Source organism: Microvirga sp. GCM10011540 (assembly GCF_042650665.1).
GTDB classification, from domain to species: domain Bacteria; phylum Pseudomonadota; class Alphaproteobacteria; order Rhizobiales; family Beijerinckiaceae; genus Microvirga; species Microvirga lenta.
In genome coordinates this window covers 1-42,692 of the sequence record NZ_JBHSBQ010000037.1, presented here as the reverse complement: position 1 = coordinate 42,692, position 42,692 = coordinate 1, and the positions used below count along the sequence as shown (strand labels likewise).

At 63.3% G+C, this 42,692-nt stretch carries 33 protein-coding genes and 2 pseudogenes; 20 read left to right on the top strand and 15 right to left on the bottom strand.

Going from position 1 to position 42,692, the window contains the following annotated elements:
* Nucleotides 1-1,259 precede the first annotated feature (1,259 nt).
* The 3 genes from ACFOYU_RS12955 (at nt 1,260) to ACFOYU_RS12945 (ending at nt 3,504) form a co-directional block, all read left to right on the top strand.
* Complete coding sequence (locus ACFOYU_RS12955; protein ID WP_377033912.1) at nt 1,260-2,045, top strand: ABC transporter permease; 786 nt, start codon at nt 1,260-1,262, stop codon at nt 2,043-2,045.
* A 21-nt stretch (nt 2,046-2,066) separates the two neighbouring features.
* Nucleotides 2,067-2,885 (top strand): ABC transporter ATP-binding protein, encoded by an 819-nt coding sequence (locus ACFOYU_RS12950; RefSeq protein WP_377033911.1) that lies wholly within the window; start codon nt 2,067-2,069, stop codon nt 2,883-2,885.
* Nucleotides 2,886-3,192: 307 nt separating this feature from the next.
* A complete protein-coding gene (locus tag ACFOYU_RS12945; protein ID WP_377033910.1) occupies nt 3,193-3,504 on the top strand; it encodes a hypothetical protein in 312 nt (103 codons plus the stop codon).
* Between the two features lie 225 nt (nt 3,505-3,729).
* On the opposite strand, the gene rfbA is transcribed toward ACFOYU_RS12945, so the two are convergent.
* The 4 genes from rfbA to rfbB all read right to left on the bottom strand — a co-directional run bounded on the left by rfbA (nt 3,730) and on the right by rfbB (nt 7,234).
* Nucleotides 3,730-4,617, bottom strand: a complete 888-nt coding sequence (rfbA, locus tag ACFOYU_RS12940; RefSeq protein ID WP_377033909.1) for a glucose-1-phosphate thymidylyltransferase RfbA — start codon at nt 4,615-4,617, stop codon at nt 3,730-3,732.
* Between the two features lie 10 nt (nt 4,618-4,627).
* On the bottom strand, nt 4,628-5,521 hold the full coding sequence (gene rfbD, locus ACFOYU_RS12935; RefSeq protein ID WP_377033908.1) for a dTDP-4-dehydrorhamnose reductase: 894 nt from the start codon (nt 5,519-5,521) through the stop codon (nt 4,628-4,630).
* A 20-nt stretch (nt 5,522-5,541) separates the two neighbouring features.
* Nucleotides 5,542-6,099: a dTDP-4-dehydrorhamnose 3,5-epimerase gene (rfbC, locus tag ACFOYU_RS12930; RefSeq protein ID WP_377033907.1), complete on the bottom strand. Its 558-nt coding sequence runs from the start codon at nt 6,097-6,099 to the stop codon at nt 5,542-5,544.
* Between the two features lie 73 nt (nt 6,100-6,172).
* Nucleotides 6,173-7,234 (bottom strand): dTDP-glucose 4,6-dehydratase, encoded by a 1,062-nt coding sequence (gene rfbB, locus ACFOYU_RS12925; protein ID WP_377033906.1) that lies wholly within the window; start codon nt 7,232-7,234, stop codon nt 6,173-6,175.
* A 185-nt stretch (nt 7,235-7,419) separates the two neighbouring features.
* Between rfbB and ACFOYU_RS12920 the strand changes: the two genes are divergently transcribed.
* The 7 genes from ACFOYU_RS12920 (at nt 7,420) to cysC (ending at nt 19,126) form a co-directional block, all read left to right on the top strand.
* Nucleotides 7,420-9,615, top strand: coding sequence for a glycosyltransferase family 2 protein (locus ACFOYU_RS12920; RefSeq protein ID WP_377033905.1), 2,196 nt, complete (start codon nt 7,420-7,422; stop codon nt 9,613-9,615).
* A 97-nt stretch (nt 9,616-9,712) separates the two neighbouring features.
* Nucleotides 9,713-10,672, top strand: coding sequence for a hypothetical protein (locus ACFOYU_RS12915; protein WP_377033904.1), 960 nt, complete (start codon nt 9,713-9,715; stop codon nt 10,670-10,672).
* A gap of 273 nt (nt 10,673-10,945) precedes the next feature.
* The gene (locus ACFOYU_RS12910; protein ID WP_377033903.1) at nt 10,946-11,692 is read left to right on the top strand and encodes a sulfite exporter TauE/SafE family protein; all 747 of its coding nucleotides are present in this window, start codon (nt 10,946-10,948) and stop codon (nt 11,690-11,692) included.
* A 237-nt stretch (nt 11,693-11,929) separates the two neighbouring features.
* Entirely contained in the window at nt 11,930-15,313 is a 3,384-nt protein-coding gene (locus tag ACFOYU_RS12905; RefSeq protein WP_377033902.1) for a rhamnan synthesis F family protein, read from the top strand.
* Between the two features lie 4 nt (nt 15,314-15,317).
* Complete coding sequence (locus ACFOYU_RS12900; RefSeq protein ID WP_377033901.1) at nt 15,318-16,181, top strand: glycosyltransferase family A protein; 864 nt, start codon at nt 15,318-15,320, stop codon at nt 16,179-16,181.
* A gap of 126 nt (nt 16,182-16,307) precedes the next feature.
* Nucleotides 16,308-17,207, top strand: a complete 900-nt coding sequence (gene cysD / locus ACFOYU_RS12895; RefSeq protein ID WP_377033900.1) for a sulfate adenylyltransferase subunit CysD — start codon at nt 16,308-16,310, stop codon at nt 17,205-17,207.
* Between the two features lie 20 nt (nt 17,208-17,227).
* Nucleotides 17,228-19,126, top strand: coding sequence for an adenylyl-sulfate kinase (cysC, locus tag ACFOYU_RS12890; protein ID WP_377033915.1), 1,899 nt, complete (start codon nt 17,228-17,230; stop codon nt 19,124-19,126).
* 93 nt (nt 19,127-19,219) lie between these two features.
* Here the strand turns inward: cysC and ACFOYU_RS12885 are convergent, their stop codons facing one another.
* From ACFOYU_RS12885 to ACFOYU_RS12865, 5 genes are all read right to left on the bottom strand, one after another.
* Nucleotides 19,220-20,800 carry an IS66 family transposase gene (locus ACFOYU_RS12885; RefSeq protein WP_377033914.1) on the bottom strand — a complete coding sequence of 527 codons (1,581 nt, stop codon included), beginning with the start codon at nt 20,798-20,800 and terminating at the stop codon, nt 19,220-19,222.
* Nucleotides 20,801-20,875: 75 nt separating this feature from the next.
* Nucleotides 20,876-21,220 (bottom strand): IS66 family insertion sequence element accessory protein TnpB, encoded by a 345-nt coding sequence (tnpB, locus tag ACFOYU_RS12880; protein WP_377030032.1) that lies wholly within the window; start codon nt 21,218-21,220, stop codon nt 20,876-20,878.
* Complete coding sequence (locus ACFOYU_RS12875) at nt 21,217-21,573, bottom strand: transposase (protein WP_377033899.1); 357 nt, start codon at nt 21,571-21,573, stop codon at nt 21,217-21,219. Before ACFOYU_RS12875 ends, tnpB begins: the two co-directional genes overlap by 4 nt.
* A 261-nt stretch (nt 21,574-21,834) precedes the next feature.
* Nucleotides 21,835-23,151: an HlyD family type I secretion periplasmic adaptor subunit gene (locus tag ACFOYU_RS12870; protein WP_377033898.1), complete on the bottom strand. Its 1,317-nt coding sequence runs from the start codon at nt 23,149-23,151 to the stop codon at nt 21,835-21,837.
* A 19-nt stretch (nt 23,152-23,170) separates the two neighbouring features.
* Entirely contained in the window at nt 23,171-24,892 is a 1,722-nt protein-coding gene (locus tag ACFOYU_RS12865; protein ID WP_377033897.1) for a type I secretion system permease/ATPase, read from the bottom strand.
* Between the two features lie 147 nt (nt 24,893-25,039).
* On the opposite strand from ACFOYU_RS12865, the gene ACFOYU_RS12860 reads away from it, so the two are divergent.
* Nucleotides 25,040-25,192, top strand: coding sequence for a hypothetical protein (locus tag ACFOYU_RS12860; protein ID WP_377033896.1), 153 nt, complete (start codon nt 25,040-25,042; stop codon nt 25,190-25,192).
* Between the two features lie 337 nt (nt 25,193-25,529).
* Nucleotides 25,530-26,471, top strand: a complete 942-nt coding sequence (locus tag ACFOYU_RS12855; protein WP_377033895.1) for an IS5 family transposase — start codon at nt 25,530-25,532, stop codon at nt 26,469-26,471.
* Between the two features lie 244 nt (nt 26,472-26,715).
* Here the strand turns inward: ACFOYU_RS12855 and ACFOYU_RS12850 are convergent, their stop codons facing one another.
* Complete coding sequence (locus ACFOYU_RS12850; protein ID WP_377033894.1) at nt 26,716-28,368, bottom strand: calcium-binding protein; 1,653 nt, start codon at nt 28,366-28,368, stop codon at nt 26,716-26,718.
* A gap of 727 nt (nt 28,369-29,095) precedes the next feature.
* Between ACFOYU_RS12850 and ACFOYU_RS12845 the strand changes: the two genes are divergently transcribed.
* On the top strand, nt 29,096-29,923 hold the full coding sequence (locus tag ACFOYU_RS12845; RefSeq protein ID WP_377033893.1) for a hypothetical protein: 828 nt from the start codon (nt 29,096-29,098) through the stop codon (nt 29,921-29,923).
* Between the two features lie 70 nt (nt 29,924-29,993).
* Here ACFOYU_RS12845 and ACFOYU_RS12840 read toward each other — a convergent pair whose 3' ends face one another.
* Nucleotides 29,994-30,635: a hypothetical protein gene (locus ACFOYU_RS12840; protein WP_377033892.1), complete on the bottom strand. Its 642-nt coding sequence runs from the start codon at nt 30,633-30,635 to the stop codon at nt 29,994-29,996.
* 35 nt (nt 30,636-30,670) lie between these two features.
* Nucleotides 30,671-31,282 (bottom strand): hypothetical protein, encoded by a 612-nt coding sequence (locus tag ACFOYU_RS12835; RefSeq protein WP_377033891.1) that lies wholly within the window; start codon nt 31,280-31,282, stop codon nt 30,671-30,673.
* A 371-nt stretch (nt 31,283-31,653) separates the two neighbouring features.
* Here ACFOYU_RS12835 and ACFOYU_RS12830 point away from each other — a divergent pair, with 371 nt between their 5' ends.
* Nucleotides 31,654-31,890 carry a hypothetical protein gene (locus tag ACFOYU_RS12830; RefSeq protein ID WP_377033890.1) on the top strand — a complete coding sequence of 79 codons (237 nt, stop codon included), beginning with the start codon at nt 31,654-31,656 and terminating at the stop codon, nt 31,888-31,890.
* A 583-nt stretch (nt 31,891-32,473) separates the two neighbouring features.
* On the opposite strand, the gene ACFOYU_RS12825 is transcribed toward ACFOYU_RS12830, so the two are convergent.
* Nucleotides 32,474-32,644, bottom strand: a complete 171-nt coding sequence (locus ACFOYU_RS12825; protein ID WP_377033889.1) for a hypothetical protein — start codon at nt 32,642-32,644, stop codon at nt 32,474-32,476.
* A gap of 33 nt (nt 32,645-32,677) precedes the next feature.
* Between ACFOYU_RS12825 and ACFOYU_RS12820 the strand changes: the two genes are divergently transcribed.
* The 6 genes and pseudogenes from ACFOYU_RS12820 to ACFOYU_RS12795 form a co-directional block, all read left to right on the top strand.
* Nucleotides 32,678-33,037: an HNH endonuclease gene (locus tag ACFOYU_RS12820; RefSeq protein ID WP_377033888.1), complete on the top strand. Its 360-nt coding sequence runs from the start codon at nt 32,678-32,680 to the stop codon at nt 33,035-33,037.
* A 570-nt stretch (nt 33,038-33,607) separates the two neighbouring features.
* Nucleotides 33,608-35,089, top strand: a complete 1,482-nt coding sequence (locus tag ACFOYU_RS12815; RefSeq protein WP_377033887.1) for a lipopolysaccharide biosynthesis protein — start codon at nt 33,608-33,610, stop codon at nt 35,087-35,089.
* 298 nt (nt 35,090-35,387) lie between these two features.
* Nucleotides 35,388-36,635: a GNAT family N-acetyltransferase gene (locus ACFOYU_RS12810; RefSeq protein WP_377033886.1), complete on the top strand. Its 1,248-nt coding sequence runs from the start codon at nt 35,388-35,390 to the stop codon at nt 36,633-36,635.
* A gap of 607 nt (nt 36,636-37,242) precedes the next feature.
* Nucleotides 37,243-38,475, top strand: coding sequence for a hypothetical protein (locus tag ACFOYU_RS12805; protein WP_377033885.1), 1,233 nt, complete (start codon nt 37,243-37,245; stop codon nt 38,473-38,475).
* A gap of 328 nt (nt 38,476-38,803) precedes the next feature.
* Complete coding sequence (locus tag ACFOYU_RS12800) at nt 38,804-39,970, top strand: GNAT family N-acetyltransferase (RefSeq protein ID WP_377033884.1); 1,167 nt, start codon at nt 38,804-38,806, stop codon at nt 39,968-39,970.
* A 407-nt stretch (nt 39,971-40,377) separates the two neighbouring features.
* Nucleotides 40,378-40,548: pseudogene (locus ACFOYU_RS12795) on the top strand (transposase); the annotation flags it as partial.
* Nucleotides 40,549-40,775: 227 nt separating this feature from the next.
* Here ACFOYU_RS12795 and ACFOYU_RS12790 read toward each other — a convergent pair.
* Complete coding sequence (locus ACFOYU_RS12790; protein ID WP_377033913.1) at nt 40,776-41,069, bottom strand: helix-turn-helix domain-containing protein; 294 nt, start codon at nt 41,067-41,069, stop codon at nt 40,776-40,778.
* Nucleotides 41,070-41,098: 29 nt separating this feature from the next.
* Nucleotides 41,099-41,419, bottom strand: a pseudogene (locus ACFOYU_RS12785) (type II toxin-antitoxin system RelE/ParE family toxin); the annotation flags it as partial.
* Between the last annotated feature and the right edge of the window lie 1,273 nt (nt 41,420-42,692).

The window sequence follows — 42,692 nt, the reverse complement described above, 5'->3', positions numbered from 1 at the left end:
GGGGGAGACCAAGCTGGTGCCCGGCATGCCGGTGGAGGGCTTCATCCAGACCGGCTACCGCACCGTGTTCTCCTACCTCACCAAACCCCTCGCCGATCACCTCACACGAGCCTTCCGCGAAGAGTAACGAATATGCCAGGATTGCGCGGCATCCTGAAAGTGGAGCACGGACGAAAAACCGGATATCTCCTGGTGGTTCGGATCCTGCCGTCGGGGGAGTGAAGATGAGCCGAGACCAAGAGTGCGACGGATGCCCCTCCCCCGACCTGGACGGACAGGAATTTGCCTGGGGCGGGGAATCGTCTCGCCTGGCGGAGGAACCACCGGCCGCCCCTGCCGAGCCTGTCGCGGTTCTTGCCGTCCACCGGATGAGGAAGGCGGCTTTGGGCCGCCGCCCGCCAGGACAGCACCCGCCGTGCGGGAGTGATACCGCGACACCTGCCGCGGGGGCATCGGCCACCATCATCGCCCTGGATCAGGTCCGTCTGGAAAGGCAGGCGCAACAGCTCCCGGGGCGTGAGGTGCCCGGGCTTGGCGATGACGCCTTTCATTTTCCGCGTGAGCCGCATGGCTCCGGGTGATCCCCGCCACCTGGCCCGGCGTGACGGGCCGTGGGTTCCGGAATGCCTGCGCCCATCATCGCGCCTCCTCCGGCGTGCCCGGCGAGAGAACCTGCCCGCATGAGGGGAAGGCAACGGGGCTCCTGGCTGCGACGGCCGCGGCGCACGAGCGCTGAGCTTGGCACGCGGACGGCCCCTCCGGATGGTGCCGTTTCCCGTCGGCGGGTCGGCCCGCGCCCTTCCTCCCGCCAGAGGGGTTGCCCGGGGGCACCCGACCGTCCCCCCGGTGAGACGGGCGGCAGGCCCGCCGGCCGGAGATCTATCTTTCGACCTCCCGCACCTGTATAGGGGCCGATTGACGGATCCAGAACAGCCTCTGGCCGCGCAATCGGAGCGGAGCGACGAAAGTGAATTCCTGTCTAGCGAGCGGCCATGCGCTGCCGACCGCGGCGGCTTTGCCCATCAGGGGCGGGAGCGCATCACGCCACGGCCCTTCCGGTGCCTCGGATGCCCGATCCGCATGACCGGAATGTGAGTGCTCCTGAGGAACGAGAATGGGGTCCAGCCGCGTCCCGGCGAGCCGCGTCAGACCGGCGATAGGCCGCGGTCACGCCCTCTTGCATCTTTGTGCACTTCGCCGTCTTAAGCCTGAATGAACTGGTTATCGACCGCCTGGCCCTACCCCGAGCTCATGCAACAATGATCAAGTATGCTCTTCTCGACGTTCTCGTCGGCCTCAAACGCGTGGATCTGTGGGGTTTTCTCGGCTGGCATGACGTGAAGCAGCGTTACCGGCGCTCGTCCTTGGGCCCTCTCTGGATCACGCTTGCGACCCTGATCATGGTCGCGGGCATGACCCTTCTCTATGCCGGCCTGTTCCGACAGGAGCTGCACAGCTTCCTGCCCCTCGTCGCCTCGGGGGTCGTGATCTGGACCTTCATTGCGGGCTGCATCACCGAGGGCAGCAACGTGTTCATCGGTGCAAGCGCGACCATCAAGCAGGTTCCGGCCCCGCTGACGATTCACGTCTTCCGGCTGGTGTGGAACCAGTTCATCTATTTTCTGCACAATGTCATCGTCATTGCCCTCGCGATGCTGGTCGCCGGCATCCCCATCACCGGCACGACGCTGCTGTTCATCCCCGGAATGCTCATCCTGATCGCCAATCTCATCTGGATCATCCTGCTTCTTGGAACCCTGGGAGCAAGGTTCCGGGACGTGCCCCTGATCGTCCAGTCCCTCATCACGGCCCTATTCATGATGACGCCCGTTCTCTGGCGGGTCGACTTCCTGCCGCCAGAACGGCAATGGGTCGCATTCCTGAACCCCTTCACCTATCTGCTTGAGGTCGTTCGTGTCCCGATCCTCGGATCCGCGCCGTCCCTGGCGCAATGGTCCGTCGCCGTGGCCATGGCGCTTGGCGGCTGGCTCGTGACGGCCTACGTCTATGGCCGCTCACGACGCAAGGTCGCATACTGGATCTAGGCCCCGGAAGGCTCGCTCAAAATGGCACATGTCGAAGCTCAAGACCTGGGGGTGCGCTATCCCGTGCTCACCGCATCCGCGAGGTCCCTGAAAAACCAGATCCTGTCCCGCACGACGGGCGGCCGCATCGCGGGCAACAGCGCACGGGCGGTCGAGGTCCAGGCGCTCAGCCAGATCAACTTCCTGTTCCGCCCGGGGGATCGGATAGCGCTCATCGGCCACAATGGCAGCGGCAAGAGCACCCTGCTCCGCGTGCTGGCACAGATCTACCATCCGACGGAAGGGCGCCTGCTCGTCCAGGGCCGCGTGGCGGCCCTGTTCGATGCCAGCTTCGGCATGGACATGGATTCGACCGGATATGAGAACATCGTCCTGCGCGGTCGCTATCTCGGGATCAGCCGCGCCGCCATCGAGCAGCAGATCGAGGAGATCGCCGCATTTTCCGAGCTGGGTGACTTTCTCAAGATGCCGATCCGGACCTACTCCGCCGGCATGGTGGCGCGCCTCGCTTTTGCGATCTCGACGACGGTCGATGCCGACATATTGCTGATCGACGAGGGCGTCGGAGCAGGCGATTCGGCCTTCATGGCCAAGGCGCAGAAACGCATGCAGGAGCTGATCGAGCGTTCGCCGATCGTCGTGCTCGCATCCCACGACCGGAAAACGATCACGGATTTCTGCACGAGGGGATTGGTGCTGCAAAGCGGACGATTGCTGTTCGATGGCAACGTCAGGCAGGCCTACGAGCACTATGACGAGATCGTCGGGGCGGCCGTCGCCGGAGAGGATGCGGCATCCGGCACCGTCCAGGCACGGCGGGCGGCCGGTACCGGCCGATGACCTTTCTGCCGGGCGTCTGCTTCGCGGGAGTTGAGTGTCGCGGCGGAGACGGCCGGGGAGTACGGGCCCGGTATCGACGAACGGGAGAGGGCCGCCTCCGATGGTGACAGCCTCGCCTCACCCCTCCCCTATCAGGTCGCCTGACAGGGACCTGCCCGGTCAGGCGAGGGGCATGTCCATCATCGGAGCTTGCCACCCTCAGGAACCGGGGCGATAAAGCAGGAGCCCGACGATCCTGTTGCCGCACCGTTCGGAAGGCGGCCCCTGTCATCGCGATTTCGCCCCATCTTCATGTGAGAGGTTTCCAATGACACGATCACGGCAAAAACTCATCTGGGCGGTTGCGGCCCTCCTGGTTTCCTCTCCCTGTCTGTCCCAGGCCAATCCGCAGCCATCATCCAAATCCCTCGACACGGCCAATCGAGCGGCTCTCGAGGCGCAGGACAAGGAGCACTCCCGGCTGCAGCGGTCCAACACCCGCGCCTTGCGCAGCATCTGCGCCAATGGCTGCACGACACGGGAGGGCTCCTGGGAGCCGCTGCCGAAGGACCCCTTTGCGGAGCTTCCCGCCCCTGACGACTTCCCCCTCCCCGATTATCGCGAAGCGGACGAGGAGTAGGAATCCGCCCGTCGCGTCCCCGCGTCGGATACCGCTCGCGGCGCAGAAGTCCAAGCGCCGCCCCGCCGGCGCTCGGTTTTCCTGCGCGTCCACGCCGGCCGCCAGGCTTGTCGGAGATGCGAGCCGCCCCTCCGCGACGGGCCGCAGCAAAGAGGTGTTCCGAACCGTTGAGCGCCGCCGGAAGACTGCGCTCCCGCGCTAGGGGCAGGAATGTGCCGGAGCCGCCTATTCAGGGATTCGAAGATCGTCCTCGGTGGCGATGCGCATCAGATAGCGACCATAGGCGCTCTTCCCGAGGCGCTCGCCCAGGCGGATCAGATCATCGCGGCTGATGAAGCCCAGCGTGAAGGCGATTTCCTCCGGGCAGGCGGCGCGCAGCCCCTGACGCACCTCGAGGGCCCGCACGAACTCGCTTGCATCGATCAGGCTCTCGTGGGTCCCGGTATCGAGCCAGGCAAAGCCTCGCCCCATCCGCTCGACATTGAGCTCGCCTTTCTCGAGGTAGGCCCGGTTCACATCCGTGATTTCGAGCTCGCCGCGCGCCGACGGCTTGAGATTGGCGGCAATGTCGACGACCTGCCCGTCGTAGAAGTACAATCCCGTGACGGCCCAGTGGGACCGGGGCGCGGGCGGCTTCTCCTCGATCGAGATCGCCCGTCCCGCCCGGTCGAACTCGACGACGCCATAGCGCTCCGGATCGCTGACATAGTACCCAAAAACGGTCGCGCCCGTGCGACGGTCCGCGGCCGTCTTGAGCAGTTCCGGCAGGCCATGGCCATAGAAGATGTTGTCGCCGAGGATCAGGGCAGATGGCTCGCCACGCACGAAATCCGCGCCGATATGATAGGCCTGGGCCAGGCCCTCCGGCCTGGGCTGCTCCGCGTAGCTGAACTGCATGCCCCACTGCGACCCGTCCCCGAGCAGGCGCTGGAACAGCGGCAGGTCGTGCGGCGTCGAGATGATCAGGATCTCGCGGATCCCCGCCAGCATGAGAACGCTGAGCGGGTAGTAGATCATTGGCTTGTCGTAGACCGGCAGAAGCTGCTTGGACGTGACAAGCGTCAGGGGATGAAGGCGTGTGCCGCTGCCTCCCGCCAGGATGATACCCTTCATTCAATGCTCCTCAGAACCGGTCGTTCTCAACGAGACGGCGTATACAGGCGGCAACCGACGATTGCCATTCCGGCAGTCTTGCTCCATGCACCGCCGCGAGTTTCGTGCAATCGAGCGTGGAGTTCGCGGGGCGTTTTGCCGGGGTCGGGTACTCCGCCGTCGCAATCGGCCGGACCCGGGCGCTTGGCCCGCCAAGGCGCGCCGACTGCTCGAAAACATGGGTCGCGAGCCCGGCCCAGGTCGTGGATCCCGCCCCGGTCATGTGAAAGACGCCGCGCAGGCTGTCGTCGCTGGGGCGCTCGAGGAGATTGCGCGCGACCGTCACGACGCCATCGGCGATATCGAGCGCGCTCGTCGGCGAGCCCTTCTGGTCGGCCACGACGGCGACCTCGTCGCGGTCCTTCGCGAGCCGCAGCATGGTCCTGACGAAGTTCTTGCCGAAGGGGCTGTAGACCCACGCCGTGCGCAGGATCGCGTGGTCGCGCGTCGCCGCGGCAACCGCCTTTTCGCCGGCAAGCTTCGAGTGCCCATAGGCTCCAAGCGGGCTTTCCGGGTCTGATTCGCGATAGGGCCGATCCAGGGTCCCGTCGAAGACGTAATCGGTCGAAAGATGAACGACGGGAAGGCCCAGGGCTGCCGCGGCCGCCGCGACGGCGGCCGCACCCTGGCCGTTGATGGCCAGGGCCGCCTCCGGCTCCGTCTCCGCCTGATCCACCGCGGTGTAGGCGGCCGCGTTGACGACCACATCCGGGGCGGCCTGGCGCAGGGCCGGCAGGATGGTCTCGGGCCGCGAGAGATCGAGGTCCGGCCGGCCGATGGCAGTTATTCGCCCTCCGAGCGCAGGACCCCGCTCGGCAAGGGCCTTTGCGACCTGGCCCTCCGTCCCGGTGACAAGGATGTGCATGGCAGCCCCCGTTCGCCCGGTCAGTCGAAATAGGCCGGAAGGTCGGCCAGGCGCGGATGGCGGAGATCCTTGTCCGACAGGATCGCCGCCCCGGCCTCGACCGGCCACTCGATGGCAAGGGCAGGATCGTCCCAGGCCAGCCCGTGGTCATGCTCGGCCGAATAGGCGCCGGTGACCTTGTAGAGGACCTCCGTGTCGGGCTCGAGCGTGCAAAACCCGTGGGCGAACCCGACAGGCACGAGCAACTGGCACCAGTTCTCGGCCGACAGCTCGACGGCGACATGCCGGCCGAAGGTCGGCGACGAGCGCCGGATGTCGACGGCGACGTCGAGGATCCGGCCCCGGACCACCCGCACGAGCTTGTCCTGCGCGAAGGGAGGGCGCTGGAAATGGAGACCCCGGACGGTGCCGGCCTTGGCCGACCACGAATGGTTGTCCTGGATGAAGTCGAGATCCAGTCCCGCCTTGGCGAACCGGTCCCGGTTGTAGACCTCGGAGAAGAATCCGCGGGAATCCCCGAAGCGGGCCGGCTTGACGACCTTGACCTCGGGGATGGCGGTCGACTCGACGTGAAGCATCTTCTTCCCTTGGTTCCTGCCGGGGCTGGGTGCCGGCGGCGCAGGGCCGCGCACCGGGTGACTTCCGGGCGCGCTAGACGGCGACGCCCAGGCGCTGGCCCTGATAAACGCCCGACCGGACCCGCTCCCACCAGGCACGGTTGTCGAGATACCAGCGCACGGTCTTGCGCAGACCGCTCTCGAAGGTCTCGGCCGGCCGCCACCCGAGCTCCCTCTCGATCTTGCTCGCGTCGATCGCATAGCGAAGATCATGGCCGGGACGGTCGGCCACGTAAGTGATCAGCCGCTCGCGCGCGCCAAGATCGGGATCCGGCGCCATCTCGTCGACGAGCGCGCAGATCTTCCGCACGACATCGATATTGGTATGCTCGTTGCGGCCGCCGATATTGTAGCTCTCGCCGGGGACGCCCTTCTCTGCCACCAGGATCAGGGCCTGCGCATGATCGTCCACAAAGAGCCAGTCCCGGACGTTCTCGCCCTTGCCGTAGACGGGAAGCGGCTTCCCCTCCAGGGCATTCAGGATCATCAGGGGGATGAGCTTCTCGGGGAAGTGATAGGGGCCGTAATTGTTCGAGCAGTTGGTGATCAGGGCCGGCAGGCCGAAGGTGTGGAACCAGGCCCGGACCAGGTGATCGGACGCGGCCTTCGAGGCCGAATAGGGCGAGTTCGGCTGATAGGGATACTCCTCGTGGAAGAGCCCCTCCTCCCCGAGCGAACCGAACACCTCGTCCGTCGAGATGTGGTGGAAGCGAAAGCCGGATTGCCGCTCCGCGGGCAGGCCGCGCCAGTATTCCAGGGCGGCCTGAAGCAGGACATAGGTTCCCACGACATTGGTCTGCACGAACTCACCCGGGCCGTCGATCGAACGGTCCACATGGCTTTCCGCGGCCAGGTGCATGATCACGTCGGGCTGGTAGCGGGCGATCACGGCGCGCATCCGGCCGGCATCGGCGATATCCGCATGCTCGAAAGAGTACCGGGGGCTGTTGGCCACCGGCGCCAGGGATTCCAGGTTGCCGGCATAGGTCAGCTTGTCGACCACCAGCACATCGTGGGATGTGTCGCGCACGAGCTTGCGCACGACGGCCGAACCGATGAAGCCGGCGCCGCCGGTAACAAGGAATTTCTTCGCCATGGGTTTTCTGATGCCATCCGGGGATCCGGTTTCACGGGATCCGGTCAAAAAGGTCGGCCCGGGGGTTATCAAATAAGCCCCGGGCTTGCAAGCGAGGGGGAGTTTTGCCCCGGGCGGGCGGCGCCGTGACAAGGCTCCCCCTGGACGATATGGACCGCGGGACGATGCCGCGACATGGTTTGACAATGCTTGAATTCGTTCCCGTCGACCCCACCCGTCCGGATCTCCGACCGGAATCCGGACCGGTGCGGGTCAGGCACCCGGACCCGTCGGTGACCTTGTCCTATGCGCCGAAGCGGGTGCTGCGGAATCGGTGGCTCATGCTGGAGGCCCGGTTTCCGGAGGCCGGCCTGGTAGATCTCGTCATAGAGCTGCGGCTCAAAGATGCCCCGTCGCTGTTCCTCGAGCCCCGGCTCGTCGGCCGGAACCACTTTTCGGGACGATTCAGGGCAGGCGAAACCGTCGAGGAGATCCTGCTCCACCTGAGCGGGTCGGGGGATCTCGAGAGACCTTTGAGCCTCCGGATCGACCCGGCACCGCGCCTTGCCCGGGTGCTGGCCCTGGCCCGGCGCGCCGTTCAGATCCTGCGCGAGGAGCCCCGCACGCTCGCGGGACGCGGCGTGCAGTATCTCAGCCGCCTGCGCCACGGCGGAGGCGTGCTCGCAGCGATCGACAGCGCGACGCCGTCCCCGCCATCGGCCCCCGATGCCTTCGCGCGCTGGATCGAGCTCTTCGATGAGCATCCCCGCCGCGACCAGGGGCGGCACGCCGCCCGCCTGGAGCGCCTCCCGGCCCGCCCACGAATCTCCGTCCTCCTGCCGGTCCGAGGACCGGCGGAGCGGCTCGTCCCGGTGATCCGGGACCTGGACGAGCAGATCTATCCGGAGTGGGAGCTCCTCATCGGGTCGGGTTTGGAACAGGCGAAGGATCTCGCGGGCCGCCTGCCTCGAGAAACCGGAAACGCCGGCAGGATCAGGTTCGTCGAAACCGGGGGCGATGACCGGGCCGGGATCCTCAACGCGCTCCTCCAGGCGGCTTCGGGAGAATTCGTGATCCCGCTCCCGGACGGCGGGCGCCTGCGTCCCCATGCTCTTCTCGAATGTGCCCTCGCGGCGCAAAGGCATCCGGCAGCGCGCCTGATCTATGCCGACGAGGACCGGCTTGACCCCAGCGGGCAGCGCACCTCTCCTCGCTTCAAGCCCGCCTGGTCCCCCGACCTGCTGGCAAGCCATGACTACATCGGCGGTCCGGCCTGGTTCCGCACCAGCTCGCTCGTGGCCCTGGGGGGATGGCGAGCCGGCCTCGACGGGGCCGAGGACCACGACCTCAAGCTCCGCTACACGCGCGCCGTGCGTCCGGGCGAGATCATCCATCTCGCCAAGGTGCTTTTGCACCAGGAGGAGACGGATGCCATGGCCGCCCCCCCTCCCCCGCACCGGGAGGCGCGGCTACGGGCGGTTAGGGAGCACCTCGCCAGGGAGGGCGGACAGGCCAGGGCCGTCGAGGATCCCCGGTCGCCCTATCCGAGGATCTCCTATGTTCCCAAGGACCCGCCGCTGGTGTCGCTCCTGATCCCGACCCGGGACAATGCCCCGCTGTTGAGCACCTGCGTGACCTCGATCCTGCAGCGGACCCAGTATCAGAATTTCGAGATCATCGTCGTCAATCACGAGTCCAAAGAACCCGACACCTTCAGGCTCTTCGAGTCCTGGGCCGGCGATCCGCGGATCAGGATCATGACCTATGAGGGCCCGTTCAACTACTCCGACATCAACAACAGGGCCGCCGAAATCGCCCGTGGCTCGATCCTGGGTCTGATCAACAACGACATCGAGGTGATCTCGGGCGATTGGCTCGGCGAGATGGTCGGCTATGCCGTGCAGCCGCGCATCGGGTGCGTGGGCGCCAAGCTCTTCTACGGCAACGATACAATCCAGCATGCCGGCATCGTCCTGGGGCTGGGCGGCGGCGCCGGGCACGGCCACAAATTCGCCGCGCGAGCCGAGCGCGGCTATCTCGATCAGCTTGCCACAGCGCGGGACGTGTCGGCGGTGACCGCGGCGTGCCTTCTCGTCCGCACGGAGGTCTTCCGGGAGGTCGGAGGCCTCGATCCGGAAACCTTCGCCGTCGCCTTCAACGACGTCGATTTTTGCCTGAAGGTGATGGCTGCCGGCTACACGAATGTCTGGACCCCCTTCGCGGAGCTCTACCATCATGAATCCGTCAGCCGCGGCCACGACGTGACCCCCGCCAAGGCGAGGCGCTTCGCGCGGGAGGTCAGGGCCCTTCAGGAGCGCTGGGGGCCGTGGCTGTTGTCGGATCCCTATTACTCGCCCCACCTTTCGACGGAATCCGAGGATTATCGCATCCGCACCCGGTAGCCCGGTCTGTTGCCATCCTCCCGGTGCGGCGGATACAGGGCATGGCAGAAGGCCTCCCGCAGGCCAGCTCCCGAAACACCCAGCCAGGACAACGTCGATGCCCGACTCCGCCCGCAACGCCACTGCCGCCGGCGTCGTGGCCTTCGCCCCGGATGCCGGCCTGATCCTTCCCCTGATCACCTCGGTTCTCCGGGACGTCGGGCACGTGACGGTCTTCGTGAATGCCGTCATCGAGGAGGATCTTGCCAGGAGGCTGGAAGCAATCGATCCCCGCTGCGAGGTCGTCTACTCGGACATCAATCTCGGTGTCGCCGAGGCCCTGAACATCCTGGCATTGAACGCGATCATGAGGGGCTGCACGCGCCTGGCGCTGTTCGACCAGGATTCCCGCCCGCCGGAGGGGATGGTGGCGGCCCTTGGTGGCGCAATGGATCAACTGGCGGCTTCAGGGGAGCGCGTCGCGGTCATCGGCCCCAGGATCACGGCCCCGGCCGGTCAGGAGGAGCGCTACAAGAGCCCGCGCTACTTCCCGCAGCCCGCCAGACCGGCGCGCCATGGCGCCGTGCCCGTGAGATACATCATCACATCGGGCTCCCTGGTCGATCTCTCCGCCTTCCGGGCGGTGGGACCATTTCGGAGCGACTTCTTCATCGACGGGATCGACACCGAATGGTGCTTTCGCGCCTGGGCGAAGGGATATTCCTGCTGGTTTCACGGCGAGCTGCCCATGGAGCACACCATCGGCGAGGGAGCGGTCCGCTCCCGGATCTTCCGCATTCGCTTCCCCCGGCAGAACCCGATGAGGATGTACAGCTACTTCCGCAACCAGGCCGCCTGCCTTCGGCTCGGCCACATCCCCGTCGGATGGCGGGCGCGCTTCGCCCTGCATATGATTCGCCTGGCCCTGTCCACCTGGGCGGCATCGCCCTTGAGCCTGCGCCCCCTGGGCGTGATGGCGCAGGCCGTCGCACATGGCCTGACAGGCCGCCTCGGCCCGCCGCCGGGGGCGCTGCACGCCGTCCCTGGCCCGGTGTTCCCGCGGTCCGGCCGGGCCTGAAACGGGGCGGCCCGGATCGATGATGCGGAGCTTCGGCCATGACGGCTTCCCACGGGGATATTCCCTTCGCGGATCATCAAGAGCCGGCCGGACGCTTGCATGTAAAACCAGGGCTGCGTAAGGGCCGTGGAGCCCCTTTCCGAAACTGTCCTTGGAAGCTGGCGCCGGCGGTGACCGCCCCGGCCGCCGCGGGTCACCGTCGGGCATCATGCCCGCCGGCCCCCAACCCGATTCGCACGCCCCTGCCCCTCCCCGGCCCATATGGAGTTCCTCGTGCTGTCTGACGTGCTGCTGTTCGTTGCGGTCGGTTTTGCGGCGCAGCTTGTCGATGGCGCCATCGGCATGGCCTATGGGCTGACCTCCACCACCGTCCTGTTGAGCTTGGGCGTTCCGCCCGCCACTGCGAGCGCGAGCGTTCACGCGGCCGAAGTGTTCACGACGGGCGCCTCGGCGCTCTCCCATTGGCGCCTTGGCAATGTGGACGCCGCCCTGTTCCGGCGGCTGGCCCTGCCGGGAATCCTCGGTGGTGCGGCCGGCGCATATCTCCTGACGGAAATTCCTGGCGACGCGGTCCAGCCCCTGGTCAGCGTCTATCTCGGGATCATGGGAGGCCTTGTTCTCTGGAAGGCCCTGAGGTCGCGTCCAGCCCGCGAGACGCCGCCGCGCTATGTTGGCGCCCTCGGCCTCGCCGGGGGCTTTCTCGATGCGATCGGCGGCGGCGGCTGGGGACCACTGGTCGCTTCGACGCTCGCCGGGGCAGGCACCAAGGCCCGTTTCGTGATCGGATCCACCAATGCGGCCGAATTCCTGGTCACGGCCACCATCTCGGCAACCTTCGTGCTTACCATCGGCCTCGATCTGTGGCCGATCATCCTGGGGCTGGTCATCGGCGGCGTATTGGCGGCCCCCTTTGCGGCGCTGGCCGCGCGCAAGATGCCGGACCGGCCGCTGATGATTCTCGTCGGCGTCGTGATCATCATCCTGAGCCTGCGGGGCATCGTTCAAAGCTTCATCCTTTGAGCCCCGTGCGGGCCCGCCCACGGACCGGATGGTCTTCGCGACGGATGAGCCCGGGGTGGCGCCGATGCATGGGACGGGGCCTGCATGTCGGTCCGGATGCCCTATGCGGGCGCAGGGCGCGAGGCAGGACCCGCGGCTCTTTTGCCTTCGGCCCGCAGAATGATGACAACCCTGGCGTCACCTGCTATCGCAGGGCGCTTCTGGACCAGCTGGGACTTTTGAATTGTGGATATGGCATTGGCTAAAAGTGCAGAAACGATCCTCGTGAGAGAGAGCGTCTCCGAGACTGGAAAGCCCCTGGCGCTCCTCGTGATCGGCATGCATCGGAGCGGCACCTCCGCCCTCAGCGGTGTCCTGAGCCAATTGGGCATCGCCGTTCCGGGCGAGCTGATGGCTGCCACCGAACGCAATCAGAGGGGATATTTCGAGAACCAGAAGCTCATGGCCTTCCACGACCATGTGCTGGCGACCCTGGGCTCGAGCTGGGACGACCCCCTCCCGATTGCTCCCGACTGGATCCATTCCCCGACCGGGCAGGCGTTCATCGCGCAGCTCGTCGAGATCCTCGCCGAGGACTATGCCGGGGAACCGGCCTTCCTCGTCAAGGACCCCCGCATGTGCCGGCTCCTGCCGCTCTGGACCGCGGCCCTGGCCCGCATGGAGCGCCGGGTGGTCGCCGCCCTGCCGGGGCGCCATCCCCTGGAGGTGGCCGGATCCCTGCAGAGCAGGAACGGCTTTTCCCGTGCGCAATCCCTGATGCTGTGGCTCGACCATGTGCTGGCGGGCGAGCGGTTCACGCGCGACATGCCGCGGACCTTCACCCTTTATGATGACCTTCTCCAGGACTGGCGGCCCATCGTCGCCAAGATGGGGGAGGATCTTGGCGTCATCTGGCCCCGCGATCCGATGCGGGCCGGAACCAGGATCGATGAATTCCTCGGGCCCGAATTGCGGCATCACCGCACGGAACAGGACCTCTCCGGCGCCGATGATCCGCTCCACCGCCTCTGCGCCAAGGCATGGGAGGCGCTCAAGCGCTTCACGGCCGATGCCTATGATCCGGCGGCCCAGGCGAGCCTTGACGAGATCCAGGAAAGCCTCAACCAGTCCCTGAAGGCGCTCGGGCCCGTGCTCGCGGCAAGCCAGGAGACGCTGCGGCGCACCAAGGCCGACCTGGAGGAGAAGCTGGCCCAGACCTGGCAGGAGGTCAGGGCACGGGATCAGGAAATCCTCAATTACGACCGCCTGCTCCGGGAGGCCGGCGCCGCCATCGAGGCCCGCGACGCCACCATCGCCGAGCGAAGCCACCGCCTGGAGGTGGCGCAGGCGGAGACGGAGGCCGTGCGGGCGGAGCTTCACACGACGCAGGCGGACGCAAGGGCCTCCCAGGAGGCCCTGCAGGAAACCGTGCAGGGGCTTCAGGCGGCCGTGCAGGAGCTTCAAGAGGCCCTGCAGGATGTGTCCGAGGCCGCGCAGCGCCATGAGGCAAGGGCCGCGACGATCACGGCGGAGCGCGATGCCATCCAGGGCCGGCTGACGGCCATCGAGACAAGCACGATCTGGAAGGCGACGTCCCCGGTGCGGCGCGGGCTGTCCGCGACACCACGCCTTCGCCGTCTCGGCCGCAGGACCGTCAAGGTAGCCTGGTGGACCACGACGGGACAGCTCGTCCGGCGCTTCCGCGAGTGGCGCAGCCTGTCAGGGCGGGAAGCCCTTCCCCCTGTCCAGCGGCAGGATGCACCGGCAGCCGAGGCCCCTCCTCCACCACCGCCGCAGCCGGCGAGGCCTCAGCCCGCCAAGGCCAAGCAGGAGGTGCCACCCGAGGTGGCGCGTCCCATCGACCAGGACTACAGCCTGGCCGTTCCCTTCGGCTACCCCATGGAGAAGCTCGAGCCGGCGCCGAGCCTTGCGGTGATCTGCCATCTCTTCCACGAGGAGGCGACGGTCGAGATCCAGGGCTACCTGCGCAACATTCCCTTCGCGGCCGATATCTTCATTTCGACGGACACGGCGGCCAAGCAGGCCGTGATCGAGCGGCATTTCGCAGGATGGAGCGGAGGTGCCGTCGAGGTCCGCGTGATGGACAACCGCGGGCGCGACATCGCGCCGAAGCTCGTCGGCTTCCGCGATGTCTATGACCGGTACGAATACGTCCTCCACCTCCATTCGAAGCAGTCGACCCATGCCTCCGTGCTCGGCACCTGGCGCGGCTATCTCCTCGAAAACATGCTCGGCTCTCCGGACATCGTCCGGAGCGTCTTCGAGGCCTTCACGCGCTATCCCGATCTCGGAATGGTGGCCTCGCAGCATTTCGAGCCGGTCCGGCACTGGATCAACTGGGGCGGAAACCTCGACCTGGCCAACGGTCTCCTGAAGGCCTCCGGGACCAGGATCACGCTCGACCAGGCGCTCGATTTCCCATCCGGCTCCATGTTCTGGGCGCGCTCGGCGGCGCTCAAGCCGCTGCTCGACCTGAACCTCTCCTTCGAGGATTTTCCGCCCGAGAGCGGACAGATCGACGGCACGCTCGCCCATGCGATCGAACGGCTCTACTTCATCATCTGCGAACGGGCGGGCTTCACCTGGCTGAAGGTCTCGCACCCGCACCTCTTCGAGGAGACGCCGTGCATCGTTCCGGTCGACAGCCCCCTGGCGCTCGACCGGTTCATGGCCGATCACGTCGTGGCCCTGACCGGGCCCATTCCCCCGCGCCCGCGCAAGGAGACGCCGCGGGCGATCCCCGCCCCCGCGAAGGGGCTCGTCGACCTGCTGCAGGCGCGGGCGCTCGGCCTGAACGAGGCCGTGAACTCCTCGACCCGCGTCGCCGTTGGCATCGTCACCTACAACAATGCCGACAGGCAGCTGCGCCGGATGCTCTCGAGCACCCGCATCGCGCTGGAGCAGGCGGGCCTCGAGAGCGCAGGCCGGATCTACGTCGTCGACAACGGCGCCTCGACCGAAACCATCACCCAGGGCAACGAGGCAGTCAGGCGCCTGCCCGCCACGGGCAATGTCGGCTTCGGCGCCGGGCACAACCGGCTCATGCAGGCCGCCTTCGAGGAGGGCGCCGATCTCTATATTGCGGCGAACCCGGACGGCGCCTTCCACCCGGACGCCATTGCGGCCCTCGTGCAGATGATGCAGGCACAGGATGGCCGCGCCCTGATCGAGGCCGCTCAGTTCCCGGCCGAGCACCCGAAAGATTACAACCCCTACACCTTCGAAACCGCATGGGCGTCGGGGGCCTGCCTGGCGATCCCGCGCGGGGTGTTCGAGACCATCGGTGGCTTCGACGAGAACTTCTTCATGTATTGCGAGGACGTCGATCTGTCGTGGCGGGCCCGGGCGGCGGGCCTCCCGGTCCGGATCTGCCCGCGGGCGCAGTTCCTGCATGCGGTCACGAACCGCCCGCGGGTGCCGGCAGTGCTGCGCATGATCTTCACTTCGGGCGTCGTGCTCGCCCGCAAGTGGGGCAATCAGGACTTCGAGACCTGGCTCACGCGGGAGTTGCAGGCGCTCGGGACCGAGCCGCCGGAGACGCGGCCGGACGCGGTCCCCCAGGAATGGCGGCGGGTCGCCGACTTCTCCCGTCACTTCAGCTTTGCGCCAACACGGTGGTGATCCCATGACCCGGAAGAACCAGCTCGATGTCGTCGTACGGTTTCACGACGCCAAGCGCCTCCCCGAACTGGAGCGCTGCATCTTCTCGCTTGTCGGCCAGAACTACCGTCCCCTGCACATCATCCTGGTGGCGCAACGGTTCTCCGAGACCGACCTCGCCGAGGTCCGGGCGCGGCTCGCCCCCCTCCTCGCCTGCGAGGATGCGCCGACCCTGGAGGTCCTGAACTGGGAGCACCCCGAGCCCGTCGACGCACGCTCGGCCCTGATCAATCTCGGGATCCGCGCCGGGCGCGGACGCTACCTGGCCTTCCTGGACTATGACGACGTCCTCTATCCGGAGGCTTACGACCTTCTCGTCTCGCAACTGCAGGCGGGAGAGGCCGGCATCGCCTTCGGGCGCGTGCGCCTGGTCCAGCTCGAGGTGCACAGCACCTTCTTCCGGCCGAAGGCGACGCTGCCCTATTTCGAGGGTTCGACCCTGAGCGACCTGTTTCGCGGCAATTTCTGCCCGATCCACAGCTATGTCATCGACCGCACCCGCATCCCGGAGCAGTTCCTGTTCTTTGAACCGAACCTCCTCCTGGAAGAGGACTACGACTTCATCCTTCGGATCTGCGCCCAGTTCCCGTCCGACTTCGCGCTCGTCGGCACCGAGATCGGGGAATATTACTTCAAGACGGATGGCAGCAACACGCATACCGCGGGAGGCCGCCCCCCCTCGTGGCAGGCCCAGTACGAGCGCGCGGCGGCCTTTGTCGAGCAGCGGCGGCGCAGCACGCCGATTGCGGCGCCGGTGCAGCGCGCCCTCGGCATCGCTCCGCCAAACCCCGACCTCAGCATCCGCGACTTTCTCGACCGCGCGGCATGATCGCTGCACGCATCCTCCAGGCCGGCGGCGACACCCCGGCTTCCTCGCCCGTGGCGGCGCCTGCAGGCCACGGTCCGCTCCGGCCATCGCGCGGCCCGGTCTTCCCAGTTCCCGGAAGTTTGAGTCATGGTTGAATCCGGTCATCTGAAATATCTCGAAGCCGAGAGCATCTATATTTTCCGGGAGATCGTCTCGTCTTTCGAGAACCCGGTGCTGCTCTACTCCATCGGCAAGGATTCCTCGGTCCTGCTCCATCTGGCGCGCAAGGCGTTCTATCCGTCGCCGATCCCGTTCCCGGTCCTCCACATCGACACCAAGTGGAAGTTCAGGGACATGATCAGCTTCCGGGACGAGACCGCCCGGACACTCGGCCTCAACCTGATCGTCCACACCAATTGGGACGCCGTGAATGACGGCGTGACGCCCTTCACCCATGGGGCCGCCTATACCGACCTGATGAAGACCCAGGCGCTGCGCGACGCGCTCAAGGCCGGCAACTATGATGCGGCCATCGGCGGGGCGCGCCGCGACGAGGAGAAGTCGCGGGCGAAGGAGCGCATCTTCTCCCTGCGCAGCGCGCATCAGCGCTGGGATCCGAAACGCCAGCGGCCGGAACTGTGGCGGCTTTACAATCCGCGCCTGTCGCCCGGCGAAAGCATGCGGGTGTTCCCCCTGTCGAACTGGACCGAGCTCGATGTGTGGCGCTACATCGAGCAGGAGGGCATCCCGGTCGTGCCGCTTTATTTCGCCAAACCGCGACCGGTGGTCCAGCGCGAGGGCGCGCTCATCATGCTCGACGACGAGCGCTTCCCGCTCAAGGAAGGCGAGACGCCGGAGCAGCGCAACGTGCGCTTCCGGACGCTCGGCTGCTATCCCCTGTCGGGAGCCATCGAATCCACCGCCTCCACCTTGAGGGACATCATTCGCGAGATGGAGGAGAGCCGCACCTCCGAGCGCCAGGGGCGCCTGATCGACTTCGACCAGTCAGGCTCGATGGAACGCAAGAAACAGGAGGGATATTTCTGATGAACGCGTCCTCCGCACAGATGCGCAACGACTTCACGGCGCCGGCTCAGGAGGCCTCCGCCTTGCCCGCCCATCCCCTTCTGCGCGTCGCGACCTGCGGCAGCGTCGACGACGGCAAGAGCACCCTGATCGGCCGCCTTCTCTTCGATGCCGGTCTTGTGCCGGACGACCACCTGCAGGCACTCACGCGCGATAGCCGCGGCCGGCCCGTCGGGCCGGAGGGTTACGACCTGTCGCTTCTGGTCGACGGGCTTCTGGCGGAGCGCGAGCAGGGCATCACCATCGATGTCGCCTACCGGTATTTCAGCACGCCGCGACGCACCTTCATCGTGGCGGACAGCCCGGGGCACGAGCAGTACACGCGCAACATGGCGACCGCCGCCTCGAACGCAGAGGCCGCGATCCTCCTGCTCGACGGGCGCCAGGGCGTTCTCACCCAGACCCGCCGCCATGCGACCATCCTGGGGCTCATGGGGATCCGCAGCGTCGCCGCCGTGATCAACAAGATGGATCTAGTGGATTACAGCGAGGATGCCTTCCAGCGGATCGCCTCCGACCTGCGGGATCTGGCGGAAAAGGTCGGGATCGGCGCGGTCGAGTGCATCCCGGTCAGCGCGCTCAATGGCGACAACGTCGTCCATGCAAGCCGCCACATGGAATGGTATCGCGGTCCGACCCTCATGCACTGGCTCGAAAATGTCGACGTGCGGGCCGAGCGGTCCACGGCGCCGTTCCGCATGCCGGTCCAGTGGGTGAACCGGCCCCATGCGGATTTCCGGGGCTTTTCGGGCTCGATCACGGGCGGCACCATCCGCCGCAATGATCCGGTCACTGTCGCCGGATCCTCGATGCGCCCGACGCGGGTCGCCCGCATCGTCACCATGGACGGTGACAGGGACGAGGCTCATGCGGACGAGGCCGTGACCCTCGTTCTTGAGGACCAGATCGATATCAGCCGGGGCGATGTCCTGACGGATCCTGCCCAGCCACCGGTCGTGGCCAACCAGTTTGCGGCCGACCTGATCTGGCTCAACGACGATCCGCTCATCCCGGGCCGCTCCTACCTGCTCAGGCTCGGAACGACCGTAGTGCCTGCGACCATCACCGAGCTCAAGCACCGGCTCAACATCACGACGCTCGAACACAGCGCGGCCAAGACGCTGGCGGCGAACGAGGTCGGGGTGTGCAACATCGCCACTGACCGCCCCATCGCGTTTGATGCCTACCGCAACGATCCCAAGCTTGGCGCCTTCATCATCATCGACCGCGTCACCAACGCGACCGTTGGGGCCGGGATGATCTCGTTCGCGCTCAGACGCGCGACGAACCTCACCTGGCAGGCCTTCGACACCGACCGGGCCCACCGCTCGGCGCTGAAGCACCAGAAGCCGATGGTGGTCTGGCTGACCGGCCTTTCGGGCGCGGGCAAGTCGACCATCGCCAATCAGGTGGAGCGGCGCCTGAGCGAGAAGGGTCTCCATACCTACACCCTTGACGGCGACAATCTCCGCCATGGGCTGAACAAAGACCTCGGGTTTACGGACGCTGATCGGGTGGAGAACATCCGGCGCGCGGCGGAGGTGGCGAGGCTCATGGCCGATGCCGGCCTGATCGTGCTTGTGTCCCTGATCTCGCCGTTCCGGCGCGAGCGTGACATGGCGCGTGAGATCGTGGGCGATATTCCGTTCCTGGAGGTCTTTGTCGACGCTCCAGTCTCAGTGTGCGAGGCGCGCGATCCGAAGGGCCTCTATGCCAAGGCACGGGCCGGTCTGGTGCGGAACTTCACCGGCATCGACTCGGCCTATGAGGTTCCCGAGCACCCGGAGGTCCGTCTCCCGACCGCGGAGGCCTCCCCGGATGAACTGAGTGACGACCTCGTCCGGCGCATTCTCGCCATCACGGCAGAGGCCGGGAGCTGACAGCCGCTCAAAATCCTGTCCGGGCTGACCCCAATCGGGTCAGCCCGGCATGATGGATCAGTGCATCGTTCGTAAGCGGGCAGCTGATGCCGTTCAGGAGCGATAGTTCCACGGCATGAGGGCCTCGATCTCGCGGTTGGGCCACCCGTTGGCGATGCGCTCAAGCGTCTGGGTCAACCAGGCGTGCGGATCGACGTTGTTCATTTTGGCCGTTGCCAGAAGGCTGGCAATCGCCGCCCATGTGCGCCCGCCGCCATCAGAGCCGGCGAAGAGCGAGTTCTTGCGTGTGATCGTCTGCGGCCGGATCGCGCGTTCAACGGTATTGGAATCCAACTCCACGCGTCCGTCCAACAAGAACCGCTCCAGAGAGGCACGCCTCGTCAGAGCATAGCGGATCGCCTCGGCCAGCTTCGACTTGCGCGACAGCTTGGGCAGTTCTTTCTCCCACAGCTTGAACAGCGTGCTCACGACAGCCGCGGATTGCTCTTCGCGAACCAGCCTTCTTGTTCCCGCATCCTGGCCACGAACCCTCTCCTCCACAGCCCAGAGCGCCGCCATCTGCTCCAGCGTCTGCCCGGCCACCATGGAGGCATCCGAGACGTGCAGCTCATAGAATTTCCTGCGCACATGGGACCAGCAGGCGGCCAGTTGCACACCTTCATTGGCTCCCTCAGACCGGGCGAGCCGGTGATAGGCCGTGTAGCCGTCAACCTGCAGGATGCCACGATAGCCCTCCAGATGGCGCGCCACGCACTCGCCGGCCCGACTGTCCTCAAAGCGGTAGACCACGATCGGCGGATCACTGCCGCCAAACGGCCGATCATCGCGCACGTAGGCCCACAGGTATGCGGTCTTGGCCTTGCCCGCGCCGGGGGCCAGGGTCGGCAGGGTTGTCTCGTCGGCAAAGATCCGCTCGCCCTGCTTGATCCGCGCCAAGGCATACGCGGCCAGGGGCTCGAGTTCGAACCCGACCTTGCCCATCCACTGCGCCATCTGCGAGCGCTCGATCACCACCTGGTCGCGGGCATAGATCGCTTCTTGGCGGTACAGCGGCAGGCCATCGGCATACTTCGCCACCGCAATCTGGGCCAGCAGTGCCTCGGTGGGAATCCCACTGGTGATGATCCGAGCAGGAGCCGGGGCCTGGATGACGCCGTCACGGCCCTTGTAGACGTATTTGGGCCGGCGCGTGACGATCACCCGGAACTTGGCCGGCATCACATCCAGCCGCTCACAGACGTCCTCACCGATCCGGATCCGCTCCAGCCCGTCGCAGCCCGCAGGATCATCCGGCTCGATCACCACCTCGACCCGTTCGAGATGCGCCGCAAAGCCCTTGCGCGGACGCGGTGGCCGCTTGGTCGAGTGTCCTGTCGCCTTCTCCCTCTCGGCCTCGAGGGCCGCCACACCGGTCTCGATCTCGTCGAGCGCGAGGGCATACTGATCGTCCGTCAGCCAATCCTTGCCGAGCCGCTCGGATCGGGTGCCGTAGCGCGCCCGCTCGAGCACCTTCACAATCGCCATCAGCCGCGCGATGCGCTCCTCGGCGCCCTTGTTCACCTGCTCGAGATGAGCATTGCGCTGTTCCAGAAGCGCGGTCTTCTCGGCCATAGCCCGCACCATCGCCTTGAGCGCATCGACATCATCGGGAAGTGCGGAATCATGGGCCGTCATTGCGTCCATCAGAGCATGGCGAGCCAGCCGGTCGAAGCGCTTCACCAGCTCTGATTCATCTTGCCGCAGGGACAACTATCCGACCGATTGCGGGGCCCTGACGGTCACGGCATGCACCCGCTTCCAGTCCATGCCGTCGACCAGAGCGAGGAGCTGAGCATGATTGAGCTGAACCCGATGCTGACCGATCCGCGGCCAGCAGAATTGCGCCTTCTCCAAGCGCTTGCTGTAAAGAACCACGCCGGTGCCATCCCACCAGACGATTTTGACGCGGTCTGCTCGTTTGGCGCGGAAGACGTAAAGCGCTCCGTTGAAAGGGTCGGATCCGGCTTCGCGCACCAGCGCCAGCAGGCCGTCTGGACCTTTCCTAAAATCAACCGGATGACTGGCCAGGAACACCTTCACGCCGGCCGGGATCATGCCTGGCGCACCGCTCGGAGGACTTTGACCAGATGGTTCTGTTCAATATCAGCGGCGGCACGGATCACCACATCGGCGATCAGGATCTCAATCATCGAGGAGGATGTCGGCGTGACTTCGACAAATCCGAGCCGCTGCTCCTGGGGCTCACCTTGGACGACACCCGTCCGCATCGCCTTGCGGCGCCAGCCGAACAATTGTGCCGGTGCAATTCCGGCCTGCCGTGCGATGGCCGACACATTGGCGCCTGGCTTCAGGGTCTCCTCGATCAAAGCCATCTTGGCTTCAACCGACCAGCGCCGGCGGGGCCGCTCGGGAGCAACCTCCAGGCGGCTGGGAGCAGCCTCGAGCACCTGGAAGCTTCTATCATCAGACATAGGCGCAGACATAGAAACTGACACTGAAAGCTCCCTGCTTCTGTGTCAGTAAAGATCAGCCATCGCAGCACGCTGCGCCAGATGCGGTCAGCTTACCGCTTACCATCGTTCCATTGTGTGAACGAGGCTTGATTATGAGGGTCGCTGTGCTCGCGGCGAGAGCCGTTTCCTGTCGGCCGCCGATCCCATACCAGGTCTCGCGTGTGAGGCCCTGGTATGGACCGAGTGTCGGCAACCTCACTTCTCCCGGAAGGCGCGGTGAATGCTCTTCTGGAAAGGATCAATGAGATAGTCCAGCGCCGTGCGCTCGCCGGTCCGCACCATGACCTGGGCTGGCATGCCCGGAACGAGCTTGACGTCCTTGAGGTGATGAAGCTCGTCCTGGTCGACCTCGACCCGCCCGGCGTAATAGGCAAGACCGGTTTTCTGATCCACCAAGCTGTCCGCGGAGACAAGGACAAGTCTGCCCGCAACCGGCGGCACCGTCCGGGTGCTGTAGGGGGTTAGGGTGATCTCGGCCGGCAGGCCAACCTTGAGGACGTCGATATCCCTCGGCTCGAACCGGGCCTCGACCACCAGGGTATCGTCGTAAGGGACGAGGTCGAGGATGGGCTTGCTTGGCTCGATGACGCCCCCCACCGTGTGATAGGCCATGTTGACGATGTAGCCGTCCCGCGGGGCCCTGATCTCGACCCGGTCCAGGACATCCTTGCCGGCCCGCAGGCGCTGCCCGAGATCGGCGATCTTGCCCTCCACGTCGCGCAGCTGACCCACGACCTCAGTCATCATCCGGTTCTTGAGATCACTCTGCTGCGCCGCAAGCTCGCTGATCGTCTGTTTGGCGCGGGCGATGCGTGCCGCAAGCTGGCCGCGGGTTCCCTCGATCTCCGCCGACGCGCGCTGCAGCGAGAGCAGCCTTGGGCGCTTCTCGAGACCCTTGGCGAAGAGCTCCTCGACGCCGGTCAGCTCCTCCTGGATCAGCGACAGCTTGCGGGTTTCGGCCTTCAGCTGCGCCTCCAGGGCCTCGATCTCCTGACCGCTCTGCAGCTGGCGCTCACGGATGATCACGTCCTGACCGGCCACGTACTCCTTCCGACTCTGGAAGACGTTGGACTGCCCGCGCATGATGTTCTTGATATCGGCCGCGTTCTGCTCCGCGAGCAGCTCGTCGTCCCACTGAATCTGGTCGAGCCCGTCCCGCTCGGCCTCCAGGCGCGATTTTTCGCCGAGAGCGGCAAAGTACTGCCCACGGAGGAGCTCGTAACTGGCGCGGGCCTTGGTGTCGTCGAGGCGGACCAGGAGGTCCCCCGCCTTGACGAGGTCCCCGTCACGCACGGGCAGCTCGGCGATGATGCCCCCCTCAAGGTGCTGGATCGTCTGACGGCGTGAGTGAACCGCCACGACCCCTTGCGCGACCGAAGCGCTGGCAAGCGGAGCCGTAGCGGCCCACCCACCGAAGCCGAAGAAGGTGACGGCGATCACGGCGGTGCCGGTCAAAAGTGCCCCGCGAACGAGGGTCAGCGGATTGCCGGTAGGCTGCTTATTGGCTGTCATGGGACCACTCTCAGTACGATCAACGGGCGGCATCGCCGGCGGCCTTTTCCTGCGCGGCCTGAGCCGCGGGCGGAACGACCGTGGGGCGGGGCTGGAGGTGGGCCATCACGGCCTGGCGCGGACCGAAGGCTTCGACACGCCCCTCCTTGAGAAGAAGCAGCTTGTCGACAAAGCCGAGAACGCTCGGCCGGTGAGCAACGATCAGGATGGTGGCGCCGCGGGCCTTGGCCGCACGGAGGGCTGCGAGCATTGCTGCCTCACCCTCAGAATCAAGGTTAGAGTTTGGCTCGTCGAGAACGATATAGGCCGGATCCCGGAACAGGGCCCGTGCAAGGGCGATCCGCTGCCTTTGCCCGCCGGACAGGAGGACGCCGTTCTCCCCGACATCGGTGTCATAGCCCTGCGGCAGGCGGGCGATGAGATCATGCGCGTTGGCGGCCTGCGCCGCGGCGATCACCTCCGCATCCGTGGCCTCCGAGAAACGGGCGATGTTCTCCCGCACGGTGCCTGTCAGCAGTTCAACGTCCTGGGGAACATAGCCGATATGGGGTCCCAGATCCGTCGGGTCCCACATGGAGACATCGATGCCGTCGAGGCGGACCTTGCCGGCATTGGGCCGCAACACGCCGACCAGGAGGCGGGCCAGGGTCGACTTGCCGGCGGCGGATGGCCCGATGATCCCGAGCGTCTCGCCGGGGGTGAGCGCAAAGGTCACGTTCTGCAGAAGCGCGCGCTGGCCGCCGCGCGGCACGAAGGTGAGGGCCTCAACCGACAGAGCCCCCTTCGGCCTGGGATAGCTGAGCGTCGAGTGCTGGGGCCCCTTCTCCTTGAGGTACTCCTGCAGCTGACGGTACGATTGACGGGCCGTCACCACCGTCGTCCAGGTGCGCTGCATCTGCTCGAACGGCGCGAGGCCGCGTCCCAGGATCATCGAAGCCGCGAAGACCGCTCCTGCCGTCATATGGTCATTCAGCACGAGCCAGATGCCCGTCCCCATAACAGCGATTTGGACAAGGTAGCGGAAAACCTTCGTGATGCCTGAAAGAGTGGTGGATCGGAGGCTCGCCGCCCGCCCCTGCTGACTGGCCTCCTCGGCCGTGGCCTCGATCCGGGCCAGCACGGCCGGCGCCATGCCGAGCGCCGCCACAACCTCGGCACTTCGGGCTGCCGCTTCGGTCTGTTCTGCTGTTCTGGCGAGAAGCTGGTTTGCGTTCTTCTGGGGCTCGCGCATCGTGAACTCGTTGGCAACCGAGAGCCCGATGAGGCCAACAGCGCCAGCGGTCCCAATCAGGCCCAGCACGGGATGGATCAGGAAGCCCACCAGCAGGAAGAGGGGCGACCAAATCGTATCCATCACAGCTAGCACGGCCTGTCCCGAGAAGAATGCGCGCAGGTTGCGCAGGTCGCTAAGACCGCCTTTTTTTGCGTCAGCGCGTCCCTCGGCGGCTCGCATGAACCGGGTACGCATGATCACAGGATAAAGGCTCACCTCAAGCCAGCGGTCGATCCCGATCATGACCCGTGAGCGGACCAAATCCAAGATCCCGTAGGCCCCGATCAGGAATATGGCGACGACGGTCAGCGCCCAGAGCGTATCCTGGCTGCGGGCTCCGAGCACCCGCTCGAATACCTGCATTGTGTAGAGGGGCAGCGTCATCGACAAGAGGTTCACGAAAAAGCTGAACCCGAAGATAACGGCGAGGACGCGGACGAGGGACTTGATAGCGAGTTGAGGCGTCATCACAAACCTGGAAAGCGGCACCGACCGGCCGTCAAGACAAACATAACGCATACACGATCTTGGATCGCATTATAAGAGCTATAATATTACCTTCTCGCATCATGGCATTAGACCCATTGTTGCATCAACAGTCGAGAAGTTTGCATCTTGTTGACCAGCAGACTGAAGCAGCATCTACCCAGCGACGAGGTCTGGCTGGTGGGCAAGCATCGCTCGTCAGGTGGGCGCAGGTACTGTCTCGCCAATCTGCCGCCCGATGGCCCACTGAAGCAGCTGGCGTCCCTGATCAAGGCGCGCTGAATGTGCGAACAGGCGCATCAGCCGTTGAATGAGGAGCCTGGGCTTGATTACTTCGAGGGTCACTCGTTGCAAGGTCTGCATCGGCACGCGCCGCTGGCGCTCATCGCCTTTCTACTCGTGCAACATCTGCGCTTGCGCACAGCAAGGCGGAGAATTGCTCCGCGGGACCGCCGCCGCACCCGAGCCTGCCGGCGATCCGGCGCATGTTGCTTGACCATCTGGCGCACGCCATGCACCTGCGATGCCCGATGTGTAATGAGATCTGTGCGCGGGAGGTCTCGACCCATGACGGTTTGGGTGATTCAATGGCGCCGCTGGACATGACGGGAGCGGTCCCATGGCACGCCGTCAGATTGGACAGGAAGTCTTCACGTTTGTCGCCGATCCCATATCCCATCGCGGCTCGCTGGACCGGCTGTCAGGGCTGATCGACTGGTCTTTGCTGGATCGACACCTGGCCGACATCTACGCCGCTGCCAAGGGCGAATCTGCCTGGCCACCGCTGGCCCTGTTCCGGGCCCTGCTGCTGGCCGTCTGGTACGACTTATCGGATGTGAAGTTGGCCGAAGCGCTGGAAGACCGCGCCTCATTCCGGCGCTTCTGCGGGTTCGCCGCCCATGAGCCTACGCCAGAGCGCACCGCCTTCGTGCGTTTCCGGCGGGAGCTGGTGGGGCGCTCGCTTGACAAGGTGCTGTTCGATGAGGTGACGCGCCAGCTCAAAGCCCAAGCCATCACTATCAAGAAGGGCACGTTGGTCGATGCAACCGTGATCGCTTCGGCCACCCACCGGGATGAGGAGGCTGCCTGGGCGGGGCACAAGCGGCGCAAGGCGATCCATGGCTTCAAAGCGCATGTGGCGGCCGACGCCGACACGGCCCTCGTGGAGGAATTGACCGTCACACCCGGCAACGTCAACGACGGGCGCGCTGGCGGCGTGGTCCTGCCGGATCACCCTGGCGATGTTTATGCCGACAGCGCCTACCGCGGAACAGCCTTTGCCTCTGCCGTGCAGAGCAAAGGCGGATGCCCACGCGTGGTCCAGACAGGCGTGTGGGGCCAGCCCGGGGGCCATGCCTTACGCAAGCTGCGGGTGTGGAACCATCAAGTCCAGCATGTGCGCTGCCGGATCGAAAAGATCTTTGGCACCTGGAAGCGCAGCTATGGGCTCCGACGTATGCGCTGGACAGGATTAGCGAAAGCGGCCCTGCAGGTCAGATTGACCGCTATCGCCTACAACCTAAAGCGCATGGCGGTGATCCTGATACCGGAGGCTGCGTGATCAGGGGCGAAGTGTGCCTTCAGACATCCCCAACGGGAGCATTGGTTGTCAACATTGCCAGTCTCGGAAAGCGACGTGGGGGACTTCCCTCACGGTCATCACGACCGCGATTTGACCACCCACGCACAGGTCTCATAAGACTCGCTTCACCCTGGACCCACCGATGAAGGTGCCAAAGTAGTGCTAGTCGCTCAAAGAAAAAGGGCGGCCGAAGCCGCCCTTTCTTGAAGCAGTCGTTTCCCAGTTACGGGCCAACAACGACGAACGGGGAGACCAGCGGCGCCAGGTCAAACGCGTCCGTGACGGCGGTGTCGAAGTCGGTGAGGAAGGTCGCCTCATCGAACGAGTCGGCTCCAGCCACGAAGTCAGCCGTGGTGATCGTGCCCGTGAAGTTCTCGAGCTTAATCACCTGCAGATCGCCATCCGCGTCCTCGACACCAACCCAGGTGCCGGCATTGTCGCCGGACTCGATCTCCAGGACCGCCGCAATGCTGCCGGTCGCCACCGCGCCGAGGGCATTGATGATGCCGGTCTCGGTGGTGGAAGCAGGCTGACCAACCGAGGCGACGCCAGTGACATCTCCACCGAAGTCCAGCAGATCCTCTCCATCCGAGAAGTCCGTGGCCGTCACGTAGTTGTCAGCCGTAGCCTGAACCTCCGTGCGAACCGCGAAGGTGTCGTCGCCAATACCGCCCGTCAGGACGACATTGCCTTCACCTGCCACCAGAGTGTCATTGCCCTGGCCGCCGAACACCACGCTGTCGGCCGAAGCAAGGATGATATCATCGCCGCCGTTACCGAAGATGGTGTCATCGCCACCGCTGCCGATGATCCAGTCGTTGTTGTCCGAGATGTCAGCGGCTTCGTTACCACCATAGATGGTCACGCCTTCACCGGTGACCGTGAGAGCAGCACCGATCACGTCCTCACCGCGGCCGCCCATGACGAGGGAGCCCTCAGCGAAGTCGACAATCACGTCGTCACCAGCGCCGGAGTGGATCAGATCCACGCCACCCTGATCGGCATCAATGGCGTCGTTGCCGCCGTTGCCGTAGATGGTGTCATCGCCAGCCGTGCCGAAGATGTCATCATCGCCGTCTTCAGCAGCCGCAATGCCGTTGCCGCCATAGATAACAACGCCGTCAGCGCCAACGACCGGAGCGTTGACGTTGCCGTCGATGTAGTCGTCGCCAGCGCCGCCGTAGAGGGTCGCGCCCTCGCCGCCAAGAACAGTGTCGTTGCCGGCGCCGCCGTGGACGATGTCCTCACCGCCGTTGCCCTCGAGGTAGTCATCGCCGGCATTGCCGTAGAGGGAGTCGGCGAAGGTGGAGCCGAGAACTGCATCGCCGGAGTCGAGCAGGTCAGCCTGACCGTTGCCGCCGTAGACGGTCACGCCGCCCTCGCCAGCCGCTGAAACATCGATGGTATCAATGCCGAGGCCACCGGCAACGAGCGAACCAGCACCGATACCGGTGACCGTATCGTTGCCCTGGCCGGCGTAGATGCGAGCATCTTCATTGTCGGCGTCACCGGTGATGACATCGTCAGCCTCGTGGCCGAACACAACGACGTTCTCAGCGCCGGTCACGTCGATCGTGTCGACGCCCTCTGCGCCCACGACCAGAGCATCGCCAGCGAGAACCGTGATAGCGCCGCCAGCTGCGGCCGCGAACTCAACGGCGTAACCGTTGCCGACGACATCGGCGGCCACGAGGTCGTCGATGTCGAGGTCGAACAAGGTGAGCACCGCGCCGGACGTAGTGGTCAGCTGCACACCTGCAGCCGTGTCGGCAACGTTCGCGATGTTAGCGAGATCAACGTTGAGGACGAGCGTATCCACGGCGGGATCAAACTCGATGGACACGTTCTGCGTGCCGTCGAAAACGTAAGTAGCCATCCGTTCTTTCTCCTGAGTCCCGCTCTAAGTCGGGCTGGATGTTACAGTCGAAATTCGCCCCAACACGAAGGTCGCAAATACCTGCGCATCGGGGGTAGAATCCGCAACGCCGAGTTATGCATGCCGTTCCAAGTCCGACAAGCCCACCCAATACAAAACAGTCGAGGCTGTCACCTTTTGGCCACTGTTAACCGTAGGTCTCGGACCGGCTGGTACGGCTTGCAGCAAAGTTTATAGAGGGGCCAATAGAGGGCGACAAGGGCGCTCACCGTGCATTAACGATAAATGAAAGAACCATCCTCATCGCCCCGTACGGGTTTAGATCTCATAGAATGGAATTGTGTTTCTTGTCGCAACCATCGGTAGTTGTCCCTACTGTGTCCTCCGACATGCTGGTTGACCTCGTTGAGAGAAGTTCAGTGGCACAGGAAAATCTACGGCTCTCGACTAGGCCGCATCCGAGAGAGGGCCGCCGGCGAGAACGGATGGATGCGGATTCTATCTTTTCTCACCGGCGGCACAATCATGCCTGAGGAGCATGCCCCGTAGAGCTAAAGGCCCCGCCTTTGCGCAAAACTCGCGCCTCCTAGGACCTCTCACTCTACATTGTTTTCTATACACCATTTATTCCCAAGCGACACCGGAGCAAATGCAGGAGCTTGAGGCAATCAAGCCGCTCTAGTAAGGGGCAGCCGAGAGCCGGCAGTCGGAGCAGACAGAGATCAGAATGACAATAACTTCAAATAGCGTCCTGTTCATCACCTTGGACTCCTGCCGCTTCGATACGTTTGTGGCGGCCCGAGCCCCTGCGATGAAGGCTGTATCAAACCTCTTCTGCGCACAGGCACCATCGCATTTCACCTATGGCTCCCATGCGGCAATGTTCATCGGGTTTACACCGGGAACACCATCGATTGCCGCGCCCTTCATCAATCCGAAATTCGCCCGCCTCTTCCGATTGAGCCGAGCCGGATCCGCCGGACATGCTCCACCCGGTTTCGAGCTATCGGGAGCAGACATCGTCGATGGATTCCGGAACCTCGGCTATCGCACTATTGGAACCGCCGCAATGGGCTGGTTCGATCCAGAAACCCCTGTATCCAAGAAGCTGACGGGAAGTTTTGAGGATTTCACCTTTGTCGGCCATCGAGGCTTGCGCCGGCAGCTCGCCTGGGTTGACGAAAAACTGGCGACTGCCGATCCGCGCGATGTGTTTTTGTTTCTGAACATCGGCGAAACCCATGTCCCTTACCATTTCGAGGGGGCTCCTTGGGACGCATCGGACAATCCTTGCGTTCCGTTCCAGACGATCGACCGGTCAGCGGATTGTCGTGAACGGCAGCGGCTGTGCTGCGAATATGTGGATCGCCTCCTGGCCCCGCTTCTCGACCGCTTCGCCGGGGCGACGATCCTGTTGTGTGCCGACCACGGCGATTGCTGGGGAGAGGATGGCCTGTGGGAGCACGGCATCTCGCACCCGATGACCCTCACGGTGCCTCTCCTGATCCGCTACCGCGGAAAACCAGTCGAGGCCCTTGTGGGAACCAGTCCATGAGCGCCCCCTGCCGCCATTCGTCGGTTTGAAAACCACACGTGGGAGACTGGCCGGCGCACAGCGGCAGCGGTCACAGCGTTTTGGGTTCGTTCTGCCAAACCAAGGCGGAGGGGCGGGCTGGGAGGTGGCACGCGGTGGCGCATGCCTCATCGAAGGCCTGGATGGCCCTGTCGCGGCGGGACAGCGCGCGCCGCTCATAACGGTCAAGCTTGCTGAGTTGATCCCAGAGAGAGGCCTGCTGCTTGGCCTGCTTGCGCTGGTTGGCGCCTGCCGCCTTGGCAGCGAAATAGGCATCGAGCCACTGCTCCTCCGTTCCGTCGCGAATGGCCTGGGCGTGGGCCGCTCTTGAGTACCGTGGCCGCGCCGGGGTTACAGGCAGCGGCAATTCGGCTGGAGTGGACTGAAGCGCCGGATCATGCGTCAGGCGTTCGAGCAGAGCCGTCTTGGCGCGACGGGCGCGAAGCACGTCGATGCTTGCCTCCGCAACGCGGGCTGCGGCCGCGCCGAGCACGGGATCAGAAGCCGCCTCTCCGATGATCGCATGTGCCACCTGCGCCACCTCTGAGGCAAACTCGGAAAGGGCGCCGGCCGGGATGGCAAGACCATGCTTGAAGGCATTCAGGCGCGCGCGCGACTTGCCGGCGCTCGTGCGCGGTCCCGTGCTGCGCTGGGCGTTCCTCTGATTGGCGGCCTGTTTGCGAGAGGACGACATCGTCGGACAAGGGTTGGTGGGGACCAGAGGAGGCGTTACGCGATCTCCGTGATCCCAGCAGACGCCATGCGAAGACGGCGCGCGAGTGCCTCACGGCGACGTTCGAGCTCGACAAGCACTCTGGCGCGGCGGGCATCGGCGCTGGCGATCATCTGATCGATCCGCTCCACCTGACGAAGCCTGCTCGCCAGGGCCTGCGCCATGATCGACTCAAGATCGAGGCCATGCTCCGCTAGAAGACTCTCCAGCCTCTGGCTGGCCGCCCTGTCGCCCGCGAGCCACCCCTCCACCAAGGACACGTGTGCCTCGTTTCTCGTCCGCAGGTGTTGGGGTCCGAGGAGCCACAGGACGGCCTCCTTACGGGCCAGCATGAGCAGGCTTGCCCTTAGACGCCGCAGGCGTTGCGCCTCCCAGATCAGATCGACCACATCCTTGACCCAAACCGCCTCAACAATGTCAGTGGGAGCAACGGCTGCCGTCACCTTGGCCAGGAGAGCATCATACTCCTCCTGCCGCTCGCCTTGAATAAGGGGCCGCTGTGCGAAGAAAGATCCGAGATCGCGGGGGAGGACGTGAAACTCGGGGGCGGTCAGGACAGCATCCTGTCCGGACAAGGAGGGGGTGGGCACCTTGGACTGACTGGACATTGATGAAACACATCCTCTCTTGCTGGGCGCGCGCTCGACATCTCGAGTCGCAGGGCTAACGGTCGAGCCGTGTCGGGTTCAACCCACTCTCATCGTTGAGAACATATCATGAACATGACGATAATCACCGTTCTCTCCAAACGCTATCCTGTGATGACTGGGTGAGACATCCGGGCGCACGTGCGGCAGCGGCAGCAATTCTCATCACCCCGTCTCGCACTGCATCCTATGGAGAGGGTGAGAGGACATCATCGCTTCAGGCGGCTGATACTCCTTGGGTGCGGCAACGCAATGTCCACTTCCAGTGGGCATGTTCAAACCTTGAACGATCCGGCGGGCGACAGCTGGAGACAGGGCCGCACACGGATGCCATGGCCGCCACTGTTGCTCTGGGACAACAAGAGATCAAACCGCTCGAAAGTCTCGATAAAAGCGTGACGGATGACAGTCCCCCGTTAAGGGTTTTCTCGTCCTTCTCCTCAAATGCACAGGTCGTTGACGCCGAGACGGTCGACGCGGTGGCGAGGTCACTTGCTGCAGCCAGCCAAGGCCCGAAGCATAGAGAAAAGCGGCGGCAACACAAACCAGTTTATGGCGTTCAAATGTAATTAAGATCAAGCTCAAAGTAATTTGGTATGTTTTTATGCCTTTTATACCAAAAATTCTTGATTATTGATTATAACTCTGGTACATTTATTATACGTCAACAGGGTTGATGGTGAGATCATGCCCCGTTATTATCTGAATAGCCTGTCAGTTAGGTGGATTGGCCACCTGAGAAGGATCCACCCATCCGTTCATGCTGTCTGGCGTCCATACGGCCCTCTCGCCGAGGCCTCGCACCGCGCCGGAACGTTTCACCCTCGCCCCGTCATGGGCGCAAGCAGGCGAAATCGGCCTCAGTTCAGCATGTTTGTCTGCGCTCGGGTGCTGGGCGCGCGCCGGTTCGCACCCAGCGCAAGCCGGAATGGAAAATCAAGGAAGCCATGGGCGCTCATTCGGCTGAGCAAATCCGCCCCGCGTCAGGCAATCCTGCCTGTGCCGCAACAATCGCGTTCGTCGGCAAGTGTCTGGAGTTATCGACGGCTGTCTTTCCTTGAACGACAGGGAGCACACCCAATGACGCGAGCACCGCATGGCAAAGTGCCGTCTCGGGGTCCCTCCTCTCCGGCAGGTGTCCCGACTGTCGCCTCACTCGGTATGCGAGTGCGCCTCATCCCTGCCGATACTGACCGCGAACGCCAGCTTGCGAGCCTCATCGCGTCCTGGGAAACCTTGCGGATCGAATGGGAGAACCTGTTTCAGCGCCTTGCTGATGCCCTCGATCACGACATTGAACGAGGTCGGAAGAATGATCGCCACTCGTCATCATCCGGGTCGTGAAGGAGAGAGCTCATGTCGTTCGTCCAGATTGATGATGTGGGTACGACAAACCGCCGGAAACTCACACCGCACCGGAGGCTTCAGGTGTGGGAGAGAACGGGCGGCCGCTGCGTCCTCTGCCATCGCAAGATTGATGGCGCACGGGAGCGATGGATCGCGGAGCACGTCCGCGCCCTGGAACTGGGCGGCCTGGATGACCTCGACAATATGGGGCCGGCGCATGAAGCTTGCGCCGAGATCAAAACCAAAGACGATCATCGACGGGGGCACGGGCCAAACGGCAAAAGATCCGACACCTTGGTGCCGGTGCATCCAGGAGGCCCTTGCCGTTTGGGAGGAGTAGTCCCTGGAAGCGGACACTATCAGGAATGATCATTCACCGTTGAGTCGGACCGATCATTGCGAGTGGCCGCGCAAGATGATCCTCGACGGCTCCCCTGCAGTCTGACGTGCAACCGGGCCCGACCACCCACTGAAAGGGACAGCCCTCGGAGGGGGCCGCCACGTACACCTCTGCTCTGAGGTAACCTTTTTGCCCCGCTTCCCTGCCGAAGCACCGTGGAACAAAGATCGGCCCTGTCTGGTGCCACCGGCCCCTAGGGTGACTGGGTGCCTCTTTTCAGCTGCCGTGCAGGCTGGAGATCGAGCAAACGCTGTCCCAGCCTCGAACTGCATAACGCGAACAGACTTCGGCAGCCGTGGCTCGGCTCGCCCTGCGCGCATGGAGTAACCCCTCTTGAAAGCCTACAGCAACCCCATCAGGGAGCTATAATGACCTGCAAGAGGATCCCTTAGCCCTGCTTGCTAGAAGGCCAAAGCTTGGTGCCAAACGGTTCAGCCAGTGACATGCTGACAGACCATCATCACTTTCGATCAGCCGGCACTCGGCTCCTGGGTGACGACCGAGAGTGTGATCGCCCAACGTCCATTCGTGGAGGTTAAATGTCGCGCTGGATGGGAGAGGCACGGAAACGGCTGATGGGCTGGCGCCGTGCTTTTCAGGGCAACATCAAGGTCGGATATGCTGGAGTGCCGGCTACAAACAACGCCTCAGGCGACCGGCTTGCCCATGAGACCACCCCTGGAGGTTCCTTTCTGAAATTGCCAGAGTGGATCAGCAGCCTGCTGTCTCATCCCTTCCTCCGGAGCGTTACCTTGGTGGCTGGCGGCACCGCTGCCGCGCAACTGATCACAATCGCCTTTTCTCCCCTGATAACCCGCCTCTATGGCCCTGAAGCCTTCGGCGCTCTCGGGATATTTATGGCCGTCGTCTCGATCATATCTCCCATCGCGAACCTGACCTATGGCTCGGCAATCGTACTGCCTGCATCCGATAGCGAGGCTCGCGCACTGTTCCGGCTGTCGGCACTCATTGGACTTTCTGTTTCTCTGCTGTCAGCGGCTGGCATCGGCCTATTCCACCAGACCATCGCCGATGCCGTCGGGTTCACAGCGGCATCGACTTTGCTGTTGCTTGTGCCCCTCTCGATTTTGCTTTCGGCCCTCATTGAGCCAACCAACCACTGGCTCTACCGCAGGAAGCAGTTCAAGGCCATTTCGCACATCACCGTAGTGGGCGCCATCGCAAGCAACGGGACACGAACCGTTACCGGCCTCTTTCTCGCAACGGCACCTGCCCTTATAGCACTCGGGATCCTGGCAAACGCGCTGGAGCTTTTCCTCCTTTGGAACAGCGCGCGTCCTACGCTCTCCCGCCGAGACACCGACGAAGGTGTGACCGGCGAGCCAGCGCCCCATGTTTCACTCAAGGAGGTCGCATACCGGTACCGCGACTTCCCTCTCTTTCGCGCCCCCAATGACTGGCTGAACGTTGTCTCCAACAGCATTCCCTCACTCCTGCTGGCAGCACTGTTCGGCCCATCTGCGGCAGGATTTTATCTCCTCGCGCGCCGCATCGTTGCGCTACCGATCACCGTCATCGCCGGAGCGGTGGGAACTGTGTTCTTACCCCGAATTGTGGAGGCCAGTCATGGGGGCGAGCGGCTACGTCCGCTTCTGATGAAGGGGACTGCAGGCCTTGCGGCCGTCGGCCTGATTCCCTTCGGCATCATGATGGCTCTTGGTCCCTGGCTCTTTGGTGTTGTCTTCGGCGCTGAGTGGACGCAGGCGGGAGAGTATGCACGCTGGCTCGCGCTTTGGTTCTACTGTGCGTTTGCGGCGGTTCCGTCGGCCCAGGTCATTCCGATCCTAGGGCTTCAGGGTCATTTTCTCGCCTATGAGATTGCCGTCGTCGCGCTCCGGGCGGCCGCTCTCGCCGCCGGAACGGTCATCTGGAACAGCGACCTTGCTGCGATAATCCTGTTCTCACTTGTTGGCGCACTCGTGAACCTCACGCAGATTACGTGGTGCCTACTGAGCTGCGATAAGCGCTCTCGCGATCAAATCAGGGTTAGCGGCACGTGAAACTTCAACACCGCTCAAGGACACTTCCGTAGTACTCCGTTTCAGAACCATTCGCGCCACGCTCCAGTGCTATGATCTGGCAGGGATTCTCCACGATTGAAGCGTCATGCCCATGCAGGCGAGGTTAGGGAAGAGCAGAGGAAAGGGATGCTTTCGCCGCGTTCGGAACGGGCTCTGGAGGTCAATGAGGCAGCCTGCCCTGGAGGCGGCACTCTACCATCCCTCCAGCACCTCACGCGGGTGAGACCAGAGCGCCATCCGCGTCATAAGCGGCTGCGAGGAAGAGGTTGAAACTGCAATGAAGGCTGTGGCACTTGAGGATCGCCAACATGAGAGCCTCGCTGACGCCCGCAAGTTCCATCGGGCTGGGCTGAGAACAGTTAGCGTTCGCGAGTTCGATGCGCTGCACCCGCACTGTGGTGCCTGGGATCGCCTTGCCTGGCATGCACCCCAGAGAAACGCGTACCTGTTGTCCGGCTGGTTCGAGGCTGCATTCCGCCATGCTCTTGCCGGGGATGAGCAGTGGTTCTGCAGCTTCGCCTACTCCGGCGATGAGCTTGTCGGCGTGTTGCCTGCCATCGTCTCCCCTCATCCCATACTAGGAAGGAAGTACCCAATCCTTCGAACGTTCGACAAACACTCCCAATCTGGTGAGGTCCTGTTGGCGCCGGAACACTCGGCAGTGACGCTTCAGGCTTTACTCATGGAGGCCGCGCGTGAGGAGCCGCGCCATGTCGGGCTGGATATGAAGGCCGTTCGTTCGAATTCGCCTCTCTGGACGGCAATCCGAGGAGGAGTTCCCGGCTACTTTGCTCATCGCGGCTGGCGCTACTCTTATTCGTTCCTCGATGTTCAGGGAGAATATGAGTCTTACCTGAAGACGCTCGGCAACATGAGAAAAAATCTCGGGCGCTACCACAGGAAACTTCAAAGCCGTGGACAGGTCTGTTTCGAGGTGAAACGGGGCAGCGCAGCTCAAGAGGATTTCCTGGAGGAGTTTCTCGCTCTTGAGGCTTCGGGTTGGAAAGGGAGAAACGGAACAGCTATCGCTAGCAAATCGGACTCGACCGAGTTCTACAAGGCTCTCGTGAGGAACCTCGCCACTCGCGGACAACTGGAGTGGCATACGATGCGCGTCAATAATCACCTCGTTGCCGCTGAAATGGGTATCCGGTGTGGAGCCGCGCTCGTTCTACCAAAGACAGCCTACGATGAAAACTATGCCGATTGCAGGCCAGGCAACCTCTTGAATGCGGCCTTCATCGGGGACGCATTTTCCAGGTCTGATCTCATTGAACTCAACGACATGAGCGACATGGAATGGCACAGCCAGTGGCGCATGAGCCGGGACGAGTACGTCAATTTGCACCTCGTCCGCAGAGGCTCCATGCCGATGCTGTTTCAATCGCCGCGTATCCTGCTCCGCTCCGCCTACCAGGATCATATCAGGCCGCGCATACCTGCTAACGCGAGGAAAGCCTGGCATTGGGTACGGCGCCCCTCTCGAAGGCCCAATAGAGCGGCGGAGCATTGCCAGGACAAATGACGATGCTGGCCGCATACCCCTATATTGTCGCCCGGAATAACGATTGGACAGGATCATCCGGTTGACGTGAGGCGACAACCTCATGGGGAACAAAAGCCGAGCGCCTTGTGGGTGAACACCGTTGTAGCGCTTGAACCAGAAGTGAAGGCTTTCAGCACGTGCTTTACATAAAGAAGTCTAACCATCTTGAGCATGCGCACAGGGATTGAGCGACGGGATCCCGGAAGTCACGACTCCAGAAAAGAGCCCCTGCCGCCTGTGCAATTGACGGCAGCGTCTTTCGGAGAGCAGGTGCAAGTTTTTCGGTCAGATCGGACCTTCCTCCGTGTCCGGCATCCAGCCTGCTGCTTTGCGGGCTCCGATGCTTCCATTATTCTATCAAAGCAACGACAATGCGAGTGCTCTCCTCGCGGCCAGAGGCGCTGCCTCACAAATCTAGCCCATCCGCCGGGGAAGTACTCCTCATGCTTAGTAAGTTATCCCTATTACAGGGAGCAATTGGCCTGTGCTCGACCCAATAACGGGCTAAATTCTTTGCGATAAAGCTTTCGCTCAGGCGCCATCCTCCGATGAGTGCCCTGCGAAGCATTGCGTAAGGACTTGCGCCTTGATTGCGAAAACTGACCTCACTCGGACGCACGATGGACCAGAGGCTGTGGTTCTCGGAGGCCAGCAGAACGGCCTGGGCGTCATTCGAAGCTTGGCCCGGGCCGGTCATCGCGTGAGGGTCGTCAGTGCCGACCAGCATGATGTGGCGACAGCCTCGCGCCATGTACGTCCGTTCCGGGTTCCAACCTTCGAAGGTGAGCGCTTTGTTGAGGAATTGTTGCACCTCCGGAGGGATATGCCCCAGGGAGGGGTTCTCATTTGCGCAGATGATCGCCCATTGATGACCATATCCCGGTATCGCGATCAGCTCTCTCCACATTTCAGCTTTCTTCTACCATCGCACGATTTGCTTTCAGACTTGAGCCGCAAGGATCGGTTCTTTCAGCTCGCCCAAGAAAGCGGATCTCCTGTACCGCCCACCATCAATCTTCAGAGGCATGGTGATCTGGGACAACTAAGCGAACTCAAGCCTCCGCTTTGCGTAAAGCCAAACTTTCGCACCCAGGCCTATGACAGCTCCTTCAGGAAGGCCTACCGGGCCGAGAGCCATGCAGACGCTCGCCAGCTATGCGAGCAAATTCTTGATGTCACAGAAGTGATTGTCCAAGAGTGGATCGAAGGCTCCAATGACTCCATCTACTTCTCGCTGTGCTGCTTTGGACCGTCCGGAAAGGCCGCTTTTACGGGCCGCAAGGGCCGCTCGTGGCCACCGCAGATCGGGTTCACTGCAAGTTGCTGGCCCGCACCTGACGTAGCCGAGGAGCTGGAGAACCTGACCATCCAGTTCTTTCGGCATGCTGGCGTCACACAGGGTCTTGCCAGCATGGAGTTCAAGCGCGACGAGCGCAGTGGCCGTTTCCTCATGGTGGAGCCCACCGTGGGTCGAGGTGACAGGCAGGTCGAGATCGCCGCGATCTGTGGCGTCAACCTCTGCCACATGGCGTATTGTGATGCCGCAGGGTTGCCAAGACCTCCCCTGCAGTACGATCCAGCGCATGTCTGGCGTGACGAGTTCACCGATTTTCTTGCAGCTCGAGCCCTTGGGAGTCGGTGCTTCTACCCGCCTGGACATCGGATACACAATGCTCATTGGCGCTGGGACGATCCGGCTCCGGCTCTCTTAGTCGCGGCAGACTACGCCGCTAGAGCTTTGCGCCGTGTGACGAACCAACGGTTTTCCCGTCCCAATCTTCCGATTGAGCACCAAGCTAAAAGAGTCGAGACACCATGACCATGCGGACAGGTTCCGCCGTAATCGAAGCACCCACCTGCAAGGCTACCGCGAGATCATGAACGATCCCCTTTCCAAGATGCCCCGGACCCGCCTAACCTTTTGCCCCCTATGGAGGGTGATCCAGCAAAGCGGACGATAGACCTTGCAGCTGATCAGCCACCGTTATTTCAGTTTCGATACTCGGCCCATCTCAGGCCCATGTTGCCGCAAAGACATCTAACATTCTTCGTACAATCATGGAGGATGTCGACCACATGTTTCAGCGACACCGGGGTTGGAATTTCCTTGGTTAGGTAGTTGGCGACGCCAAACTGCGGAGGCACGCATGACAGCAGTTACCGCCGTGAATCAGAATGGGGTTGAACGCTTCTCAAAATCGGCCCGGCCACCCATTGTTTGTGAGATTGCCAGTGCACAACGGTTTTCTGCTCTCGAGGATGCCTGGAATGACTTGGTTGCTCGGGCTGCGGTACCGAACGTCTCAATGCACCCAGCCGTTGCGCTAGCCGCGCAAATGGCAAACAAGCCAGTCCATGTCATTCTGGCCTGGCGCAGTTGTACCGCAGATCAACCGCCACAACTCGTCGGTGCCTGGGTAATGACCGTCGGCCGGCTGTCCAGTAAGCTGCCCCTTCGCGTACTGATCAGTCCCGTCGACAGCCAGATGGTCCTGAGCACCCCAGTGATCGATGCCGAGTTTATATCCGAAGCCATTGCTGCCATGCTGGATGCTGTTGCCGCCAGCCCTGATCTTCCAAAAATCCTGCGTGCCAACGAGTTCACCGCAGATGGGCCGGTGGGCCGGGCCCTTGAAGAGATCCTTGAAGATCGCAATGCGCCCGCGATAGTCCAGAGGCGCCTAAACCGCCCCAAACTGCAATCCGCTCTGGATGGCACGAGCTATCTCAAGAACTCTCTTTCGGCGCAACGGCGAAGCGAACTACGTCGGTATCGGCGCCGTCTCAGCGAGCAAGGGAAACTGGAAGTGGTCTGCCACCGCGCGCCTGAGGAAGTGCGTCGTGCATTCGAGGAGTTCCTAGTGCTTGAAGCATCAGGGTGGAAGGGGCGGCACGGATCGGCTCTTTCACAAAGGTCGCAAGCAACTGCAACATTCACCCGATCAATGATCGACGGACTGGCTCGTCACGGGCTTGCTCATGTTGTGGCGCTGCGTTTGAATGGACGCATGGTGGCTGCCCAGATCATTCTCCGATGCGGCAGAGCTGCCTTTACGTGCAAAACTGCCTATGATGAGTCCCTGCGCTCACATGCACCCGGCCTTGTTTTGATGGAGGACGTCACAACCACGCTCCTCAAGGATCCAGATCTGGATTACGCAGACTCCTCGACCAATCAGAGCGCCGACAGAATTAGATCTCTGGCAGATTTCTGGACCGAGCGTCTCGACGTAGCCAATCTTCTGATTGATGTGAGAAAGGGCGGCACGCTTTGCTTTAGCCTGCTGCGCCTCAAGAGCAAGTGGTACGGTTAGTGCAGTCTGCTCAGCATCAACCTACAATTCGCAAAATTGGATTTTTTGTGCGGTGGTGAGTTCGTGAGCTGGCCCTACAAGGAGCGCGCGCGGGTATCCCACCCTAAAATGTTACCGCTGATCAATCGCCGACCTTGGACGAAGGAATGCCGACCGGCCGGTTCGTGCACGCCGGACGCATCGACGACGTGAATGGCTCCAGGTGGCAGGTCGGGGTTCTGGCCTCAGATAGCGTCCATGAGGAACAATCATCAGAGCGAACCACGCAACACTCACATCGAGTGGTGATTGTGACGGCGCTACGGTCGCCGCCGTGGGTTTCCGGAGGACGTGCCGCGCCGGCTCATCCGATATGGTCAGTAGACAGCGTCCGTAAAGAAGCGCAGCCTGGTTTTGGCTCTGCTCTCCCTGGGCCCCATGCGGCGATCATCGACAGCCAGACGGCCCGTACCAGTGAGGCCGGCGGCGCGCGCGGTTATGACGGTGGTAAGCGGATCTGCGGCCGTAAGCGCCATCTGGTGGTCGATATGCAGGGGCTGATCCTGCACGTGCTCGTCCACCCAGCCGATGTGCATGACCGGCGCAGGTTCGCCCGAGGTTTCTAATTTCCGCCGGCACCTCTGTTCTTAGGCCCTCGAGTTATGGGCCGGCACTCGCCCTCGATCCGCTCCTCCCCATTCATACATTGCCTGTCCTTGGGGCCCGGTTCCGCGAACGCGTCGCTACTCAGTCCTGCGACTAGGAGCCCTATGAGCGTAGGCCAAGACATTCTGGTCATGTCAGTTTCCTGTTGATGTCAGAAACGTCAAGCCGCGTGGAGGGCACGCTCAACTGCCTCCGGTTCTCGAGAGATGACCAGCAGCAGAATGCGTGCCGAGGTATCGGGTTTCCCCTTGCCCTGCTCCCAATCGCGCAGAGTGCCGAGCGGAAAGCCGTAACGGGCTGAAAACTCAGCCTGCGTCATTCCCAGCTTCTGGCGAATGGCCTTCACGTCGATATCAGCGGGAACGTGAACCTTATAGGTGGACGGATCGGCCTCACCGCGTGCGATGGTCCGAGCCTCCTCCGCTGCCTGAATGAGTCGTTTGCCTAGTGTCATCACGGGCCCCTGCCCTCTTTATTGAACAATTAGGAACGTGCCTGCCCTAGCTTCTTTCGCACTCCCTCGCGATACTCGTCTGCAAGCGTGCCGAGGATTTCACGAAGAGCGTTCCTATCGGCTTGGCTGATGTCAGCACGTTGACCTTTGTTGACCAAAGCCAAGAGGAACACGGGCACGTCCACGGCGGCGTAATAGGTTATAACCCGGTACCCACCTGACTTGCCCTTACCCTTGCCTCCGAACCGGACCTTGCGTGCCCCACCGGTGCCGGGGATGATGTCCCCTATCTGCAGGTTAGCGGCGATGGCCGCGACTATCCCGACAAGCTCATTGTCATCCAGTCCCGCCGCCTTCGCGTCCGCAAGAAAGGTTGGAGGCTAAATGACGGTTTGCATGGCTACAACTGTACTGGCTGCCCGTAGTTCCGTCAAGGGACCGCGTGACCGGCAGGAGGAATGCCAGACAAAGATAAGCGCCCCACAAAGGGGGCGCTCAAGGTCCCGGCCGAAGGGGCAGAAAGGGCCGGAGAGTTCCCAAAACGCCTTTGGGCTCGTTTGGTTCCACAGAAAGGAAGAAGCACCCGCAGGAGCAATGCCCTATTCCCGTCACATGCGATCCTTAGCCGAGATGCTCCCATGGGGCAGAAATGGGCCAGAGGGGTCGCCGACACGGTTCAGCAAGGATCGGGCGCGGCCCCTCACTTCTGAAGGCTTGGATTCCTACAACTCTCGCACGGATCAGCAGATCACTAACAGGAGTGTGGTAAGTCGGGCTTCAGTCACTCTGTCGCTTAGAATGCGTACAGTGCACCAAGTGCAAAGACCAGGATCTGCCCAGCGTAGATGGCCATGACAATGCGGGCCTCATCGTCGAACTCATCACCATTCATGGCATGTAGCCCCGTAAGACGAGGCTTAGTCTACGATTGCGGGCTTAATGCCGTCTTACGTATCCCCAATATGCGGATTGATGGCGTGGACAGGCGGCCATCCTCGTCATGAGCATAGCATAGGAAGACGGCTTCGACGGCAGTGGAAGTGTCTGGTGTGCTCGGACTATGCCCAGTTCGCAGGCTCCGAACAGGTGCATAGCATCTCCGGGGTCTAGTTGAGAGCGCAGCCTCAGACCACTTGAGAAGGCAGGCAAGCGGTTGACCCGGCGCTGACGCACTGATGCTCAATCCTGCTGGCGTTTCCTTCCCCTGCTTTGTGCCGATCCTCGGCCGTCCCGGTAAATCCTGTTCGCCAGAATGCGTGCGTCCGCTTTGGCTCTCTCCGTCAGCTCCCGTTGAATATCACTGAGGTACCCATGAGCCTGATTGCATTCGGCGCAGTAGACGATTGAGCCGTCATGGGGCTTCGAGGCTACGACCGCTCGCGTCGAGCCGCAGGCGGCACAAAGATGACTCAGGCGGACGGTGTCGCTAGTCAACCTGGAGGCCCACTGGCGAGATTGGCAGGCGTGGTGTCGGTTCCTGGTGCTGCGCAGAAGCGACTACGGTGGGTGATCCAAGTTTTGGAAGGATGGGTGCTGCGATAATGCCCGCTATGAGAGCGAAAGCCGCTACGGTGAGCCCAATCCGTCCGTACATTGCCATCAGATCCTTACGTGTCATTCACT

Coding starts and splice junctions, on each gene's coding strand:
- ACFOYU_RS12845 (WP_377033893.1), top strand. CDS start 29,096: ATGACAATAACTTCAAATAGCGTCCTGTTCATCACCTTGGACTCCTGC.
- ACFOYU_RS12870 (WP_377033898.1), bottom strand. CDS start 23,151: ATGACAGCCAATAAGCAGCCTACCGGCAATCCGCTGACCCTCGTTCGC.
- tnpB (WP_377030032.1), bottom strand. CDS start 21,220: ATGATCCCGGCCGGCGTGAAGGTGTTCCTGGCCAGTCATCCGGTTGAT.
- ACFOYU_RS12900 (WP_377033901.1), top strand. CDS start 15,318: ATGACCCGGAAGAACCAGCTCGATGTCGTCGTACGGTTTCACGACGCC.
- rfbC (WP_377033907.1), bottom strand. CDS start 6,099: ATGCTTCACGTCGAGTCGACCGCCATCCCCGAGGTCAAGGTCGTCAAG.
- ACFOYU_RS12820 (WP_377033888.1), top strand. CDS start 32,678: ATGTCGTTCGTCCAGATTGATGATGTGGGTACGACAAACCGCCGGAAA.
- ACFOYU_RS12835 (WP_377033891.1), bottom strand. CDS start 31,282: ATGTCCAGTCAGTCCAAGGTGCCCACCCCCTCCTTGTCCGGACAGGAT.
- cysD (WP_377033900.1), top strand. CDS start 16,308: ATGGTTGAATCCGGTCATCTGAAATATCTCGAAGCCGAGAGCATCTAT.
- cysC (WP_377033915.1), top strand. CDS start 17,228: ATGCGCAACGACTTCACGGCGCCGGCTCAGGAGGCCTCCGCCTTGCCC.
- ACFOYU_RS12915 (WP_377033904.1), top strand. CDS start 9,713: ATGCCCGACTCCGCCCGCAACGCCACTGCCGCCGGCGTCGTGGCCTTC.
- ACFOYU_RS12855 (WP_377033895.1), top strand. CDS start 25,530: ATGGCACGCCGTCAGATTGGACAGGAAGTCTTCACGTTTGTCGCCGAT.
- ACFOYU_RS12830 (WP_377033890.1), top strand. CDS start 31,654: ATGGCCGCCACTGTTGCTCTGGGACAACAAGAGATCAAACCGCTCGAA.
- ACFOYU_RS12790 (WP_377033913.1), bottom strand. CDS start 41,069: ATGACACTAGGCAAACGACTCATTCAGGCAGCGGAGGAGGCTCGGACC.
- ACFOYU_RS12945 (WP_377033910.1), top strand. CDS start 3,193: ATGACACGATCACGGCAAAAACTCATCTGGGCGGTTGCGGCCCTCCTG.
- ACFOYU_RS12815 (WP_377033887.1), top strand. CDS start 33,608: ATGTCGCGCTGGATGGGAGAGGCACGGAAACGGCTGATGGGCTGGCGC.
- rfbB (WP_377033906.1), bottom strand. CDS start 7,234: ATGGCGAAGAAATTCCTTGTTACCGGCGGCGCCGGCTTCATCGGTTCG.
- ACFOYU_RS12920 (WP_377033905.1), top strand. CDS start 7,420: ATGCTTGAATTCGTTCCCGTCGACCCCACCCGTCCGGATCTCCGACCG.
- ACFOYU_RS12865 (WP_377033897.1), bottom strand. CDS start 24,892: ATGACGCCTCAACTCGCTATCAAGTCCCTCGTCCGCGTCCTCGCCGTT.
- ACFOYU_RS12850 (WP_377033894.1), bottom strand. CDS start 28,368: ATGGCTACTTACGTTTTCGACGGCACGCAGAACGTGTCCATCGAGTTT.
- ACFOYU_RS12840 (WP_377033892.1), bottom strand. CDS start 30,635: ATGTCGTCCTCTCGCAAACAGGCCGCCAATCAGAGGAACGCCCAGCGC.
- ACFOYU_RS12800 (WP_377033884.1), top strand. CDS start 38,804: ATGACAGCAGTTACCGCCGTGAATCAGAATGGGGTTGAACGCTTCTCA.
- ACFOYU_RS12810 (WP_377033886.1), top strand. CDS start 35,388: ATGAAGGCTGTGGCACTTGAGGATCGCCAACATGAGAGCCTCGCTGAC.
- rfbA (WP_377033909.1), bottom strand. CDS start 4,617: ATGAAGGGTATCATCCTGGCGGGAGGCAGCGGCACACGCCTTCATCCC.
- rfbD (WP_377033908.1), bottom strand. CDS start 5,521: ATGCACATCCTTGTCACCGGGACGGAGGGCCAGGTCGCAAAGGCCCTT.
- ACFOYU_RS12885 (WP_377033914.1), bottom strand. CDS start 20,800: ATGACGGCCCATGATTCCGCACTTCCCGATGATGTCGATGCGCTCAAG.
- ACFOYU_RS12950 (WP_377033911.1), top strand. CDS start 2,067: ATGGCACATGTCGAAGCTCAAGACCTGGGGGTGCGCTATCCCGTGCTC.
- ACFOYU_RS12955 (WP_377033912.1), top strand. CDS start 1,260: ATGATCAAGTATGCTCTTCTCGACGTTCTCGTCGGCCTCAAACGCGTG.